Raw genomic sequence first — 56,469 nt, forward strand, 5'->3', positions numbered from 1 at the left:
GACCGCGAGGCGCTCGCGGCCGCGCAGCGGGCGGGGGACGTCCTCGGCGCGAACGCCGTCTTCATGGACGCCTTCGCCACGGACGTGCGCCCCGCTCTCGCCGAATGGCGCCAGTCCCGCGGCCTCCCCGCCGACCCCATGGCCGCCTATGCCGCCTCCGGCTACGCCGAGCGGATCGCCGCCGAGCGCGTCGGCGGCGCCCAGGCCGGCTGGGGCGCCTGAGCCCGGGGACCGAAGCCCCTCGATCCCCGACGATGCGAAACCCGACACCCACAACGAGGACACCACACTCATGACCAACCCCACCGCCGCCGCCCTTCTCGCCCGGTCCCACCGCCTGGGCGCGGACCCGAGGAACACCAACTACGCCGGCGGGAACACCTCCGCCAAGGGCTCCGACACCGATCCCGTGACGGGCGCGCCCGTCGAGCTGCTGTGGGTCAAGGGCTCGGGCGGCGACCTCGGCACGCTGACCGAGCAGGGTCTCGCCGTCCTGCGCATGGATCGCCTGCGGGCGCTCGTCGACGTCTACCCGGGCGTGGATCGCGAGGACGAGATGGTCGCCGCGTTCGACTACTGCCTGCACGGCAAAGGCGGCGCAGCGCCGTCCATCGACACCGCGATGCACGCGCTCGTGGACGCCGCCCACGTCGACCATCTGCACCCCGACTCCGGGATCGCGATCGCCACGGCCGCCGACGGCGAGGAGCTGACTGCGAAGATCTTCGGGGACGAGGTCGTGTGGGTCCCGTGGCGCCGCCCGGGCTTCCAGCTGGGCCTGGACATCGCGGCGATCAAGGAGCAGAACCCGCGGGCGATCGGGTGCATCCTCGGCGGACACGGCATCACCGCCTGGGGAGCGTCCTCCGAGGAGGCCGAGGCGAACTCGCTGCGGATCATCGAGACGGCGACCGCCTACATCGCCGAGCACGGCGCACCGCAGCCGTTCGGCGCCGTGCGCCCCGGCTTCGAGGCCCTCGCCCCCGCCGAGCGCCGTGCCCGGGCCGCCGCGCTCGCACCGACCATCCGCGGCATCGCGTCCACCGACCGCCCGATGCTCGGGCACTTCACCGACGCCGATGTCGTCCTCGACTTCCTCGCCTCCGAGAAGGCCCCCGCGCTCGCCGCGCTCGGCACGTCCTGCCCCGACCACTTCCTGCGCACCAAGGTCAAGCCGCTCATCCTCGATCTCCCGGCCACGGCGTCCGCCGACGAGCAGATCGCGCGCCTGCACGAGCTGCACGCCGAGTACCGTGCCGACTACCAGGCGTACTACGACGCGCACGCGACCGCCGAGTCCCCGGCGATCCGCGGGGCCGACCCGCTCATCGTCCTCGTGCCCGGGGTCGGGATGTTCTCCTACGGCGCCAACAAGCAGACCGCGAGGGTGGCCGGCGAGTTCTACGTCAACGCGATCAACGTGATGCGCGGCGCCGAGGCGCTGTCGACGTACGCTCCGATCTCGGATGCCGAGAAGTTCCGCATCGAGTACTGGGCGCTCGAGGAGGCCAAGCTCCAGCGGATGCCGAAGCCGAAGACGCACCAGGGGCGCGTCGCGTTCGTGACGGGCGCGGCCTCGGGGATCGGCAAGGCCATCGCCACACGGCTGGCCGCCGAGGGCGCCTGCGTGATCGTCGCCGACCTGGACCTCGACAAGGCGCGCGCAGCCGCCGCCGAGCTCGGGAACGCGGACGTCGCGATCGGCGTCGCCGCGAACGTCGCCGACGCAGAGGCCGTCCAGGCCGCGCTGGACGAGGCGGTGCTCGCGTTCGGCGGCGTGGACCTCGTGGTCAACAACGCCGGCCTCTCGCTCTCCAAGCCGCTGCTCGAGACGACCGAGAAGGACTGGGACCTGCAGCACGACGTGATGGCGAAGGGCTCCTTCCTCGTCTCCCAGGCGGCCGCACGCATCCTCATCGACCAGAGGCTGGGCGGGGACATCATCTACATCTCGTCCAAGAACTCCGTCTTCGCCGGCCCGAACAACATCGCGTACTCGGCCACGAAGGCCGACCAGGCGCACCAGGTGCGGCTGCTGGCGGTCGAGCTGGGCGAGCACGGCATCCGCGTGAACGGCATCAACCCGGACGGCGTGGTGCGCGGCTCCGGCATCTTCGCGTCCGGCTGGGGCGCCAACCGCGCCGCCACCTACGGCGTCAAGGAGGAGGACCTGGGCCAGTTCTACGCCGACCGCACGATCCTCAAGCGCGAGGTCGTCCCTGAGAACGTCGCGGACGCCGTGTACGTCCTCACGGGGCCGGAGCTGAGCCGCACCACGGGTCTGCACATCCCGGTCGACTCGGGCGTCGCCGCGGCTTTCCTGCGATGACGATGCGGACGGTGGCGGCGGTCGACCTGGGCGCCACGAGCGGGCGGGTGATGATCGGCCGTGTCGGGCCGGGCGTCCTCGAGCTGGAGCCGGTCGCCCGCTTCCCCAACGGGGCCGTCGCACGCGAGGACGGCCTGCACTGGGACATCGAGGCGCTCTTCGCCCATGTGCTGGACGGGCTCGCCGAGGCCGTGCGACGCGCGCCGGAGATCGAGAGCATCGGCATCGACTCCTGGGCGGTCGATTACGGACTGCTCCGCGACGACGAGCTGCTCGCCGAGCCGTTCCATTATCGGGACGCCCGCACCGCGCGCGGCGTCGAGGCGGTGCACGCCCGGGTGCCGTTCCCGGACCTGTATGCACGCAACGGCCTGCAGTTCCTGCCGTTCACGACGCTCTACCAGTACCGCGCCGACGAGCGCCTCCCCGAGGCCGACACCGCCCTGCTCATCCCCGATCTCCTCGCCCACCGGCTCACCGGGGCGAGCGCCGCGGAGCGCACCAACGCCTCCACGACCGGCCTGCTCGACGTGCGGACGAGGGAGTGGGACCACGACCTCGCCGAGCGGCTCGGAATCCCCCGTCGCGTGCTCCCGCCGCTCGTGGACGCGGGAACGGTGCTCGGCCGGCTCCGCCCGGAGATCGCGGCGCGGATCGGCGCCGCCGAGCTCCCCGTGATCGCCGTCGGATCCCACGACACCGCCTCGGCCGTCGTGGCCGCCCCGCTCGCATCACCGGCGTCCGCGTACATCTCCTGCGGCACGTGGGGCCTGGTCGGGGTGGAGATCGAGGCGCCGATCCTCACCGAGGCCGCGCGCACGGAGAACATGACGCACGAGCTGGGTGTGGACGGACGGATCCGCTTCCTGCACAACGTCACCGGGCTCTGGCTGCTGAGCGAGACGGTCCGCGCGTGGGAGCAGGAGGACGACGCCGCGCTCGACCTGTCGTCGCTGCTGAGCGAGGCGGCGGCGGTCACCGCGCCCGTCCCCCTCTTCGACGCGAACGACCCGTCGCTCGGCGCGCCCGGCGACATGCCGGCGCGGATCACGGCCCTGCTGCGGAGCTGCGGTGCGGAGCCGCCCGCCGAGCGCGGCGCCTTCGTGCGCAGCATCGTCGAGAGCATCGCCGAGGCGTTCGCGCGGACCCTCCGGGTCGTCGCCGAGCTCACCGGCCGCCGGATCGACACGGTGAACCTCGTCGGCGGCGGCGCCCTCAACGCGCTGCTGTGCCAGGCGACGGCGGACCGCTCGAGGACGACGGTGCTCGCGGGTCCGGTCGAGGCGACGGCGCTCGGGAACGTCCTCGTGCAGGCACGTGCGCTCGACGGGTCCGCCTCTTCGCTGGAGGAGCTGCGCGCCCGCGTGGCCGCCGCCGCGAGGCCGGTCCGCTACCTGCCGCGCTGATCGGCGCGGGTCACTCCCCCGCGTAGCCGACGCCGTTGGAGCAGGTCTGGTCGGCCGCGGACTGGCCCACGACCCCCTGCGGCAGGGTGACGACGCCGGGCGTGGTCGGAGGGGCGGTCTCGCCGATCTCCTCGCCGTCACCCGGGGTGGTGTCGCCGTCCGTGGGCGGGATCTCACCGGTCCCCTCGGTCGGCGGCGCTTCGCCCGTGGTCCCGTCGGCGTTGACGACGCCGTCGTTCGTCCCGGTCACGACGATCTGCTCGTTCGCCTCGAGGGCCGCCATGAGCGTGTCCGCCGTCTCCTCGTCCGGCACGACCTTGTTCGGGTCGTCCGGATCCGTGAACACCGGGTACTGCACGAAGTTGATGTCCTCGAAGGGCACGTTCTTCACGGCGAGAGCGATCTGCACGAGCAGCATCGGGTTCGTCAGCGACTCGCTCGGCGTCACGTTGGCGAGGGCGGTGTGGGCGAGCTTCAGCAGCGTCGCCGGGTTCGACAGCACCTCGTCGCTGACGAGCTTGCGGGCCAGCGACGACATGTACACCTGCTGGTTCGAGATGCGGCCCAGGTCGCTCCCGTCGCCCACGCCGTAGCGGGTGCGCAGGAACTGCAGCGCCTCGTACCCCTGCAGGGTGTTGATCCCCGGAGGCAGGTTCAGATTCGTGTACTCGTCGGTCAGCCCGTTCGCGATGCAGACGTCCACGCCGCCGATGGCGTTGGTGATCTCGATCACGCCGCCCCACGTGACCTTGGCGGCGAACGGGATGTCCAGGCCGGTCAGCTCGGAGACCGTCTTGACGACGCAGTTGAGCCCGCCCGTCTCGAAGGTCGAGTTCAGCGGCTGCTTCCACATCGCCGACGTCGTGTTGCCCTCGGGATCCGTGCACTCCGGCACCGGGACCATGAGGTCGCGCGGGAGCGTGATGACCGTGACGCGCCGCGGGTTGTCGGAGATGTGCAGGAGCATGTTGACGTCGTTGCGCTCCCCGCCGTCGTCCTCCTCGCAGCGGAGGCCGAAGAGACCGGAGAAGGACTCCTCACAGGCGTCCGTGCCCACGACGAGCATGTTGATGCCGCCCTTGAGCTCGCCGATGTCCGGCGGGACCGACTCCTGCCCGTCCAGCGCGACGGCGTTCGAGGAGAGGGTGGACTGCAGGTCGTAGAGGACGTACGCGGCGACGCCGAAGCCGCTGACGAGCACGACCGCCATGGCCACGCCGACGATCTTCAGCAGCTGGGACAAAGCGGTGGGTCGGCGAAGCTGGCCGTGCCGGGCGACGGGTCGCCGCGATCGGGAGGTCGCGCTCACTCAGTGCCTTTCGATCCTGCGGAGGGTGTGGGAGCTGGTGACCCGCCTGCGGCGGTTCTCCTCTCGAATCCCGCTCAGCCATCGTGCGTCTGAACAGCCACCCTCCGGGCGGCCGTTCAGACCCAGCGGAGGGTGTGGGATTCGAACCCACGAGACATCTCTGCCCACTGGTTTTCAAGACCAGCTCCATCGGCCGCTCGGACAACCCTCCTCGACTGCGGGAATCCCCACAACCGATCGGCGTCGAGTCTAGTCGACGCGCGGAAGGCGGTCTGGACCGATCCTCTTATGATGGCGGGCTCACCTGGGGGAGCCCTGGACGCGCTCCGCGGTCACGCCGTGATCTCAGCCCCGGGTCGCCGCGGCGGCGTCGACCAGCGAGGACAGCGCGCGGGCCAGGCCGCCCTGCACGACGTCGTCCGTGACCTCGCCGGCGGCGGCCTTGACCTCCTCGGGCGCCTGCCCCATCGCCACGGCGCGTCCGCCGAGGTCGCGGGCCCAGCCGAACATCCCGATGTCGTTGCGGCCGTCCCCGGCCACGAACACCCGGTCGCCGTCGATGCCGCGTCGTGCCCGTACGCGCTCCATGGCGGTCCCCTTGTCGACCCCCTGCGGCGCGATGTCGAGCCACGCGGTCCAGCCGATCGCGTAGGAGACCTCGTTCAGCCCGGCCTCCTCCACGATCCGCTGGAAGTACGCCTCGTCCTGGCCGGGCGAGACCACGACGACGCGCGACACCGGCTCCGCGGACAGGTCGGCGAACGCGACCTCGCGGCCGCCGTCGAGCGTCCAGTCGTCGAGGTGCTCGGTGAACAGGCGCTGCCCGGAGCCGAGCTCGACCATGTACCGCGCGTCCGGCAGGCGCTCGCCCAGCAGCGCCAGGACCTTGGACGGGTCGAACGTCTCGACGTGCCAACGCTCCCAGCCGTCCCCCGTGCGGCGCATCGTGACCGCCCCGTTGGAGCACACCACGAACTCGGGAGTGATCGCCAGCTCGTCGAGGTATCGGTGGGTCGCCATCCAGCTGCGCCCGGTGGCCAGGGTGACCTCGTTGCCGGCGTCGCGCACCCGGGCCACCGCGTCGACGACGCCCGGGCTGAGGGTCTCGTCCTCGAGGAGGATCGTGCCGTCGATGTCGAGGCCGATGAGCCAGGGCCGGGTCATGCGGTCTCCCCCGCACCGTCGTCCGCACCCTCGGGACGAAGGACCTCGAGGCCTCCGAGATAGGGGCGGAGGACCTCCGGCACGAGGACGGAGCCGTCCGCCTGCTGGTGCGTCTCCAGGATCGCGACGATCCAGCGCGTGGTCGCCAGCGTCCCGTTGAGCGTCGCGACGGGCTGCGTCTTCCCGGGCTTGCCGTCGGCGTCCAGGGTGCGGTGGCGCACGTCGAGCCGGCGCGCCTGATAGGTCGTGCAGTTCGACGTCGACGTCAGCTCGCGGTACGTGCCCTGCGTCGGGACCCAGGCCTCCACGTCGTACTTGCGCGCGGCGCTGGAGCCGAGGTCGCCCGCCGCGGTGTCGATCACCCGATAGGCGAGGCCGAGTCCGGTCAGCATGTCCTCCTGCATCGCCAGCAGGCGCTCGTGCTCGGCCTGCGCCTCCTCCGGCGTCGTGTAGACGAACATCTCCAGCTTGTTGAACTGGTGGACGCGGATGATGCCGCGGGTGTCCTTGCCGTACGAGCCGGCCTCGCTGCGGTAACAGGTCGACCAGCCGGCGTAGCGGAGGGGCCCGCGGGACAGATCGACGATCTCGTCCTTGTGGTAGCCGGCGAGGGGGACCTCGCTCGTGCCGACGAGGTACATGTCCTGCGCTTCGAGGCGGTACACCTCGTCGGCGTGCTCCCCGAGGAAGCCGGTGCCCTGCATGATCTCCGGACGCACCAGGGTCGGGACGATCATGGGCGTGAAACCGTGCTGCAGGGCCTTGTCCAGGGCCATGTTCATCAGCGCGATCTCGAGCCGGGCGCCGACCCCGCGGAGGAAGTAGAACCGCGCGCCGGAGACCTTGGCGCCGCGCTCCATGTCGATCGCGTTCAGCAGCTCGCCGAGCTCCAGGTGATCCCGCGGCTCGAAGTCGAACGTCGGGATGTCGCCGACGCGGCGCAGCTCCACGAAGTCGTCCTCGCCACCGGCGGGGACGCCGTCCAGGACGATGTTCTCGATGTGCGAGAGCGCCTCGGCGGCCGTCGCCGCCGCCTCGTTCGCCGCGTGCTGGGCCTGCTTCACGCGCTCCGCGAGGTCCTTCGCCTGCGCGACCAGCGCAGCCTTCTCCTCCTTGGGCGCGGCGGCCACCTGCTTGCCGAAGGCGTTCTGCTCGGCGCGCAGCTCCTCGAACGCCGCCAGCGCCTGGCGGCGGGATCGATCCGCCTCGATCGCCGCATCGACGGTCTCCGGCGCGTTTCCGCGCGCGGCCTGGGACTGACGGACGAGCTCCGGCTCGTCGCGGAGAAGCGCGAGATCGATCACCCCTCAAGTCTAGGACGCCCGATCGGGCCGCCCGCCCCGCCGCCCCGCCCCGCCGCCCCGCGACGTATGCTGGCGCTGTGACCACCGACGACCGCCCGCGCTCCCACGCCGCGCTCGTCGTGAACCCCGTCAAAGCGGACGCGCCGCGCCTGCGCACGATGCTCCAGTCGATGTCCGCGTCCATGGGCTGGGCGCCGCCGGCGATCCTCGAGACGAGCGTCGAGGACCCCGGCCAGGAGGCCACCCGCACGGCGCTCGCCGGCGGGGCGTCGGCCGTGCTGGTCGCGGGCGGCGACGGGACGGTCCGCGCCGTCTCCGAGGCCATGGCGGGGACCGGCGTGCCCCTGGCGATCATCCCGAGCGGCACCGGCAACCTCCTCGCGCGGAACCTCGCCCTCCCGCTCGACGATCCGCTCGGCATGATCCGGGCCGTGTTCCGCGGCGACGTCCACCCGGTCGATATCGGGTGGGCCGAGATCACCCGCCCGGACACCACGACCAGCGAGCACGCGTTCGTCGTGCTGGCCGGGATCGGTCTGGACGCCGACATGATCGCCAACACGCGCCCCGATCTCAAGAAGTCAGTCGGCTGGGTGGCCTACGTCGACGGTGCGGCGCGCTCGCTCGCCGGGGCGAAGCCGTTCCGGGTGGTCTACGCGGTGGACGACGCCAAGCTGCACTCGGTCAAGGTGCACAGCATGCTGTTCGCCAACTGCGGCACGCTCCCCGCCGGCATCTCGCTGATCCCGGACGCGTCGATCGCCGACGGGGGTCTGGACGTCGCCGTCATCCAGCCCAGCGGCCCCTTCGGGTGGCTGGCCGTCTGGCGCACGGTCTGGTGGCAGAACTCGGTGCTGCGCCGCACGCAGGCAGGGCGCCGGATGATCGAGCTGGCCGGGCAGAGCCGGTCGATCCGGTACCTGAGCGGCAAGGCGGCCGAGGCCGCCGCGCAGGAGCCCGCGCCGATCGAGCTGGACGGTGACGAGTTCGGCGCGGCCGTGCGCATCCGATGCCGCATCGATCCCGGAGCGCTCCTGGTGGTGCTGCCCGCGGGCCACGACGTCAGCGCTCTCTGAAACGCAGCCCTTCTCCGGCGCGATGCCGGGCCGGGCGGGCGTGGACGGGGGTCAGCGTCCGGGGAGAGCCCCGCCGACCGTGACCTCGCCGTCGAGCCCGCCTCCGGTCAGGGTCAGGACGTAGCCCTCCTGCGTGAGGGCCGTGCCGCCCAGGCCCACCACGGTCGCCCGCGGCTGCATGTCCATCGTGCACGGACGGTCGAGGTCCCGGAACGTCAGGGTCGCGCCGGTCTCGCCGATCTGCGCCCGCTCGATCTCGGGGACGCAGGAGGACGAGCCCCAGGTGAGCAGCACGGCGCCGGCGTCCGAATACCACCCGGCGCTGGGCCGGTAGTCCGTCGGAGTGCCGGCCGCGGTCATGGCGGGATCGCCGGCGAGCGCGACCTGTCCGGCGGCCTCGTCCCCCGTGATCGAGATCACGACGTCCTTCGTCGGATCGACGCCGTCGGGGACCGCGACCGCCACGGCTCGGGGGCTGTAGTCCGCGGTGCACACGGCATCGGCCGGAGTCGTCGGCACCAGCTCGACCGTCAGCTGCTGCCCCTCGGCGCTGACGTCGCCGACCTGCGGCACGCAGCTGGAGGAGCCGAAGGTGACGAGTCCGACGAGCCGGCCGCCGTCCAGCCACGTCGCCGCGGTCTCCAGGTCGGGGCCCGGCCGCGCGGTCGAGGACTCGGTGGGGACCGTCGTCGGCGCCGCCGTCCCCCCGGGACCGCCGGAGCAGGCGGCGAGGACGACCGCCGCCGCCGCGAGGGACACTGCTGCAAGAGCCGATCGAATCCTCATGGGGCCCATGCTAGACGCGAGACCCTCGCGTCACCCGGACCCGCACTGGGAGGGTGCTGAGGATGGGCGCGCTCCCCGCCGCACCGCTGCCGTCGAGGCCGCCGTCACTGCAGCGCGGAGGTCAGTCGCGCGAGGTTGTCCAGGACCGTCGAGCGCAGCGGCTGCTGCATCCACTCCTCCAGCGTCAGCTCGCGGCTCAGCTCGCGGTAGCGGTCCTCGACGCGGCGCACGTCCTCCACGAACTCCTCTCCCCGCACCAGCATGGAGATCTCCAGGTTGAGGCCGAACGAGCGCATGTCCATGTTGCTCGACCCGATGACGGCGATGTCGTCGTCGATGGTGAGGCTCTTGGTGTGCAGGATGTACGGCTTGCGGTACATCCAGATCCGCACCCCTGCCCGCAGCAGCGCTTCGTAGTAGCTGCGCTGCGCGTGGTAGACGATCGCCTGGTCGCCCTCCTCCGAGACGAACAGCTCCACCTGGATCCCGCGGTCGCACGCCGCGGTCACGGCGAGCAGCAGCGCCTCGTCCGGGACGAAGTACGGGCTGACGATCATGATCTTGTGCTTGGCCGCATAGAGCAGGCTGAGGAACAGACGCAGGTTGTTCTCGACCTCGAACCCGGGACCGGACGGCACGATCTGACAGTCCAGGTCGCCGCTGCCCGCCTCGGCGCGCAGGAAGTCCAGGTCGTCCGGCACGTGCCCGGTCTCGCTGTACCAGTCCGACAGGAACACCGCGTTGACGCTCGCGACGACCGGGCCGTCGAGGCGGACCATCAGGTCGACCCAGTGCAGGCCGCGCTTGATGTTCTTCGGGAGGTTGTAGCTGGAGTCGGTCACGTTCTGCGAGCCGAGGAAGGCGACGTCGCCGTCGACGACGAGGAGCTTGCGGTGATTGCGCAGATCCGGGCGCTGGGTCTTCCCCCGCAGCGGCTGCACGGGGAGCATGAGCTGCCAGTGGGCGCCCATCGCGTCCAGCCGGGCGATCGTCTGGCGGTAGCGCGGCTTCCAGCGGTTGGCCCAGTGGTCCAGCAGCACGCGCACGGTCACCCCCCGCGCGGCCACCTCCTCCAGGGCGCGGAAGAAGTCGTCGGTCGCCGCATCCGCCTGCAGGATGTAGAACTCGACGTGCACGTAGTCCTTCGCCCGGCGGACGGCGGCGGCCATCGCGTCCAGGGACTCCTGGTAATCGGAGATCAGCTCCGCGCCGTTGTCCCCGGTGAGCGGCAGCGCGCCGAGGCGCTTGTTCATGCGCACGAGGGCGTCGAACCACTCCGGGGCGTTCGGGCGGAGGCTGCCGACGGCCAGGCTCGCGCTCATGTCCGCGATGTACTCGTTGATCTGCTCCTGCTTGCGGCGCCGCGCCCGGGGCAGCCGCGGGTTCCCGATGAGGAGGAACAGGAAGACCCCGACGATGGGGATGAAGTAGATGGCCAGCAGCCACGCCATCGCCGCCGTGGGGCGTCGGTTCCGCGGCACGACGATGATCGCGGTCACGCGGATGGTGATGTCCACCACCAGCGCGATCGCCACCACCCACCAGGGCCACGCATCGATGGTCATCGCTCTCCCGTACGCAGGCCGCACGGCGGCGGCTTCGTCTCACAGTAGCGGGCCGCGCGGACACGCCTCGGGCGCTGCGCTGTGTGTCCTCGGCGGACCGGGCCCGCGCGCCTCGGGCTCAGGGGTTCCGGCGGCTCAGGAACGCGGGGGAAGACCGCGGGCGGCTCGCTCCTCGGCCTCGATGCGCGCGTGCGTACGGCGCTCGGTGCGGTCGAAGCGGAGGATGCCCCGAAGGACCACGAAGAAGACGACGAGCACCGCGAGGGTCGGAATGATCGACCACGCCGCCGCAGCCCAGAAATCGTCCATGACCCCATCGTACGCGCCGCGCCTCGGCTCCGGCTGCGAGTGACCGCGCCCTGCCCTGCCTGCCCTGCCCGCTGCCCTCCTGCCCGTCGCAGTCCAATCGAGCGCTCCTCGTCCTCCACACCCGAGGGACGGCACGCGGTTGCCCACCGATCGCGGGATCGGGCCGCTCCGTGATCCCGCGGTCGCGGAGGATCCTGACATGACCACGATCCTGAAGGCGTCCGGAGCCGCGGAGCTCCTCGCGCTCGTCCCCGTCCTGTCCGGCTTCACCCCGCGCCGCAGCGCCGTCCTGCTCCCGTTCGCCGGCCGGCGCACCGCCGGGGCCATCCGCTTCGACCTGCCCGAGGGAGACTCCGGCTCCGAGCGCGGCTCCGAGCCCGGCTCGGTCCCGGGCCCGAGCGCAGGCGAGGATCCCGTCGCGACGGAGGCGCGGGAACGGTTCGCCGCCACGGCGGTGGGGCTGGCCTGCCGGGTGCCCGACACCGACGCACTCGCGGTCGTGCTGTACCGGGACGAGCCGCTCACCGCCGGGGAGGACGCGTCGCCCTCCCCCTTTCCCGGCGCAGCGCTCATGGACGACCTCCTCCTGCGCGCCACGGCCTGCGGACTGCGCATCGTCGAGGCGCTCTGCGTGGGGCCCGACGCCTGGGGCGACTATCTCGACCCCGACCGCGTCCGCCACGATCTCGGGGACCTCCCGGCGGCTCCGGCCGTCCCGGGTCTCGCGCCGGCCACCGGCGACCAGACGACGGGTGGCCAACTGCCGCCCGCCGATCTCGCGGAGAAGGAACGGATCGGACGCGCGTGGGAGGACGTGGAGGAGGCGTTGTCGTCCGGGTACCCGCGATGCGCCTCCGCGCGCGTGGACCCTCGCGCCTTCGCGGCGACGCTCGCGCTCGACGACCTGCCGGCGTTCCTCGAGGACCTCCTGGACGCACCGCAGAACCTGCCGCCCTTCACCGTCGCCGCGCTGATCGCCGTCCTCGCCCGGCCGGCGTTGCGCGACGTCGCACTGATCCAGTGGGCCCGCGGGAAGGCGCACGGCGAGCGCGCGCTGGAGGCGCAGATCGCGTTCGACCTCGATCCGGGCTCGTTCCCGGCCGACATCGGGGAGGTGATGCTCGGACGCGGTGCCCGACCGGACCCGGACCGGCTGGGACTGGCGCTCTCGCTCGCGCGGAGCGCCGCGGCCGTCGCGCCGCGCCGAGCCCGCCCCGGGGCGCTGGCCGCCGCCGCATGGCTCTCCTGGGCGCTGGGGCGCTCGACGCCCGCCGCGCACCACCTGGACCAGGCTCTGCTGATCGACCCGGAGCACTCGTTCGCGGGTCTCCTCCGGCGCCTGCTGAACGCATCGCCGCTGCCGGACTGGGCCTTCGCCCGGGCGGGGGCATGACCACGGCGAAGCGGCCGCCGGATGCGGAGTGCCCGTCCGCCGGGACGCTACTTAACGAGCGGGAAGAGGATCGTCTCGCGGATGCCGAGACCGGTCACGGCCATGAGCAGACGGTCGATCCCCATGCCCATCCCGCCCGTCGGCGGCATGCCGTGCTCGAGCGCGCGCAGGAACTCCTCGTCCACGCGCATCGCCTCGACGTCGCCCCGCGCCGCCAGTCGCGCCTGCTCCTCGAAGCGCTCGCGCTGGATCACCGGGTCGACCAGCTCGGAGTACCCGGTGGCCAGCTCGAAGCCGCGCACGTACAGGTCCCACTTCTCCACGACGCCCGGGATCGACCGGTGCTCACGGACGAGGGGCGAGGTGTCGACGGGGAAGTCCATCACGAACGTCGGCCGCTCCAGACCGCCCTTGACGAAGTGCTCCCAGAGCTCCTCGATGAGCTTGCCGTGCGTGGCCTGCGGCGGGACCTCCACGCCGTGGGCCTGCGCGAAGGCCACGAGCTCGTCCAGCGGGTCGGCCGGAGAGAACGTGCGTCCTGCCGCGGCGGAGAGCGAGTCGTACATCGAGATGCGATCCCACTCGCCGCCGAGGTCGTACTCGGTGCCGTCCGCCCAGGTGACCGTGGTGGATCCCGCCACCGCGATCGCGGCGTTCTGCACCAGTTCCTGCGTCAGGTCCGCGATGCCGTTGTAGTCGCTGTAGGCCTGGTACGCCTCCAGCATCGCGAACTCGGGACTGTGCGTGGAGTCCGCGCCCTCGTTGCGGAAGTTCCGGTTGATCTCGTAGACGCGATCGATGCCCCCGACGACGGCGCGCTTCAGGTACAGCTCCGGCGCGATCCGGAGGTACAGCTCGGTGTCGAAGGCGTTCGAGTGGGTGATGAACGGGCGCGCCGAGGCGCCGCCGTGCTGCACCTGGAGCATCGGCGTCTCGACCTCGAGGAAGCCGTGCGCGGTGAAGGTCTGCCGGAGGCTCGCGTTCACCGCGGCCCGGGCGCGGACCGTCGTCCGCGCCTGATCGCGGATGATCAGGTCGAGGAAGCGGCTGCGCACGCGGCTCTCCTCGCTCAGCTCCCCGTACACGTTCGGCAGCGGCAGCACGGCCTTGGAAGCGATCATCCAGTCGTCGGCCATGACCGACAGCTCGCCACGGCGGCTGGAGATCACCTCGCCGTGCACGAACACGTGATCGCCGAGGTCCACCAGCTCCTTCCACCGCTGCAGCGACTCCTCGCCGACGTTGGCCAGCGAGATCATCGCCTGGATGCGGGATCCGTCACCGGCCTGCAGCGTCGCGAAGCAGAGCTTGCCGGTGTTGCGGCTGAACACCACGCGACCGGCGATGCCCACGACGGCGCCGGTCTCCGCGCCGGCCTCCAGCTCGCCGTACTCCGCCCGCAGCTGCGGGATCGTGTGCGTCACCGGGACGGCCACGGGGAAGGCGCCCCCCGCCGCGTCCGTGCGCTCGGCGATCAGCCGCTCGCGCTTGGCCAGACGCACCGCCCGCTGCTCGAAGGTGTCCTCGGCCGACTCGGCGGCGTCGGTGCCGGACGACGGGTCGACGGCGGGGGTCTGCGCGGGCGCGTCAGTCATGGGTGGGGCTCCTCGGAAGTCGCCGTCCAGTCTACCGGCGCCCTCCGCCGCTCTCCGCGGGGTGCCCTCGCCGCGCTCGTCGCGGCGAGGACCACTGCGTCAGCCCACGGCCGGCGGCTCCAGCGGGTCGGAGGCGTCGCGGAGAGCCTGCTCGACCGCCGAGGAGACGAGGGCCGAGAGGTAGCCGCCGGGGTTCTCCACGCCGATCCCGCGGAGGATGCCCGTGGCCTGACCCACGATGGCGCGCGAGAAGGTCGACGCGGTGCTGATCGCCTCCGCGTACGCGGCCCGGTCCTGTTCCTCGATCACGACCGGCTCGCATCCGAGCTCCACCGCGAGGGCCTGGGCGATGGGCAGAACCATCGGCGGCGCCGTCACCGCGGCGTAGGACGCCTGAAGCTGGCGAAGATCCAGCGTCGTCCCCGTGAAGGTGATCGCGGGATGGACCGCGAGCGGGATCGCCCCGCGCTGCACCGCAGGCTCGAGCACCTCGGTCCCGAAGGCCGGGTCGGTGTGGAGCACGAGCTGCCCCGGCTGCCAGGCCCCGACCTCGGCCAGCCCCGCGACCAGCCCGGGCAGCTGCTCGCCGGGCACCGCGAGCACCACGAGCTGGCTGTCCCGCACCAGCGCGTCGGCCTCCCGCACCTCCAAGCCCGGCAGGATCGCCGCCACCCGGTCGGGGTCGGAGCCCGCGGTGATCCCGACGAGACGATGCCCGGCACCGGCCAGCGCGGCGCCCAGGACCGGCCCGACGCGCCCCGCGCCGACGATCCCGACGGCGAGGCGCCCGTCACGGCTCACGGCGTCGCGGGTCCGGCGGCGTCGGCGACGAGCGGCGTCCCCGCGCCGGACTCCGCCCATCGGTGTCCGCGGTCCTCGGCCGCGGCGCGCGCCGCCGCTCGGCTGACGGCGTCGAGCAGCTCGACCATGACATCCCGCTCGATGCCGGAGACATCGCCGGTGACGGGCCCGGTGACGGAGTGCGGTCGGCCGCTGGCCACGCGCTGCGCACGGTCGATCGGCCCCTGCTCGACCGAGAAGCCCTGGAGGCGCGCGAGCGGGAACAGCGCGAGCTTGCGCCAGATGCGCCCGCGGCGGATGAGCAGCGCGAAGTCGGTCAGCGCGATGCCGTGCCGCCGCCAGGAGAACGGCCGCCGCCACCAGGCTCGCGCCGGGATGGTGCGGTACGGGTCGCCCGCCACGGGGCCGAGCACGCCGTGCTCCCAGATCAGGGGCACGACCTCGTGCGGGGCGTCCGGGAGGATGAGGCCGAGAACGCGCTCGACGTCCGCGCGGGCACCGACCGGGAGCACCACGTTGAACTGCTGCGCCGTGCTGGACTGCTGGGCCGACGCGCTCTTGCCGGACATCCGGTTGATCTTGACGGTCCACCACCCGAACGGGCGCCACAGCAGCGGCTGCGACACCTCGACGGCGAAGATGCGTCCCGGCGGAATGGTCTCGGTGACGGTGGTGAGCAGGCCGAAGGTGATCCGCACGCCGTCCGGCGTGGGCGCGATCGAGTACCGCAGCGACTTCGCGATCTGCGCCCACGTGATCGCGACCGCTGCGAACAGCATCGGCAGGCCCGTCACGAGCGCGACGCCGAGGAGGATCGCAGCGCCCGCCGGGCCCTCGTTCGCGACGATCGGGGGGAACACGAACGCCATGACGACGGCGAACAGCACCGCGAAGAAGACCAGCCACATGACGGCCGACAGCAGCTGCGAGCCGACGAGGCGGCCGGTCGGGATCCGAAGGATGCTCTCCGGCGCGACATCGTCCATGTCGACGCCCGCGATGATCCCGGTGACCCCCTGGTTCACGCCTTCGACGAGCTGCGCCCTGGCCGAACGGGCGTCCTGCGCGTTCCCGGCGACGGCGGGATCGCCGCCGCGCGCGATCTCGCGGGCGCGACGTGCGCCGGAGGCCAGGCGGAGGATGTCCATCCGGACGGCCTCCGCCTTCGGCGTGGACAGATACTCCAGAGCGACGTTCGCGTCGGTTCCGGCACCGACCACCTCCAGCTTCGCCATCCCGATCAGGCGGGCGGGGAAGGGCCGCGTGAGATTCACCCCCTGCACCCGGTCGAGCGGAGCGCGCCGCTGCGAGCGGAAGACGATGCCCTTGCGCACCTCGACGTGCTCACCCGTGATGCGGAACTGCTGGAAGCGCCACACCATCCAGAAGATGAGGATCAGGACGACGAGCACGACGAAGACCCCGAGCAGCGCCACCAGCGCGAGGTTGTTCGACAGCACCCAGTCCACCGGGTCCCCGCCCACCTCCACGCGCGACGCCTCGGGCGAGAAGAGCCCGATGACCCAGTGGACGACCTTGTCCCGGAGGTTCGCGACGACGAGACCCAGGATGACGATCAGCGCCAGCCCGCCCTTGAACAGCGGGGTCAGCGGATGCATCCGGTGCCATTCGCCGTCCGCGAGCTCGGAGGACCCGCCCGACGGAAGGGTCCCGTCCGCGGTGGTCACGGGTGCGGAGGGCTCGCCGCCCGCGGGCGGGGACGACGGAGGAAGCACGCTCACAGCCCGGTCCGGCGGGTCTCGGCGACTTCGATCAGCGTGTCACGCAGGGCCTCGGCCGCCGCCTGGTTCATGCCGGGGATCTCCACCCCGGTGGTCGCCGCGGCGGTCACCATCTTCAGCTTCGCGATGCCGAACGCACGATCGAGGGGGCCGTGGGTGATGTCGACGAGCTGCATGCGGCCGTAGGGCACAGCGATCATGCGCTGCCAGAGGATGCCCCGCCGGAAGACGATGTCGTCCGCGCGCAGCATGTACCCGATCGCCCGGGCCTGCCGGGGCAGGATCGCCAGCGTCACGACGGTGATCACGGCGAGGATCCCTCCGGGGATCCAGGCCCAGGGCTGGTCCAGCACGAAGACCAGGACGAGCGCCGCGACGACGACCACGGCGAGGAAGAGCACGTTCTGCAGCAGCTGCGAGGTCACGTACCGCGGCGAGATCTGATGCCACACGCCGTCCAGCGCGAGCGCACCGGGCGACTTCGGCTGACGCAGGGTCGTGAACACGTCCTGGTCGAGCACGGCGGCGGCCCGCGGAGCCTCCCCGGCCCCGGCGGCGGTCGCGGAGCCAGGGACTGCCGTCGTCTCGGCGGGGACGGCGGCCGCCGCAGCGGCGGCCTCTCGCCGCGTCGCCGGCGCGGGCGTCGCGGCCGGCGCGGGGGCAGGCGCGGGTGCCGCTGTGGCGGGAGCCGCCGGCGCGGGCGTCGCGGGGGCAGGCGCGGGCGTCGCGGGCGCGACCGGCGGCGGGGGAACGGCGGGACCGTCCGGCGCGGCGGGGGCGGGCGTCGCGGGCGCGACCGGCGGCGGGGGAACGGCGGGACCGTCCGGCGCGGACGACGGCGCGGCGGGGGCGGGCGATGCGGGAGCCGGCGGTGCGGGCGCCGGAGCCGGCGGAGGCGCGACCGGCAGGGTCGGCGGCGTCAGGCCGTCACCGTCCTGCGACGGGTGCGGATCCGGGGTGTTCGTCATCGTCTTCCTCCATCCCGGCTCCCCGGGGGGAGGCGGGGTCGTGCGGCCCAGAGTCGGTGGGGAGCGTGCAGAAGTGCTCCGCGATCAGCGCCGCGACCACGAGCACGATCGCGCCCCCGGCCGTGGCGATGACAGCCGTGATCGAGCCTACCGGCGGAGGCACCGGCCGCGTGAGGAGGTAGGCGGCCAGCCCCGCCGCGAAGCCCGCGACCGCCGCCCCGAGCAGGCTCGACGCCCGCGCGAGCATCGCGATCCGGAACGCGCGGAACGGGTCCACCCGTGCCGCGCGCACGCCGGTGTCCGCCGCGGCGATCTGCGCCCGGGTGCTGCGTCGGATCGGCCAGGCCACGACGAGCACGCCGATCCCGAGCAGGACGAGCAGGATCGGCAGCCCCACCGCGGGGGTGAACGTCGCCCTGCCGGCCGTCGTCAGGGCGTGGTCCACGAGGAAGCCGACCGCTCCCCCGGCGAGGGCGACGATCAGCAGGACGACGACCGAGGTGCGCTTCATCCGGCGCCCCCGGCGCTCCGCAGCGCGGCGGCGAGGTCGGCGACGCGACCGCGGCCGGGAAGGACCGCGTCGGGGTCGACGTCGAGCCACGGCTCGAGCACGAACAGGCGCTCCGCGGCCCGCGGATGCGGCACCTGCAGCCGCTCGTCGTCGCTGCGGAGGTCTCCGTACGCGATGAGATCCAGATCCAGGGTGCGGTCGCCCCACCGCTCGGTCCGGACACGCCCGTGCTGCTCCTCGATCGCGTGCAGCATGCCCAGGAGCACGGACGGTCCGAGGCGGGTCGTGACCAGGGCGACGGCGTTCACGTATCCCGGGGCGTCCGGGTCCGGGCCGTCCGGGCGGAGCGCCACCGTCTCGAACGGCGCGGACACCGTGACGTCCTGCACCAGCGGGAGGCGGCGGATCGCCGCGACGGCGTCGTCGATCGTGGCCGCGCGGTCCCCGAGGTTGGACCCCAGCGCGACGACCGCGCGCACCGGCTCCCGCGAAGGGCGCGGGTCCGGTGCGGGCATCGGCGGGAAGCGGCGGGTCATTCCGGCCTCCCCCGGGTGATCGTCACGGCCACGTCCTGGAAGCTCAGCGGGATGGGGGCGTGCGGCTTGTGGACGGTGACCTGCGCGCTGCGGACCCGCAGGTCCGCGAGCGCGACGTCCGCGATGCGGGCGGCGAGGGTCTCGATGAGATCCACCGGCTCCCCTGCCACGACGGCCGCGACCCGCTCGGCGAGCTCGCCGTAGTGCACGGTGTCGGCGACGTCGTCGGACGCGGCGGCCTCCCGCAGGGACAGCCTCAGGCGCAGGTCGATCGTGAACTCCTGGCCGTCCGCGCGCTCGTGGTCGTACACGCCGTGACGGCCGAACACCGTCAGACCGGTGAGCACGATCTCGTCGAGGGGTTCCATACCCCCAGCCTACGGCGACGGATCCGCGCGGCGCGGGGTTCGCGCCGTCAGCGAACGCAGGAGCGGGACGGCGAGGGAGCGTGCGGACTCAGCCGTCCCAGGCGGCGACGACGGCCAGCGCGTCCCGGGTGGCGGCGACGTCGTGCACCCGCACGGCCCATGCGCCCGCACGCGCGGCCAGCGCGCTGGTGACCGCGGTCGCGAGATCCCGACGCGCCTCGTCGGCGTCATCGCCCAGCGCCGAGGCGAGGAAACGCTTCCGGGACGTCCCGACGAGGACCCGCGCGCCGAGGGCGACCACGTCGGAGAGGTCCCGCAGCAGCTCCCAGTTCTGCTCGCCGGTCTTCGCGAAGCCGACGCCGGGGTCGACGATCACGCGCGAGGGGGCGATCCCCGCCGCCGCGGCCGCCTCGATCCGGCCCCGCAGCTCGGCGGCGACCTCGCGCCCCACGCGTCCGTACTCCGCCCGGGCGTACATGTCCGACGACGGCCCGCGCCAGTGCCCGAGCGCGATGTCCGCGCCGGTCTCCGCCACCGCGACGAGCATGTCCGGGTCGGCGAGCCCGCCGGAGACATCGTTGACGATCCGCGCCCCGGCCGCCACCGCGGCGACCGCGGTGGTCGCGTTGAGCGTGTCGACGCTGACGGCGATCCCCTCGGCCGCGAGGCGTTCGATCACCGGCAGCACCCGGCGCTGCTCCTCGGCGGGATCCACGCGCTCGGCGCCGGGCCGCGTCGACTCCCCGCCGACGTCGAGCACCGCGGCCCCCTGCGCACGCAGCAGCCGTCCCCGCGCCAGCGCCGCGTCGGGATCCAGGTAGCGCCCGCCGTCGCTGAACGAGTCGGGGGTGACGTTGACGATGCCCCAGATCGCGGTCATCGCGCGTCCCCGGCGGGACCAGACGCGCCCACCGCCGTGGACGGGCCCATGAGCGCGATGAGCTCGGCGCGCGCCACCGGGTCGGCGTACGCCCCGCGGGCCGCGATGGTCAGGGTGGACGCCTCGGGCTGCTTGCCGCCGCGCATCGTGACGCACCCGTGCGCGGCGTCCAGCACGACGAGCACCCCGCGCGCGTCGAGGTGCGCCGCGATCGTGTCGGCGATCTGCTCTCCCAGCCGCTCCTGCACCTGCGGGCGGGACGCGAGGACCTCGACCACCTTCACCAGCGCGCCGAGGCCGACGACCTGCTCGCCCGGGAGGTACGCGATGTGGGCGTGCCCGGCGAAGGGCAGCAGGTGGTGCTCGCACACCGAGCGGAACCGGATGTCGCGCAGCAGCACGGCGCCGGACGGCACGGTCTCCGGCGCCGGTCCGTGCGACACGCTGATCGTGTGGGCCAGCGGCGCCCCCGGGTCCTCGCCGACACCCGCGAAGAACTCCGCGTACAGGTCCGCCATCCGTGCGGGCGTCTGCTTCAGTCCCGGACGCTCCGGGTCCTCCCCGATCGCCTCCAGCAGTTCGCGGGTGAGGGCGGCGACGCGCTCCCGGTCGACGGACACGGTCAGGCCGTCGCGGGGCGGGCGTGCCCTCCGCCGGCGGTGCCGGGCTTGCGCTCGGACGCGGACGACGGGGATGCCTCGGTCGACGCCGCCGCGCCCGCCTCGACGCCGCGGACCGGCATCTCGATCGGCGGGAGCAGGGACACCGGGCGGTCCTCGCTGCTCAGCCACTGGGGCCGCTCGGGGAGCTTCTTCACGTCCTGGAAGATCTCCGCGATCTGGTTGTGGTCGAGCGTCTCCTTCTCGAGCAGCTCACGGGCGAGCCGGTCCAGGACGTCGCGGTTGGCGCTCAGCACCTCGTAGGCCTCGTTGTGGGCCTGTTCGATGAGCGCACGCACCTGGGCGTCCACCGTCTCGGCGATCGACTCGGAGTAGTCGCGTCCGCGGTTCATGTCGCGGGCGACGAACATCTCCCCGGAGCCGGAACCCAGCTTCACCGGGCCGACCTGCGTGGTCATGCCGTACTCGGTGACCATCTTGCGGGCAATGTCGGTGGCCTTCTCGATGTCGTTCGAGGCCCCGGTCGTCGGGTCGTGGAACACGATCTCCTCGGCCACGCGGCCGCCCATGGCGTACGTGAGCTGGTCCTGGAGCTCGTTGCGGGTCACCGAGAACTTGTCGTCCACGGGCAGCACCATCGTGTAGCCGAGGGCCTTCCCGCGCGGGAGGATAGTGATCTTGGTCACCGGGTCGGAGTAGTTCATCGCCGCCGCCGCGAGCGCGTGGCCGCCCTCGTGGTACGCCGTGATGAGCTTCTCCTTGTCCTTCATCACGCGGGTGCGCCGCTGCGGGCCGGCGATGACGCGGTCGATCGCCTCGTCGAGGGCGCGGTTGTCGATGAGCTGCGCGTTGGAGCGGGCCGTGAGCAGCGCCGCCTCGTTCAGCACGTTCGCGAGGTCGGCTCCGGTGAAGCCCGGCGTCTTGCGGGCGACGACCTCGAGGTCGACGCCGTTCGCCAGCGGCTTGCCCTTCGCGTGCACCTCGAGGATCCGCTGTCGGCCCTTGAGGTCAGGGGCGTCCACCCCGATCTGGCGGTCGAAGCGGCCGGGCCGCAGCAGCGCCGGGTCGAGGATGTCGGGACGGTTGGTCGCCGCGATCACGATGACGTTCGCGTTCGGGTCGAAGCCGTCCATCTCGACGAGCATCTGGTTCAGCGTCTGCTCGCGCTCGTCGTTGCCGCCGCCGAGGCCGGCACCGCGGTGACGGCCGACCGCGTCGATCTCGTCGATGAAGATGATCGCCGGGGAGTTCTCCTTGGCCTGGGTGAACAGGTCACGCACGCGCGAGGCGCCGACGCCGACGAACATCTCGACGAAGTCGGATCCCGAGATCGAGTAGAAGGGGGCGCCGGCCTCTCCGGCCACGGCGCGGGCGAGCAGCGTCTTTCCGGTTCCGGGAGGGCCGTACAGCAGCACGCCCTTCGGGATCCGGGCACCGATCGCCTGGAACTTGGCCGGGTCCTGCAGGAACTCCTTGATCTCGTGGAGCTCCTCGATCGCCTCGTCGGCCCCGGCGACGTCGGCGAAGGTGACCGTCGGGGTCTCCTTGCTCACGAGCTTCGCCCGGGACTTGCCGAACTGCATGATCTTGCCGCCGCCGCCCTGGGCCGAGGAGAGCAGCCACCAGAACAGGAGGCCGAGCAGCAGCATCGGCAGCAGCAGCGACAGGAACCCGTCGAACCACGTCGGCTGCGGGACGGCGTCGTTGAAGCCGTCCTTCGGGTCGGCGCTGTTGATCGCGTCGATGACCTCGCCGGCGCGCTCGGACACGTAGTAGAACTGGACGGACTCGGCGCCCTCGAAGGGCTTGGAGAGCTTCATGTCGACGCGCTGGTCCCCGTCGGTCATCACGACCTCGGTGACCGTGCCCTTGCCGAGCAGCTCCAGCCCCTCCTTGGTGCTGACCTGCTTGGCGGCGCCGAGGCTCGAGATCAGCATGAATCCGCCGATCAGCAGCACGCCGATCAGCACCACGTAGATCAGCGGATTGCGGGTGAGCTTCTTCACGTCCATGATCCGTTCAGCGTATCGCGGTGCGGCTTTGCCATCGCTGGGGATTCGCCCACGGCGTACGGGGCTGCGGCGATGCCGCGGAGCACCGCGCGCGGGGTCAGGGGCGCGGTGCGTCAGGAGTAGCGGTGCGTCAGGAGTAGACGTGCGGGGCGAGCACCGCGACGTCGCGCAGGTTGCGGTAGCGCTCGGCGTAGTCCAGGCCGTAGCCGACGACGAACTCGTTCGGGATGTCGAAGCCGACGTACTTGCAGTCGATGTGGACCTTGGCCGCATCGGGCTTGCGCAGCAGCGCCAGCACCTCCAGGGACTCCGCCCCGCGGGACTCGAAGTTCTCCAGCAGCCAGCTCAGCGTGAGGCCGGAGTCGATGACGTCCTCCACGATGAGCACGTGGCGCCCGTGCAGGTCCGTGTCGAGGTCCTTGCGGATCTGCACCACGCCGCTGGACTTCGTGCTCGCGCCGTAGCTGGAGACCGCCATCCAGTCCATCGGGGCGTGGAACGGCAGCTCCCGTGCGAAGTCGGCCATGACCATCACCGCGCCCTTCAGCACGCCCACGAGCAGGAGGTCCTTGCCCTCGTAGTCCGCGGCCACGAGCTGCGCGAGCTCGGCGAGCTTCTCGCGGATCTGCTCCTCGGTGACGAGGATCTCGGATAGGTCGTCCTGGATGTCCGCAGCGCGCATGGATCGATTTTATGCGACGGGCTGGGCCGCCCTCGGACATACCGGAATCACGATAAGGGATCTCGTCACGGCCTCGGTTTCCGCACTACGGTGAGCACAGAGACGGGCGGTCGCCTGTCTTCCGGAAGACTCCCGATGACCCGGGGGAAGGGAAGAACATGGACCTCGACGAGATCCTCAAGCAGGTGCCGATCGACGACATCGCCGAGAAGTTCGGCGTGAGCCAGGACGTGGCCCGCCAGGCGGTCAAGGAGGGCAGCGCCGTCCTCGTGGGCGGCCTGGCCAAGAACGCCGAGACCAGCGAGGGGTCCGCTGCGATCGAGGCCGCGCTCAGCAAGCACGGCGGGTTCTCCGGCGCCGCGAAGGTCGACGACGTCGACCAGACCGACGGCGAGAAGATCGTGAACCACGTGTTCGGCGACAGCAAGAAGCAGGTCGCGGAGACCCTCACGAACGAACCGAAGACCGCGGGGATCGACTTCGGCAAGCTCCTGCCGATCCTCGCGCCCATCGTGATGGGTCTGATCGCCAACGCGGGCAAGGGCAAGGCGCCGGCCGGCGGCACTGCGGCCGAGGGCGCCTCGACGGGCGGCGGCATCGGCGACGTGCTCGGGGGTCTCCTCGGCGGCGGTTCCGGGTCCTCCGGCTCTGGCGGCGGCGGGCTCGGCGACATCCTCGGCGGCCTCGGCGGGATGCTCGGCGGGGGGTCGTCGGGCGGCTCCGGCGGCGGCATCGACATCGGGGGCCTCCTCGGCGGCCTCTTCGGCGGCAAGAAGTAGCCTCACCCCCTCCGGTCGTCGAGCGAGCGGAGCGAGACGAGACGCGCCACGCCCGACGCCGGGTCACCGCGTTTCGTCTCGTCGCTGCGCTCCTCGCTCAACGACCGGAGGAAGTACCGGCCGTTGAGCGAGCGCAGCGAGACGAAACGCGCCCACCCCACCGGTCGTTGAGCGAGCGCAGCGAGACGAAACGGTCAGGCGCGGGCAGCGAACACGATCCGCCCGCCGACGCGGGCCGCGGTGCAGGCGGGCAGGTCGATCGGCCCCTGACCCGACCACTCGGTCACCAGCCGAGCCACTTCGAGGGTCTGCCGGCGGGTGAGCGCGACGCCGAACTCGCTGTCGACGACCAGCCGGATGATGCGGTTGCGCAGCGCCGCGGGGTTGGCGGCGAGCGCCGCGGCGCTCACGGAGATCCCTGCTTCGGCGTGCTCGACGATGTCCTCGATCGTCTCGTGGATCATCTCGTCGAACGCCTCGGCGTCCTCCCGCAGCTGCTCCGCGGTCCGCGCGAGCGCCTCGGCGATCCCCGGCCCCAGCTCCTCCTCCATCACGGGAAGGACGCGCTCGCGCGCCCGGACGCGGGAGAACCGCGGATCCGCGTTCTGGGGGTCCTCCCACGGGGAGAGGCCCTCCGCGGAACAGGCGGCTCGGGTCGTCTCCCGCCGGACCCCGAGCAGCGGACGGAGCCATCGCACGCCGTCCTCGTCGGTGCGCACGGGCGCCATGCCCTGCAGGCTCGCGGCGCCGGATCCCCGCGCCAGGCCCAGCAGCACGGTCTCGGCCTGGTCGTCCAGGGTGTGCCCGAGGAGCACCGCGGCACCCTCTCTCGCCGCCGCCGCACGCAGCGCGGCGTACCTCGCCGTGCGCGCCGCCGCCTCCGGCCCGTCTCCGTCGGCGGCGACCGTCACCCGCTCGACGTGCGCTTCCAGCCCGAGCGCCGTGGCCGCCGCGGCTGCCCGTCGTGCGGCGTCGGCCGATCCGTCCTGGAGCCCGTGGTCGACGGTGACGCTCAGCGTCCGGACACCGCGGCGACGTGCTTCGAACGCGGTGGCCGCGGCGAGAGCCAGGGAGTCCGCGCCGCCGGAGAGGGCGACCACCACGGCGGAGGGCTCGGGGTCGAGGGCGGCCAGGGCCGTCCGAACTGCGAGGCGGATCTCGGCGACGGCGGGGGCGAGGGGGCGGTCGGGCACGACTCCGATCGTAGTTCTCGAGAAGCCCCTGTCGAGAAGGGGGCGAGAAGGACTCGAGAGGTACGCGAGTAGGCTTGTCGCGGCATCCAACCGTCTTATCAAGGAGCACACGTATGGGCGCACACGACGCCGTCATCGAGATCCCGCGCGGCAGCCGCGTGAAGTACGAGGTCGACCACGAGACCGGGCGAGTCCACCTCGACCGCGTCCTGTACACGACCTTCGGCTACCCGGCCGACTACGGATACTTCGACAACACGCTGGGCGAGGACGGCGATCCGCTCGACGTGCTCGTGCTGCTGGATCACGCGATCTTCCCGGGCGTCGTGGTGAACGTGCGTCCCGTCGCGGTGCTGAAGATGAGCGACGAGGCCGGCGGCGACGACAAGCTCGTCGCGGTGCTCTCGAAGGACCCGCGCTGGGCGCACATCCAGGACATCGGCGACCTCCCCGAGTACACGAAGAAGGAGATCGAGCACTTCTTCGAGCACTACAAGGACCTGGAGCCCAACAAGTGGGTCAAGGTCGACGCGTGGGGCGACGCCGCCGAGGCGCAGCGCATCCTCGACGAGGCGATCGAGCGTTTCGGCGCCGAGGGGCACTGACCCGCGGATCCCGCAGACGCAGAAGACCCCCGGTCCGCTTCGGCGGCCGGGGGTCTTCACGTCGGTGGACGCGGCATCCGGGCTCAGCCCATGTAGACGCCGCGCTCCTCCATGAAGTAGATCGGGTTGATCGCGTCGCCCCACTGGTACACCTCGAAGTGGAGGTGGCAGCCGAAGGATCCGCCGGTGTTCCCCGCGTAGGCGATGACCTGGCCGGCCGACACCCACTGCCCGCCGCTGACCGCGAAGCCGCCGTCGACGATGTGCGCGTAGCCGGTGGCGATGCCGTCGCCGTGGTCGATCTTGATGTAGTTGCCGTAACCGCCGTTCCAGAACGCGCCCTCGACCCAGCCATCGTGCGCGGCGTAGATGGGCGCGCCGCAGCCGTTGGCGAGGTCGACACCGCGGTGGAAGCTCGACGAGCAGCCCCAGGCGTCGCAGTCCGGGATCCGGGGACCGTACCCGGAGGACTGGAACCCGCCGTGCGGACGCACCCAGCCGTTGCCGGGGCCGACGCCTCCGCCGCCTCCCCCGCCGCCGCCGTCTCCGGACGGGGCAGGAGGCGGCGGGTTGTTGGCCTGCTCCTCCTCGCGGCGCCGACGGTCCTCTTCCTCGCGCTGGCGGCGCTCCTCCTCCTCACGACGGCGCCGCTCCTCCTCCTGGCGGCGGCGCTCCTCCTCGCCCTTCTGGTAGTCGGCGAGGGTCTTGGAGGTGGTGTCCTTGAGCGCGGCGAGCTGGGCCTCGAGCTGGATCATGTGATCCTGCTGGTCCTTCAGCGCGGCGGCAGCGGCGTCGGCCGCGGCCTGCGCCTTGCGCATCTTGTCTTCCGCGATCTTCTGCAGGCGGTCGCGCTCGTCCCGGGCGGCGGAGGCCTGGTCGCTGAGGCTCTGGGCGGAGTTGCGGGCGGCGACGGCCTTGTCGTAGACGGCCTGGTTGCGCGTGAGCAGACGATCCATCTGCCCGAGCTTCTGCAGCAGTTCGTCGGCGCTCGCTGCGGATCCGGCGAAGAACAGCTCCAGCGAGGTGTTGTCGCCGCCGTTGCGGTACAGCTGGGCTGCGACCTTCCCGGCCTCGCGGGCGGTCTCGGTGGCCAGCTGCTCCTGCGCGTCGGCCTGCGTCTGGAGGTCCCGCGCACGCTGAGCCGCGTCGAAGAAGGCCTGCTGCGCCTCGTAGAACTCGTTGCCCGCGGCCTCCGCGGCCGCCTTGGTCTCCGCGACGCGCTGCGTGAGCGCGGCGATGAGGCCCTGGATCCGCTCGATCTCGGCGGCCTTCGCGGCCTCGTTGTTCATGGCGTTCTGGACGTCGTCCCACGAGGGGTAGTCCTGGGCCCAAGCCGCGGACGCGCTGCCGAACCCGGCGCCGATGGCTCCGATGGTGGCGATACCGAGTGCACCGATCCCCAGGGCGCTGCGCCGAGAGACGCGCAGGGAAGAGGGCCAGAAGGCACTCTTCTCGGCGGCCGTGGGGGCACAGCCGCAGGCGACGTCGTCGACGTTCGGGTCGCTGGCGACGTTCTTCGGGTCGCTCACACGGCCTCCTTTCGCCGTTTTCACAGAAGTCACAGTAACAACATCCATCACATTCGCAACAGGTGTAGAGGGAGCGGAGTGAGGATGTCCGGCGCGGCGTGCGTGCCGATCCGGAGCCCGGTGGACCCACGCCGTCGCTGGCCATCCTCCCCTGGACACGCCCGGGATCCGGGCCGACGCGCCCTCGATTCGCGTTTTGGCGGACGAGTCGTTTATGCTTGAGCGTCGGCAAGTGAGCCCTCGGGATCGCCTGCGGCCCCATCGTTTAGCGGCCTAGGACGCCGCCCTTTCACGGCGGTAGCACGGGTTCGAATCCCGTTGGGGTCACTCATCCGATACAATTTCATAGTTCTGGCCCTGTAGCGCAGTTGGTTAGCGTGCCGCCCTGTCACGGCGGAGGTCGCGGGTTCAAGTCCCGTCAGGGTCGCTCCGAGCGATGAGCCTTCTTTCGAGGAGGCTCTTCGTCTAGGACGCGACAGGTTCGCCGGTCGCGCGGCTCTGTAGCTCAGTTGGTAGAGCGTTCGACTGAAAATCGAAAGGTCACCGGATCGATGCCGGTCGGAGCCACAAGGGTGATCGTTACAATCACCCCAGGAACCCTCGCGTAGCTTCTACATCGCGGGGGTTTCGTCTTGTCCGGGTGCGGGGCGGTTTCTGAGGCGCTCGTTCCGATCGGTCTCAGAGCCCCGCAGTGACCTCGTTCTGTCCCTTGCGCGCTTCGGGATTGGCGTCGATGACGCGAACCTGCCAGAGCGGGTGTCCCGTGTTCCTCGGGGTCCTGCCCCCGATGCTGGCCGTCCGGCCACTTCACGACCGCTTCGACCTCGCCAACCATGAAGGCTCCACGCGGGAAGTACGCCTCGAAGCTGACCGGGATGCCTGACTGAAGTGCCATCGCTGGCTTCTCTCAACTAGAGATGGTTGCCTTACGTTTGCCACAGTACTTTGCACAAGTACTTTGCGGCACGGGATCCCGCAGTCTCATCGCATGGGCAAGAATCTGAATCAGTTACAGATACCGGCGTCGGTCGCCGGGCTGCTTGCCAACCTCGCGAACGTGCAGACCAACCCCGCGGCAGACGTCGAGCGCTCAGCCCCGCCGCGCTGGACGCCCACGGCGACCAATCCACCCGATGACGGCACGGAAGAGTGGCTCCAGCGCATCGCGGGGGTTAGCACCGAACTGGCGGATCGCTCGGCGGAAATTCGTGCCCTTCTGATCGCGTATGGCCAGGCTGTCGCCGATCCGCGCCCTGAGCTCTCGGCACTCGCCAAATGGCAGCGCGTCTCACCGAGCGCGCTTCGCCACCGCTACGACGAGCAGCATGTGCAGGCCGTTCGAGAGCTGCTCAAGGCGGATCCTCTAGTCGACGTCGTGCTCGAGCCGTTCCTTTCCGTTGTCGACAGCGACCTCAAGGGGATCAGCCCTGCCCTCGATAAGCAACTGAAGTTGCGCGAGCGGATGCGCACCATCGTCTCTGAAGAGTTCCCGGCGCTGTTCGGCGAGAACGCACCAAAACAGCTCGGCTTCGTTCGTAATCCCGCCGATGAGCGGATCACCCGGCCGATCGACGATCTTTCGTCGTTCATGACCACGGCGCTGAAGCGCCGCGACGCAGAGCTGCTGGAGGTGTTCAACGAGTGGCACCGGCGGTTCGAGGCCCGTGAGGTCAAGTCCGAGGACGTCAAGGCGACGGCCACCCGCGTTCGGCGGTCTGCGAAGTGACTGGGACCTGTGAGAACCTTCTTTGCTCATTCAAGGCCAGCCTCCGGCCGGCTGTTCGCGGACCGTTGCGGTCCGTCCGGTCCTCGCTTCGCTGCGGTCCGGACTGTCCTCACGGCCGACGACCACGTTCGGAGCTTTCGATGTCCGACCAGAATGTGAGACTGTGAAGGACCGGCGAAAGGGATCTCGTGTCTGAGCAGGCCACAACTTCACGCAACCAGGTCTTCCGCATTCAGGAACTCGCTGCGCTCGTCCGATCAGGCCAGATCCGCATCCCAGAGTTCCAACGCTCATTCCGATGGACGGCAAGCGACGTCCTGGCGCTCTTCGACAGCATTCTGCGCGGCTACCCGTTTGGGGGTCTGCTCCTTTGGCGTCGAGACGCGCCCAAGGGCCGACTCACGATCGGTGCGCTGGAGGTCGATGCAGGCGCTCGCGCGGACGCGCTGTGGGTCATCGACGGCCAGCAGAGGATCACGAGCCTTGTCAACGCCGTCGACCCCGCCGCATCTCAAGACGAACGATTTGCGGTTTCCTACGTGCTTGCCAAGCGACGATTCACCCTGACGCGTGACGTCAAGGACGAACTCGCGATCCCGTTGCCTGAGCTATTCGATCTGGGGCGCGCATTTGCTTGGCTTCAGGCAAATCCGGATGCCGCTGAGCATGCTGCGGAAATTCAGCGGCTGACGGGCCTTCTTCGCGACGTGCAAGTTTCTGCTTCCATCATCGAGGAAGGAGACGAAGCGCTCCTGCGTGATATCTTCGACCGTATTAATTCGGCCGGGAAACGCCTACGTGGCTCAGAAATCTTCGACGCCATCCACGGAACCGGCGGCAAGTCTTCCGATCAGCTTTCCATGTCTGCGATTGCCGATCGCCTCGACACCCGTACTGAGTTTGGCCGCCTCCCGGACCAAACGATCTACCAAGCCATCCTCGTTGTTCGACACCCGGACCTCACTCGCAACGTGCGATCCGAGTTCAGCGGTGACCGTGATGCGGCAGTCAACTTCTCCACCGACTCGCAGGCGGACGCGTACCATCGAGGCGAAGATGCGCTTTACCGCGTTGTGCGCTTCCTTCAGACAGATGCAGGAATTCCCCATAGCACGTTTGTTCCATTCCGCTTCCATTTGCTTGTGCTCGCGAGATTCTTCGCGCACTTTCCAGCACCTGCGGCGAGGAATCTTGAACTTCTCTCCCGGTGGGTATGGAGATCAACGACTCTGTCGGAGCCGCTGGGATACACAGGCTCGACAGCGAATATTCGCTCGCTCGCGAATCTTGTCCAACCTGATGACGAAACCGGCAGCGTACAACGACTCCTCGAAGCCACACATACCGATCGCGGTCCGGCTGTCCCGAGCGTGACTGCATTTCGTACCAACAAGTCCTCAGGGAAACTCATCTTGGGGGCTCTCTGGGCTCTCAATCCGGTTAACCCTGCCACGGGAGTGCCGCTCACACACAGCGATCTCGCCGTCGCTCTCGAATCCGAAACGTCACCACGAGACGTGGCGCTTGAGCTCATTGCGCGCACGCCAGCCACGAACGCTGCCAACCGGGTGCTGGCGGTAAGCGATAGAACTTCCTTCCTCGAAGGTCTCTCTGAGAACGCCCTCTCGTCGCATCTCCTCACAACCGATCTCATCGGGCATCTTGCTCATGGGCGGACCGAGAAGTTCCTTACCGAGCGCGCAATTCTGTTGAGCAACCATCTGACACGGTTCGTGGCCGAGAAGACGGGGACCGGCCTTGAAATGACCCCTCCACTCGAGTCGTTTGACTTTGACAACATCGATGACGAGCCCGCTGACGAAGAACTGTTCACCGTCGCTGAGCCCTCCACCCCAGCATGATCGTCGCCGCTCACTCCGTTGCCCTAGCCGGCAAGCGCGTCGGAACGCTTCTACAACGAGGCGACGTCGCACGTTTCGTCTTTGAGTCTGACTACTGGGAAGATCCGGAGCGCACCGTACTGGGCCTCTGGTTTGAGAACAATCCCCGCCAGTCTCCTCAGGCAGCATTACGACTTCCAACCTGGTTTTCGAATCTTCTACCGGAGGGACCTCTTCGAAACTGGATCGCCCACGATCGGGGTGTCAACGTTGACCGAGAGCTTCAGCTGCTCCTCCAAATCGGCCATGATCTTCCTGGTGCTGTTGTGGTCTCACCCCTCGACGAAGTTCCCGATGCCGATGAAATTGGCTTGCCCATCGAACGTTCTCTCTCGACGAGAACGCCACAGTCGCCGTGGAAGTTCTCGCTCGCGGGCGTTGGGCTCAAGTTCTCCATGCTGAGAAGTGGCGACCGTTTGAGCATCCCCGCCGCCAATGAGCTCGGCGACTGGATCGTGAAGTTCCCCGACGCCGTCTACCGTGATGTTCCGTCTAACGAATACGCGTCCATGAGCCTTGCCAGGGAAGTCGGGATCGATTGCCCTGCGATTGAGCTCATCCATCGCGATGAGCTCCCGCCCGTACCCGATGTAATGTGGCCAGGTCAGGAGGATCTTGCCTATTCGATCGCTCGCTTCGACCGGACGCCTGAGGGCGGTCGAATCCACATCGAGGATCTGGCACAGGTTCGCGGGCTTTACCCTAATCAGAAATATGAAGGATCCTTTGAAACCGTCGGCGGTCTGTTCTACCGCGGGCACGATCACAAGTCACTCCGCGAGTTCGTTCGACGTCTGGCGTTCAACCTGCTGATCGGCAATGGAGATGCACATCTGAAGAACTGGTCTCTGATCTACTCGGACGGCCGTCGCCCCGAGATATCTCCGGCGTACGACATCGTCTCCACCGGCGGCTACTACGACGCCGCTACGCCAGACGACCTCGGTTTGAAGCTCGGTGGAAGCAAGCTGCCAGGCCGCGCATCGCGCTCAGATTTCGAGCGGCTCCAGAGATTGCTACACGTCGGGACTGAAGACATTCTGGATATCGTCGACGAGACCGTCGAGCGGTTCCGGTCTGCATGGCTCGGCCCAACTCGCGAACTGTTCCCGGAGACCGCCCGGACCTGGATCGATCGGAACGCGGCGCCCATGGCTGACCGTCTCCGCAGGCGCACGACCCCATGAGCGACCCCATCGTGCCGGTCGCTCGGCTGAAACCACCCTCAACCAGCCGCGACCAACCATGACCATTTCCGCGGAGTCACGCGGCAAACGGCGAGCCACGAGCACCCACTACCCCGCCGGATCCAACTGAAAATCGAATGGTCACCGGATCGATGCCGGTCGGAGCCACAAGGGTGATAGTTATAATCACCCCAGGAACCCTCGCGTAGCTTCTACATCGCGGGGGTTTCGTCTTGCCCGGGTCCCGGTCGTTGAGCGAGCGAAGCGAGACGAAACGGGCCGCCGACGGGCGCCACGTCCTCCCGGTCGTTGAGCGAGCGAAGCGAGACGAAACGCCCGCCACGGCACTGTAGCCCCCTCCCCCGACACATCTGCTCCTCGGTTTAGCTCGCTAACCGGCGGCGAGGCGAGTGCCTAGGCTGGGCGCATGTCCCTGCCGCCGAGTGCTCCTGGCCCCACGGGGGACGCCGCCGCGCAGGAGTCGCCCGTCCTGGGGCGCGTCGCGCTCGGGCTGGGCATCGCGACGCTCGTGTGCGGGCTGCTCGCCGTCCTGGACATGATCACGTTCATCCCCTGGCTCGGCGCGAGCCAGCTGGTCGGAGTCGCGCTCGGCATCGCGACGATCGTCGTGGCGGTCATCGCGATCGTCCGACGCCGTGGACGGCGGCACGGGATCGTCGGGCTGATCCTCGCCCTCGCCAGCGCTCCGCTCGCCTGGGCCCTGTCGATCGTCTACTTCGCGGTCTCCATGCTCCTGTATTACGGGATCTGAGCCGGCGCGGGGCGGGAGAACAGGGAGGACGCCGGACGGCGTTTCTTCCCGAGGACGGCCTTTCCTGCGCCTCAAGCGGTTCGCGATCCCCGTCACGGGAGCATCGTCTCGCCGACGCCGGCGGAGTGAGACCGCGGCCCTGGGATCCCGTGGCTCACCGCGAGCCCGTGTGTTTGACATTTGATCAAATATCGCACTACGCTGAGGCAACCCGACCCACGGAGTGCGAGGAGGCACCATGGGAAGCGCTGGAGCTCCGCACCCCGCGACCGACGTGCACACGCACCTCGCACCGCTCCTGGACGCGGCGGCGCAGCGGGAATCCAGGGTGGTGACGGACGACGACGGGCGCCTCGTCCTCGACGGGCGGGCGATCGGGCCCGACGCGCTGTACTCCCCCGACCGCCTCCTGCGGTACCTCGACGAGCACGCGCTCGACGCCGCCTTCGTCTCGGTCCCGCCGCCCTTCTTCCGCCAGGACCTGCCCGCCGAGCGCACCCAGGAGTGGGTCGAGGCGATCAACGACGGGATCCTCACCGCCTGCGCCACGGACGACCGCCTGAAGCCGCTGGCCTACCTGCCGCTCGAGAACCCCGCGGCCGCCGCCCGCACCGTCCGCACGCACCTCGCGACCGATGCCTTCGTCGGCTGGGTGGGCGCGGCCGGCGGACGCTCCGTGGCGCTCGACTCCCCCGAGCTCGCCGAGGCCTGGCATCTGCTGGCCGCCGACGGGCGACCGGTCCTGCTGCACCCCGCGGAGTCCCCCGACGAGCGGCTCGCCGCGCACTACCTGCACAACCTGCTCGGCAACCCGGTGGAGACCGGCGTCGCGACCGCCGAGCTCGTGCTCGGCGGTGTGCTCGCCGCCAACCCCCACCTGCGGATCGTGCTGGTGCACTGCGGCGGGGTCGTGCCCTCCGTCGCCGCCCGCTGGCAGCGCGGCCTCGACACCGCCCGCCCCGGACTGGACACGTCATCGCCGCCGGTCACGACGATGCTGCACGGTCTCTACGCCGACTGCCTCACCCACGACGGCGCCAACGTCGACCTCGCCCGCCACGTCTTCGGCGACGATCGCCTGCTGCTGGGCAGCGACTGGCCGTTCCCGATGGGGCTCGAGGACCCGCGGGAGCCGATCGCCCACCTCGACCCGGCGCTTCAGGACCGGATCGCCCGGATCAACCCGAGCCGCCTCACGTCCGCCCACCACCCCCTCTCGCTCGGCATCCGCTGATCGAGTCCCGCCCTGCGTTCCACCGTTCGAAGATGAAAGGTCAGCAATCATGAGGAAGCCCTTCCGCTCCGCCCTCGTGGCGGGACTCGCCGTTCTCGCCCTGACGGTCGCCGGATGCTCCAGCCAGGCCCCCGCCGCGGCCGACGGCACGGCCGGCACCGACGCCCCCGAGGGGCTGACCCCGGTCACGTACCTCACCTCCTTCAACACCTTCGGCCGCGACGCCTACGCGTACGTGGCGCTGGAGAAGGGCTTCTTCGAGGACGCCGGGTTCGAGGTCGAGATCCAGCCGGGATCCGGGACCGTCGACGTGCTCAAGCTCGTCGCCTCAGGAAAAGCCGACTTCGGCGTGGGCGATTTCCAGGCGGCGGCTCTGACCATCGCGAACGAGCAGATCCCCGCCCGGATCGTCAGCGCGATCCAGGACAAGTCGCTCGCGGCCATCGCCACCGCGGAGGGCTACGGCATCAGTGAGCCGAAGGACCTGGAGGGCAAGAAGATCGCCGACCAGCCGGGCTCGGTGAACGAGGTGCTCTTCCCCGTCTACGCGGAGGCGGCCGGCATCGACGCGAGCACCGTGACCTTCGTGCCCGCCCAGCCCTCCGCACTGCCGCAGCTCCTGGCGAGCAAGCAGGTCGACGCGATCGGGCAGTTCGTCGTCGCCGACGGCCTGATCCGGGGCGCGACCGGTGAGGCCGGTGTCTTCCTGCCGTTCAGCGACTACCTCGAAGATCTCTACGGCAACGCGCTGTTCGCCTCGGAGAAGCGGGTCGCCGACGATCCCGAGAGCATCACGCGGTTCAACGAGGCCCTGCACCGAGGCCTGGCGTACGCGATCGAGAACCCCGAGGAGACCGGCGAGATCCTCGCCAAGTACCAGCCGACGCAGAAGCCGGACGTCGCCGCGGGCGAGGTCGAGGCGATGACGCCCTACGTCGGCGACCCCACCGGCAACGGCCTGCTCGATCCGGCCCGGGTCGACGCGATCCTCGCGCTGCTGGTCGAGGGCGGGGCGATCACGTCCGAGCCCGACGCGTCCGCCATCGTCGCGCCGGTCGAGTAGGACCGTCGGAGGATCGTGATGATCGACATCGAAGCCGTCGACCAGGAGTTCGTGACTCCGCGGGGCCGCATCCACGCCCTGTCGGACGTGAACGTGACCATCGACGAGAACGAGTTCGTGACGCTCGTGGGGCGCAGCGGGTGCGGCAAGTCGACCCTGCTGCGGATCATCGCCGGACTGCAGAAGCCGACCGGCGGCGTGGTCCGCATCGCGGGCGACCCGGTGATCGCCCCGCGCCGGGAGGTGGCGATGATGTTCCAGCGGCCGGCCCTGCTGCCCTGGCGCACCGTGATGCAGAACATCATGCTCCCCGCGGAGGTGCTCGGCCTGGACCGGAAGCGCGCGAAGTCCCGGGCCCACGAGCTGCTCGCCCTCACCGGCCTCGACCCCTTCGCGGGGAAGCTGCCGCACGAGCTCTCCGGCGGCATGCAGCAGCGCGTGTCGCTGTGCCGGTCGCTGGTGCAGGAGCCGTCGATCCTCCTGATGGACGAGCCGTTCTCGGCCCTGGACGCCCTCACGCGCGAGGAGCTGTCGGTCGAGCTGCAGCGCATCGTCATGGAGCAGAACACGACCATCGTGTTCGTCACGCACTCCATCGAGGAGGCGGTGCTCCTCGCCGACCGCGTGGTCGTGATGAGGCCGCGCCCCGGCCGGATCCGCGAGATCGTCCCCGTGCCGATCCCCCGTCCCCGCTCCCTGGGCGGCTCGGCGCACGCCGACGAGGTCACCCGGGTGAGCGGACGACTGCACGATCTCCTGCACGAGACGCACGAGGAGGTCCCGGCATGACCACCCCGACCCTGCTGAACAAGGCGATCACCGGATCGGTGGACACCGGCCTGCGCCGGGCGCGCCGCACGACTACCCTGCGCGCCGTCCTGTTGCCGCTCGCCGGCCTGCTGCTCGTCGTGCTCGTCTGGTGGCTGTCCGTCGTCGGGTTCCGGATCGACAGGTTCCTGCTGCCGTCGCCCGCCGACGTGTGGAACGCGTTCATGGCGAACCCCGGCTTCCTGCTGACGCAGACCTGGGTGACCTTCGTCGAGACGGTTCAGGGCTTCCTGCTCGCCATCGTGATCGGCGTGCCGATCGCCATGGTCATCGCCTCGTCCAAGCTCATCGAGCAGATGATCTACCCGCTGCTGCTGGCGATCAACGCGGCGCCGAAGGTCGCCATCGCACCGCTGCTGGTCGTGTGGATGGGCTTCGGCCAGGCGCCGAAGGTCGTGATGGTGGTCCTGCTGTGCTTCTTCCCGATCGTCCTGTCCACCACCGCCGGCCTGCGCTCCACGCCGAGCGAGTTCATCGAGCTGGCCAAGTCGCTCAACGCCAAGCCGCTGCAGACGTTCGTGAAGTTCCGCGCGCCGTTCGCGCTGGAGCAGATCTTCGTCGGCCTGAAGACCGCGATCTCGCTCGCCGTGATCGGCGCGGTCATCGCCGAGTTCGTCGGCGCCAGCGAGGGCCTGGGCTACCTGATCGTGCAGTCCGGCTCGAACGCGAACACGGCGCTGGCCTTCGTCGCGATCGTGCTGCTCGCGCTGATGAGCATCGTCCTCTTCTACGTCCTGGTCTTCATCGAGCGTCTGCTCATCCCGTGGGCCGAGAGTCAGCGGGCCGCGTCGTGAGCGCCGGTCTCGTCTTCGCCCCGGAGGACCTCATCGCACGGGCAACGCGGATGCTGGTCGCGGCGGGCGCCGACGAACGCTCGGCGCACCTCGTCGCCGACGGCCTCGTCGAGGCGGATGCACGCGGTCTGCCGTCGCACGGCCTCCTGCTGCTGCCGATGTATCTCGACCGGATCCGCTCCGGTTCGGTGGACCCCGCCGCCCGCAATCGCATCCTGGCCGACCTCGGCGCGCTGCTCACGGTCGACGCCGGGAACGGTCTCGGCCAGGCGAGCGCGCAGGACGCCATGGATCTCGCGATCGCACGGGCGCGCGAACACGGCATCGCCGCGGTCGCGTGCCGCAACGCCTTCCACTTCGGCGGCGCCTATCGATACGCCGCGATGGCCGCGGACGCCGGGATGATCGGCGTCGCCGCGGCCAACACCCGCCCGCTCATGCCCGCGCCCGGCGGCGCCCGGGCCGTGGTGGGGAACAACCCGATCGCCGTCGCCGTGCCGCGCACGGACCGGGATCCGATCGTCGTCGATCTGGCTCTCTCCGAGGCCGCCATGGGCAAGATCCGCCTGGCCGCGTCGGAGGGACGACCGATCCCCGACACCTGGGCGACGGATGCCGAGGGCCGGCCGACCACGGACCCGGCCGCCGCGATCGCCGGGTTCCTGCTCCCGGCCGGCGGCGCGAAGGGTTTCGCCCTGGCACTGATCGTCGACGTCCTCACCGGCGTGCTGTCCGGCGGCGGCTTCGGCGCGGGCGTGCGGGGCCTGTACGCGGACGCGACGATGCCGTACAACTCCAGCACGTTCTTCCTCGCCCTCGACGCCAGCGCGCTCGACCCGGGATTCGCCGATCGGGCCGCGGAGCTCGCCGCCCAGGTGCTGGCGGCTCCGATGATGTCCTCGGAGACGGCGGCGCGGATCCCCGGCGAGCGCAGCGCGCAGAACCGCCGCCGTTCGATGCGCGAGGGCATCCGTCTCCCCGGCAGCGTCGTGGAGCAGATCGAACAGTGGGAACAGCAGCTCGGGCTGCGCGGACGAGAAGAGGTCACGAGATGAGAACGCAGTTCGACGCCACCGGCGAGGTGCTGGTCGTCACCGGCGGCACGAGCGGCATCGGCCTGGCGGTGGCCACCGCCTACGCCCGGGCGGGCGGGTCCGCGCACGTGTTCGGCACACGAGCGGACCCGGAGCTGCCCGACGGCGTCACGGGGCACCGGGTCGACGTCGCCGACCGTGAGGAGGTCTTCGCCGCGGTCGGACGGATCGTCGCGCAGGAGGGCCGCATCGACGGGCTGGTGGCCGGCGCGGCGGTGCAGCCGCGCACTCCCGTCGCCGAGACGGACCCGGCGGAGTGGCAGCGCACGCTCGACGTGAACCTCACCGGCGTCGTCTGGGCGACACAGGCGGTCCTGCCCACGATGATGGCGGCCCGCCGGGGCACGATCCTCGCGTTCTCGTCCGGGCTCGCCAACGTCGGCCACGCGAACGCCTCCGCGTACGCCGCCACCAAGGGCGCGCTCGTCCCGTGGATCAAGTCGCTCGCGGCGGAGGTGGCCGAGTACCGCATCCGTGCGAACGTCGTGTTCCCGGGCGTGATCGACACGCCCCAGTTCCGGAAGGCGAACCCCGCCGGCGGCGAGCTGGAGCATTGGAAGACCTCGACCGGCGTGGGGTCCGCCGAGGACGTCGTCGGCCCCCTGATGTTCCTGCTCAGCGACGCGGCGAGCATGAGCGGATCCGTCCTCACCCGGGATCGCGCCTTCGGAGTCGAGGATGACTGAGCGCAACACCGCGGACAAGCCCGTCATCATCTCCGGCGGCGGGCCCATCGGGCTCGTCACGGCGCTGGGGCTCGCGCACCACGGCGTCCCCTTCCTCGTGCTGGAGGAGGACTCCGAACTGTCCCTCGACACGAAGGCCGGCACGATCCTCACCCGCACCCTCGAGGTGCTCGACCGGTACGGCGTCGTCGAGCCGGTGCTGCGCGCCTCGGTGCGCATCGACGAGATCGGCGAGACGGATCGCTCGTCCAACGTGTCGCAGCAGTCGATCCTGACCTCATACCTCGCCGACGAGACGCGATTCCCCTTCGTGGTGAACATCCCGCAGCACCACCTCGAACCGGTGCTGCGCGACGCGCTCGCGGCGGTCGCCCCGGGCGCGCTCCGGATGAACCACCGCCTCACCGGGTTCACGCAGACCGACGACGGCGTCACCGTGCACGTGCAGACGCCCGACGGCCCGCAGACGTTCGAGGGCGCGTTCCTGCTCGGCTGCGACGGCGGCCGCTCGCTGGTGCGGGAGCTGCTCGGCGCGCGCGTGGACGGGAAAACCCTCGAGGAGCGCTACATGCTCATCGACCTCGAGGCCGACCTCGACATCGCCTCGCCGCGCGACTACCCCTACCTGTCGTACTTCGGCGACAGCGCGGAGTGGATGATCCTGGTGCGGCAGCCACACTGCTGGCGGTTCCTCTTCCCCCTCAAGCCGGGCGCGCAGGAGCCGTCGGCCGAGGAGCTGCAGCAGAAGGTGCACCGCTTCATCGGCGACGTCGACACGACCGTGATCGGCACCAACATCTACAGCGTGCACCACCGGGTCGCCTCGCAGTGGCAGGACGGGCGCGTCTTCCTGATGGGCGACGCGGCGCACCTGATCACCCCGATGTGGGCGCTGGGCCTGAACACCGGCGTGCTCGACGCGTCGAACCTCCCCTGGCGACTCGCCTGGGTGACGCGCGGCTGGGCGGATCCGGGTCTGCTGGAGGGGTACGCCTCCGAGCAGGCGCCGATCGCACGGGACGGATCCGGAGAGCTCGCGGAGGCCGCCCGCAGGCGCATGGCCCGCGCCGAGGGCGCCGACGACGTCATCTCCTCCGGGAACGGGTGGGCGGCGGCGATGACCCGCACCCTGCTGGGCGTCACCCTCGACGTCGACGGCTCGGGGCGCGGCGGCATCATCCGGACCGGCGAGCGCGCGCAGCCCGTGCGGCTCGGCTCCCGCGTGCCGGACCTGCCCCTGTTCGGCGAGAGCGCGCGGCACCATCTGCACGAGCTGTGTCGCGACGCGTTCCTCGCGCTCTACTTCACCGACGCCCGTCGCCGCCCGCTCATCCCGGTCGACGACGACACCCCCGGGCTGAGGCACTTCGTCGTGAGCCGCTGGGACGCCCCCGAGAACACCGGGCTGCGCCCGTACGCGCTCTTCGACCCGGGCGATGCCGTGGCCCGCCGATTCGGCGTGCCGGACGACACGCTCGTGCTCGTCCGCCCCGACGGCCACGTCGCGGCCATCGAGCCGTGGGACCCCCGTGACCCGCTGCGCAGCCGCGCTGCCGTCGACGCGTACCGCGCGATCGTACGACCCTCGCAGAAGGAGTAGGAATCTTGGCCAAAGGCGACATCATCACCCTGCCGGACGGAGGCGAGGTCATCCTCGGCGACGTCGGGCAGGAGGTCATCCTGGAGAACGAGCACACCCGGGTGTGGCACATCAGCCTGGAGCCGGGCGAGTCACAGCCCTGGCACCTGCACCACAACCCGTATCTCGTCATCGCCATCGAGGCGGCGGACAACCGCATCACGTACCTCGACGGCACCTCCCGCGACGTGCACGAGTTCGTGGGGCGCACCATCGAGATGCTGCCCAGCCCCGTGCACATGCTGACCAACGTCGGCCGCACCCGCTATGTGAGCCGGCTGATCGAGTTCAAGGACCAGGGCGAGAACCTGCCGGGAGGGTGGCGTGATGGAGCCGCGTGAGCAGGAACAGCTGATCCCCCGTCCGCCGCGCCCCGACGGGGTGGACGCGGAGGAATGGGCGAGCAACCTCTCCGACCCCGCCCGCTACGGAGGCATCGCCGCCGACGGCTCCCGCGAGGAGGCCGTCGCCGGCGACGGCGAGAGCGAGGCGATGTACCGGTTCCGCGAGATCCTCGTGCAGTCGAAGGACCACGAATGGCTCGACAAGACCCTCGACGGGCTGTCGCACAAGCCGCTGTGGCGCGACGAGGAGACCGGCGCGTCCATCGCGCTGGTGCGGTTCCGAGCCGGTTCCGGCATCCCGCTGCGTCACTCGCACGCCTCGAACCAGTTCATGTTCTGCCTGTCCGGTCGGTATCGCTACGTGCCCACGGGGCTCGTCCTCGAGGAGGGCTCCTTCTACTGGAACCCGAAGGGGTGCCTGCACGGCCCGACCCACGCCGAGGAGGACACCGTCCTGCTCGAGGTGTACGACGGCCCCCACTACCCGACGCAGCCCGAGTGGTACACGAGCGCTGCCGACACCCTCTGACCCACCCCACCGAAGGAGAGACCCATGCCCAAGACCCAGATCACCTCGGATCTTCTCGCCGTGCCGAACGGCCACTTCGCCCAGGCGACCCAGGCGCGCCTCGACGGCCGGATGGTCTTCATCTCGGGGATGACGGCCCGCAACGCCCAGGGCGGCGTCACCGGCGTCGGCGACGTGAGCGCCCAGACCCACCAGGTGTGCCAGAACCTGCAGGCGGCGGTCGAGGCGGCCGGCGGCACGCTGGACGACATCGCCCGAGTCGACGTCTACGTGCGCAACATGGAGGACTTCGCGGCGATCCACGAGGTGCGCCAGCAGTACTTCACCGGCGTCGCCCCGGCGTCGACGATGGTCGAGGTGTCGAAGTTCGTCAACAAGGACTACCTGATCGAGATCAACGCCATCGCCGTGATCCACGACGGGGAGAGCTGATGCGGTACTGCGCGATCCGCCACAACGACGGCTGGCGGGTGGGCGTGCTGTCCGACTCCGGGGAGACCGTGCACGTCCACCCGGCCGCGGCCGGCCTCGTCGACGATGTGATCACCGCGGGCGGGCTGGACCCGGCGTCCCGCCCCGTCGCCGAGGTGCCCCTCGCCGAGGCCGTGCTCGGCGCGCCGATCCAGCGCTGGCGACGCAACGTCCTCTGCGTCGGCTGGAACTACTGGGACCACTTCGAGGAGTCGAGGGGCAAGCGCGAGGGGCAGGATCCCGACGGGCGTCCCGAGCATCCGACGTTCTTCACGAAGTCGCCGCGAACGGTGATCGCACCCGCCGAGGACATCGAGTGCGACTTCGCGCTGAGCGACCAGTGGGACTACGAGGCCGAGATCGCGATCGTGATCGGCACCGCGGGCAAGGACATCCCCCGCGCGGACGCCATGGACCACGTCTTCGGGTACACCCTGGCCAACGACGTCTCGGTGCGGGACGTGCAGCGCGCGCACGGCGGGCAGTGGTTCAAGGGCAAGAGCATCGACCGCACCATGCCGCTCGGTCCGTGGATCACGACCCGGGACGAGATCGACGATCTCGACCGGGTGCGGATCGAGTGCGAGCTGAACGGCGAGGTGATGCAGGACGCGGTGGTCGGCCAGATGGCGTTCGACATCCCGCAGCTCATCGAGGAGCTCAGCCGCGGCATGACGCTCGACGCCGGCGACGTGATCCTCACCGGCACCCCCAGCGGCATCGGCAACGCGCGCGAGCCGAAGGTGTTCCTCCGCCCCGGAGACACGCTCGTCACGCGGGCCACGGGGCTGGGCGCGCTGACGAACCGCATACGCTAGGGGCGATCATGTTGCGTGGAACGGGAGGAGCTCGCGCCCGGATGGACAGGTACCGTACGGCGCCGCCGCGATCGAGCGTCGACTTCGTCGCGACCGAGCTCTACATGCGCATCCTCGAGGGCGCGTACCCGCCCGGCTCCTTCATCCGCCTCAACGAGGTGGCGACCGACCTCGGGGTCTCGATGATGCCGGTCCGCGAAGCGATCCGCGAGCTGGCCTCGCTCGGCATCGTGGAGATGCTCCCCAATCGCGGCGCGCAGGTGCGGGAGCTCAGCATCGACGACCTGGTCGAGACGTACCGGAGCCGGCTGTACCTGGAGACGCTCGCGCTCCGGCTGGGCGCCCCGAACTTCACCGCCGAGGACGCGGCGGCCGCCCTCGCGGCGAACGAGGAGCGCCGGGCCGCGGTCGCGAAGGAGGACGCCTACGCCATGATCAGCGCGCACGAGCGTTTCCACTTCCTCCTCTACGAGACCTGCCAGAACTCCTGGCTGGTGCGGGCGCTGGTGCCCGGCTGGCGGAACACCGCCCGGTACCGCGACATCTCCTTCGCCAGCTCGCCGATCCGCCGCGAGCACGACGAGCAGCACGCGCAGATGGTCGAGGCGATGTCGGATCACGACGGCGACAGGGCGGTGGCGATCCTCCACGCGCACCTCACCAGTGCGGCCGAGGAGGTCGCGCAGGAGATCGCCGGCATCTCGGTGCTGGATCGTCTGCCGCCGGTGGACGAGCTGCTCTGCCGGTAGCCCCGCGCGGTGCCCTGCCGCCTCGGGTTCGGCGCGCTTGTGCGGCTACGGAGGCGTCGATACAGTGAAAGCTGTCTAGCAGATTGACAGATGTGCCGCGGGCGCGCGTCGGTTTCGGACGCAGGGACGACGCCGCCCGGCCGAACAGGGAGGAGATCCTGCATGCCCGATCCGCAGCAGGTCGCGAAGAACCACTGGTACCGCAACGACGACATCCCCGGGGTGCCCGGCCCCGACCGCGAGATCCTCGGGTACGGCGAGAAGCCCCCGGTGATCCGCTGGGAGGGCGGCGCGAAGGTGGCGATCAACATCGTCATCAACTACGAAGAGGGCTCGGAGCTGACGTTCGCGATGGGCGACGGCCGCAACGACGGGATGTACGAGCTGCCGTTCGACGTCGAGGGCCAGCGCGACCTCGCCAAGGAGTCGATGTACGAGTACGGCTCCCGCGCGGGGATCTGGCGGCTCTTCCGCATCTTCGACCGCCACGAGATCCCGATCACGGTCTTCGGCGCCGCCGTGGCCCTGGAGCGCAACCCCCGGGTGGCCGAGAAGATCCTGGCGCGCGGAGACGAGCTCGTCGGCCACGGCTATCGCTGGATCGATCACTACGAGTACTCCCGCGAGGAGGAGAAGGAGATCATCGGCCTCGCGATGGACTCCTTCGCTCGCATGGGCCTGACCCCGCAGGGCTGGTACTGCCGCGAGATGTCGGTGAACACCCGGGAGCTCCTCGTCGAGGACGGCCGGTTCCTCTACGACTCCGACTACTACGGCGACGACCTGCCCTACTGGACCTTCGTCGGGGAGAGGTCGCACCTCGTCGTGCCGTACTCCCTCGCCGTCAACGACTGCCGGTACATCATGGGGACGGGATTCGGATCCCCCTCGGACTTCGTCGACGTCGCCCGGCGCACCGTGCTGCAGCTCCTCGACGACGGCGACGACTGCGGACGCATGATGTCGATCGGCCTGCACCCGCGGATCACGGGCAACCCCGCCCGCGCACACGGCCTGGCGGAGTTCATCGCCTGGGCGAAGGAGCAGGAGGGCGTCACGTTCCTGCGCCGGATCGACATCGCGGAGCAGTTCATGGACCAGGTGCCCCGGCCCGCCACCGCCGCGGACCGCGTCAACGGCTGAGCCGGCCCGGACGCATCGATCCCCCGTGCCGTCGCGGCACGGGGGATCGATGCGGTTCCGGGTCAGCGCATCCCGGCGTCCGCGGACTCCACGATCCGCTGCTCGGGCCGCCCCGCCATCACCTTCGAGAGCACGAGGTGCAGCGCGAACGTGATGATGAGCGCGCCGAGCCCGGCGGGGAAGTCCCCGGGAAGCGGCATCCAGTACTGGAAGACGATGCCGAGCACGGCTCCGATGAGGAACGAGATGATCCCGGGAAGACGCACGGCGGGCAGCTCGTCCACGTTCGCGGACGTGTACTCGCGGCGACGGACCACGAAGAAGTCCGCCAGGATCGGGCCCGCGAGCGGGACGAACGCGGCGCCGAGGACCGTGATGAAATCGGCGAAGAAGAACGAGTAGAACCCGAACGCGCCGAGGATGCTGCCGATGATCCCGACGGTGATGACGATCTTCGGCCGGGCGATCCGGATGCCCATCGCGTTGGCCGCGGGACCGACGTACAGGGCGTTGCAGTACAGCTCGGACATGTTCGTCGTCCAGAGGGCGACGACCCACAGGATGACGCCGAGGATCGCGAAGAAGACGCCCTTGGTCACCATCCACGAGATGAAGTTCGCGTCCCCGGTCGCGATGCTGCCGGTGTAGCCGATGAAGTTCAGCAGGGGGTTGGTGAGGATGAAGCACGCCCCGGCCCCGATGAACACGTGTGCTGCCGTCTTGGCGAACCGGAAGATGTCGACACCCATGATGACCCCGGCGATCCAGGCGCCGATGATCACCGTGATCCCGGTCCCGATGGAGGTCCCGGAGCGGTTCGCGCCCTCGGCGAGGACGTTGCCGAACCCGCCGAACTCGGAGATCATCATGACCGCCGCGACGATCGCGACGATGAGGACGAACGGCGCGGCGGGCGCGGAGATCCGCTCCAGGGCGACGATCCCCTTCCACGCCGACCAGGTGAAGATCGCGCCCCAGATCAGCGAGAAGATCACGAACTCCAGGCTGAGGCCGTTGAAGATGGTGATCCCGGTGAAGCTGCCGAACGCCGCGTTGAAGATGTCGCCGACCATGCCGACGATGGAGGCGAACCAGCCGAGGGTGAGCAGCCCCATGACGAGCATGGGCAGGATCATCCCCTTCCGGCCGTACGAGAAGCGGGAGATGAGCGACAGGTTGAGCCCCGTCTTCATCGCGGCGAACCCCAGGGCGAAGGTCAGCAGCAGCAGCACGCCCTGGCCCAGCACGATGGTGAGCACGGCGTCGCCGAACGGCATGCCTCCGCCCTCGGCGGTGCCGGCGAGCTGGCCGCCGACGATGAGGCCGGTGGGCACATAGCCGAAACCGACCCAGATGACGAACTGGGACCACCAGGAGCGGCGCGCCTTCTGCGGCACCCGCTCGAGCATGAACTCTTCGTTGGTCTCGTCGACCGCGGGCCTCGTCTGCACGCCGGGTTCCGTTGCGGCACTCATGAGCGCGTTTCCTCTCCATCGGGGGAACTGGACACGTCGAGCGACCGGGGATCGCGAGGCGGGAAGGGAGGTAGGGTGCTCTCGACGCATCTGCGATCCGGGTCGTTCGTGGCCCAGGCTAGCGATTCTGCGCAAACCTGTCTAGCAGATTGACAACCTGACATCATTTCGAGGAGGACCTTGGCCGTGGCCGCGAACCGGACGCCGACCATCGAGGACGAGCTGCTCGTCGTGTACACCGGGGGAACGTTCGGGATGCGCGACGAGGGGCACGGGCTGGAGGCGGCCGCGGACCGGGAGTCCACGCTCGCCGCCCTCGTCCGCGCGGCGGACCCCTCCGCCCGGCCGTGGCGGTACCTGCCGATCCCGCGGATCATCGACAGCGCGGACGCCGACCTCACCCACGCCCTCTCCATCGCGGCGACGATCCGCGACCACGTGACGGGCGCTCGCGGGGTCCTCGTCGTGCACGGCACGGACACCCTCGCCTACACGGCCGCCGTCGCCGCGTTCGCGCTGGCCGACGTCCCGATCCCCATCGTCTTCACCGGCGCGCAGCGACCGGTCGACGAGCCGGGCTCCGACGCCCCCGCGAACTTCGCCCTCGCCTACCGGCACGCCGACGACGGCGCGCCGGGGGTGCGGATCGCGTTCGGCGGATCCGTGCTCCCCGCCGTCCGCGCCGTGAAGCGCTCCGCCGACGAGGACGAGGCCTTCGCAGCCTTCCGTCCGCTCGCCGCCGATGCCGCGGGAACCGCCGTGCTGCGCTCGCGACTGGCGGCGCTGGATCCGCGGCAGCGCGGCGGGCGCCCCCTGCCGGCCGTCGGGCTCCTCCGGGTGTTCCCTGGACTCGACGCCCGCCTGGTCCGCGCCGCGGCCGACCTCTACCCCGACGGCCTGATCCTGGAGTGCTACGGCGCCGGAACGGCGCCGACGAGCGACACCGCGCTGCGGCAGACGATCGAGGACGCCACGCGCGCCGGGACGCCGGTCGTCGCGATCACCCAGTGCCAGACCGGGACGGTGCAGCTCCGGCGGTACGCGGTCGGCGCGGCGCTGCACCGAGCGGGCGCGTGGGACGGATACGACCTGACCGCCGACGCCGCCCTCGCGAAGCTCGGGGTCCTCACCGCGCTCGGGCTGGACGCCGACGAGCGGCGGGCGCTCTTCGCGATCAACCTCGTGGGCGAGCAGAGTACCGGCTGATGCCGGACGGCGGCGGGGCGCTCAGCCCTCGTCGATCATCGGACGGACGACGGCCTCCACGTAGTCCAGGTGCTCCTGCATGGCGCGGGCGGCACCGTCGGCATCGCCTCGGATGATCGCCTCGGCGATGCCCCGGTGCTCGCGGTTCGAGGGCTCGCGGCGGTGGGCGACGAGGTTGATGATCTCGGACTGCTGCGACAGCGCCTCGCGCGTGTCGGCCACGACGGAGGAGAACACGGCGTTGCCGGAGGCGGCGGCGATGCTGGCGTGGAAGAGCGAGTCGAGCCGGACCCACTCGCGCGCCTGCCGCTCCTCCTCCATCCGGGTGCAGATGTCGAGCAGAGCCGCCGCCTGCTCGTCGCTGCGGCGGAGGGCGGCCAGCCGGGCGGCGGGCACCTCGATCGCCGGGCGCGACTCGACGAGGTCGCGGGTCGAGTACTCGCCGAACCGCTGCGAGGGCCGCGGCGTCTCCGAGATCACGTACGTGCCGCTGCCGGTCCGGGTCTGGGTGAGCCCGAGCGCCTGGGCCGAGCGCAGCGCCTCCCGGACGACCGGTCTGCTCACACCGTAGTGGCGCGCGAGGTCCTGTTCCGAGGGGAGCCGGGCCCCGACCTCGAGGCTCTTGCTGCGGATGCCTTCTCTGAGATCGTCGAGAATCGACTCGGCAGCGCTGGAGCGGGGCAGCTCCCGATGTGACGCGAACCACCCCTGTTGAGTGACCATCGCTCCACTATGTCACCACCGGCTCGCTAGAGGCCGAGGATCCTCTTCGCGTTCCCGGAGTAGAGGGCGGGGAGCAGGCGCCGCGGCACGTTCGCGGCCGAGATCGTCCACCGCCCCTGCGGCGGCACGGGCGACCCCGCGGCGTAGTCGAAGCCCTCGTCGTCGGTCTCGAGGAAGCGGAAGTGCGTGAGCAGGTCCTCCCGATCGAGCGGGAAGGCGTCCGTCCCGAACAGGACCCGATCCGGGTACCGCTCCACGAGGCGCAGGAAGCGGCGCGGCTGACGACCCAGCTCACCGAGGCGCCCGGCGATGTCGACCGTGAGGTTCTCGGCCGCGTCGAGGAGGCGCTCGACCCGGTCCAGGTCCTCGGCGACGCATCCCATGTGCGCGCCGATGTAGCGGGTTCCCGGCGTGGCGAGCAGCAGCCGCTCCAGGGCGTCGATCAGCTCGTCGAAGGACGGGAAGCGCGACCGGTCCGCGAAGGACCACTGCGGTTGCTGTCCCAGCTCGTCGATCCGCTCGTTGAACCGGTCGAGGGGATCGAAGAACGCCTTCGGATCCGCGACGTGGATGAGCACCGGGAGCCCGAGCTCCCCCGCGACTCCGAGCACGTCGACGACCTCCGGCGCGTCGGGGCGCACCAGCGTTCCGTCCCGCCCGCGCACGGACAGGCCCAGGTTCTTCCACACCTTCACCCCGCGCGCGCCGCGGTCCGCCGACTCCCGGAGCCGACGCTGCAGCGCCGGGACTCCGCCGGGCTCCGCCAGCCGCTCCCAGTCCACGTGACAGAAGGTGAGGAAGCGGTCGGGGTGCGCTCTGTCGTACCGGTCGAGGTTGGCGTCCAGCTCCTCGTCCCATCGGCCGTCCAGGTTGACCATCGCGGCGATGTTCGTCTCGTCCATCAGGTCGAGCAGCGCGGGCACGTCCGGCGCGCACCAGTCGCCGGTGAGCCACCGGCCAAGGTGGTTGTGGACGTCGATGGCGGGCACCGCGGCCCGGGGGACGTGCGTGACGGGGAGCGAGACCTGCGCTCGCGGCGCCCACTCCGACAGGAGCAGACCCGGGCCGGTCTCGCCGGCGGCGTGCCCGCCGATGAGGGGATCGGGCATGGCGTCAGCAGCTCTCGTACACGTAGCCGGCCCCGCCCGCGGCGACGAGGTCGAGATCCCGGAGGATCGTCAGCGGCGCCCTGTCCTCTCGCGCGCACACCTCGGCGAAGGTCATGCCCGCCTCCTCCAGCGCCCCGGGATACTCGATCTGGAGCACGTGATCCCCGTACACGTCGGTGTACGCCGCGCATTCCTCCCAGACGCCGCATTCCTCGGTGACCGCGAAGTCGAAGCCGAGCTCCTCGTGCGCGAACGCCGTGATCTCTGCCGCGTTCTTCTGCGCGATCGCCATTCCGGCCCCGTGCGCGCGATCCACGTACGCGGAGGCGAGCGCGTGCGCGCCGGCCTCGTCGATCTCGGCGAAGCGCGTCCACGTGTCGAGGTTGTCGATCTCGACCGCGTCGAACCCGCTCTGGCCGCAGCCGTCGATGACCGGGCCGAGGATCGCCAGGATGCCGTCGCGCTGATCCTCCGTGCTCGGGTCGAGGATGTACTCGTCCGGCCAGTCCGGGTCGGTCACCAGCGTCCCCGCGGCGTCGTGCAGGAGCAGGTCCTCGTGCCCGAGCCAGAACTCCGCCTCCCCGGGCTGCGTCTGGAAGCCGTTCACGTAGCAGACGCTGTAGGCGCCGGCGAGCGGCGTCGCAGTGGCGTCCCGCACGACGACGTCGATGGCCACGGGCCCCGTTCCGGCGTCCACCTCGTCGTACGCGCCGCCGAGCTGATAGTCGAAGACGCCGCTCGTCGGCGGGAGGGCCACGGCGGCCTTCCCGGCCGACTCCCCCGTCGTCGACGAGGCCGCCGGGGTCGTGCCCGCGCACGCCGTCAGCACCGCCGCCGTCGCCAGCACCCCGGTCAGGGTCGTCGCCATGCTCATCGATCTCTCCTTCATGCGTGTCGTCGCTTCCTGGCTCCAGCTGTCCTCCGCCCCGGTCCTGCGGCGACCGGGGGCACCGCTCTCAGCGGGCTGCGACCCCGGCACCGGCGCTCGCGCGCAGCGCCTCGGGCAGCAGGTCCCCATGGGCCTCGGTCAGTTCGTCGCACACCTGCCAGATCTGCTCCGGCGTGAGCGTCGACTGGGCGTTCGGGTCCATCAGGACGGCCTGGCGCACGAGGATCGGGTCTCCGGTCCGCGCGGCCTCGACGGCCAGCCGCCCCACCGAGATGTACGGCATGTTGACCGCGGCGAGCGGAGCGGGCAGAGACCCCATCGGCCGCGGGACCAGTCCGCCCGCCCCGACGGCCGCGGGCACCTCCACGACCGCGTCGGCGGGGAGATTGTCGATGAGGCCGCGGTTGGGCACGTTGACGTGCACCTCGCGCTCCGTGCCGGTGACGAGCGAGTGGATGATCTGCGGCGCATACTCGCTGGCCCCCTCGGGAAGATCCAGGTCGCGTCCGGCCGCCAGCGCGTCCCGGGTCGCCTCGAACTCGGCGACGTTCTCGCGGCTGATGTCGACGTACTCCAGCGGCTTCAGCCGGAACCGCTCGATCTGCTCGTCGGAGCGCAGGAACCAGGACAGGTACTCCGACGAGTGCTCGCTCGTCTCCGTCGGGTACCGGCCCAGCCGGCGGAACATCTCGACGCGGACACGACGGGCGAGCTCCTCATCGCCCTCGATGCGCTCGCGCAGGAGCGGGTAGAGATCCTGCCCGTCGCGCGTCCACTCCAGCAGCCACGCCTGGTGGTTGACGCCCGCGGCGCGGAAGCGCGTCTCCTCGAAGGGCACCCCGATGAGCTCGGCGAGGTCGTGAGCGGTCCAGAAGACGCTGTGGCACAGCCCGACCGCCTTGATGTCCGGGGCCACCACGGAGAGCCACCAGACGTTCATCGCCATCGGGTTCGTGTAGTTGAGCAGCCACGCGTCCGGGCAGACGGCGCGCATGTCCTCGGCGAGCGCGGTCAGCACCGGGAAGGTCCGGAGGGCGCGGAACACGCCGCCGATCCCGGTGGTGTCGCCGATGGTCTGGCGCAGACCGTGCCGCGCGGGGATCTCGAGGTCGGCGATCGTGGCCTCGATGCCGCCGACCTGGATCATGTTGATGACGAAGTCGGCGCCGTCGAGCGCGTCCCGCCTGTCCGGCGCGGCCACGATCTCCGCTCGGGCACCGAGCCGCTCGTTCACGTGCGACGCGGTGGCCTCCGCGACCGCGAGCCGGTCCGCGTCGATGTCGTGCAGCACCAGGCGGGCGTCGGACAGCTCCGGGTAGCGGAGGATGTCGGCCACGAGCTGACGAGTGAAGACGACGCTGCCTGCGCCGATGAAGACGATGTTGACCATGTCTTGATGATTGCCGACTGCGCGGATTCCGCGCAATAATTGCCGCACAGTTTGCTTGTTTCGCTCACTATGAGTGATCGAATATATCGCCCTGATGCTTCGGACAAGAACGAAGGGAACCCGATGCCCATCACACCCGGGGCCACTCCGCAGGCGACGTCACGGCGCCGCACGGAGCGCATGTCCCTCATCCTCAGCTACGTCAACGAGCGGGGAACCGCACGGCTCACCGAGATCGCCGACGATCTCGGGGTCTCGACCGCGACGATGCGGCGCGACCTCGCCGAGATGGACGAGCAGGGCCTGCTGATCCGCTCGCACGGCGGCGCGCGGGCGCTCGACCCGACCACGGAGGTCCCCGTCCAGCTCCGGGACTCGCGCTTCCGCGACGCGAAGCTCCGGATCGCGGAGCATGCGGCGCGGCTGCTCCCCGAGGGGCAGTACTCCGTCGCGATCAGCGGCGGGACGACGGCCACGGCCGTCGCCCGCGCTCTGGCGTCCCGGGACGACCTGTCGGTCGCGACGAACGCCCTCACGACAGCGGTGGAGCTGGCGACGCGGAGCCGGCTGAACGTCATCATGACGGGAGGGTTCATCCGCTCCAGCTCCCTGGAGGCGGTCGGGGTCCTCGCCGAGAAGACCTTCGGCGCGATCAACGTCGGCACCGCGTTCCTCGGCACCGACGGCATCAGCGTCCGCGGCGGGGCGACGACCCACAACGAGACCGAGGCGCGGACGAACCACGCGATGGTCACCCAGGCCGACCGCGTCGTCGTCGTGGCCGACGGGTCGAAGATCGGCCGGGCGACCCTGGCGAAGGTCGCCGATCTGTCGGAGATCGACATCCTCGTCACCGATTCCAGCGCCGATCCCGCCGAGCTCGCCGCGATCGCCGCGGCCGGGGTCGACGTGCAGATCGCGGCGGACGACGAGACCCCGCGGGGCTGAGACGCCCGGCGGGCGGCGGGCCGATCAGCCGGTCAGCGCGGCGAGGAGCTCGCCTCGCGTCGCCTGCCCCGCCGTGCCGCCGGATCGCGTCGTGGAGAGAGAGCCCGCGACCGCGGCCCAGCGCAGCCGTTCCCGCTCCGCCCCCACCCCGTGCGCGAGCGCGGCGAGGTAGCCCGCGTCGAAGCTGTCCCCCGCACCGGTGGTGTCGACGACGTCGACGCGGCGTCCGGGCCCGCGCTCGACCGCGTCCTCCCCGCGGACCGACCAGCCTCCGCGGGCACCGTCCTTGACGACCACGCGCGGGCCGCGGCGGGACAGGGCGCGGGCCAGCTCCTCGTCCGGGGCGTCCGTGACGCCCAGCGCGCCGGCGATCGCCCGCAGCTCGCTCCGGTTCGGAAGGAGGAGGTCGAGATGGGGCAGCGCCTCGGCGAGGCCGAGCCAGCGTTCCGCGGGGTCCCAGTTCGTGTCGAGCGACGTCGTCCACCCCCGCTCCCGCGCCTCCGCGAGGACGGCGGGGAGGCCGGCGGCCAGCGCCGGCTGCAGGAAGTAGCTGGCGACGTGGAGGATCCCCGCGGTTCCGCGCCATCGGCGGATCCGCTCGATCGCGTCCTCCGCGGAGAGATCGGGGATCGTGCCGAGCGCGGTGAGGATCGACCGGTCCTCGGGGGCCGACAGGATCACCGAGAGCCCGGTCGCCGCTTCCGCGCGCACGCGCACGTCCGCGGTGTCGACGCCGCGCTCGCGCAGGGCGTCCAGGACGAACGCCCCGAACGCGTCGTCCCCGACCCGGGCCAGCAGCGACGTCGGCACGTCCAGGCGCGCGGCGCCGCAGGCCACGATGCTCGCGGAGCCCCCGAGGACGAGGTCGGCGGCGTCCAGGATCTGCTCGGCCTGGCCGAACCGGGGGACGACGTCCCCGCGGAGCACGAGGTCCGCGTTGGCGTCCCCGATCACGAGCAGCCGGCGCACCGCTCCCGTCCCGGCGCTCACCCCTTCACTCCCGAGAACGTCATCGTCGCGATGAACTGCCGCTGCGCGAAGACGAAGAACACGATGAGCGGGAGGGTCGCGATCACGTTCGACGCCATCAGCAGGGACCAGTCCGTCCGACGCGCGCCCTGGAAGTTCGTGATCCCCAGCTGCACGGTGAACGCGTTCGGGTCGTTGATCGCGATCAGCGGCCAGACCAGGTCGTTCCAGGAGCCGAGCAGGGTGAAGATCGCGAGCGTGGCCAGCGCGGGACGGGCGAGCGGGAAGATGATCCGCCAGAACGTGCCGAAGCGGGAACAGCCGTCCAGCATCGCCGCCTCCTCCAGCTCGGCGGGCAGGGACAGGAAGAACTGGCGCATGAGGAAGATGCCGAACACGCTCGCCAGCCACGGCACGATCGCCGCCATGAGGGTGTCGATGATCCCCACGGTGGCGAACATCACGTAGGTCGGGACCATCAGCAGCTGCGTGGGGATCATGATCGTCGCGATGATCATGAGGAAGCTCACGTTGCGGCCGGCGAAGCGCAGACGCGCGAACCCGTACCCGGCGAGGGAGCACAGGACGATGTGCGCGACGATGCCGACCGCCGAGACGATCACGGAGTTGCCCAGCCACCGCAGGATGTCGGACTGCTCGAAGAGCTTCACGTAGCCGTCGAGCGTCAGCTCCGAGGGGATGAAGCTCGGAGGGAAACGGTTGATCTCCGACTCGGGCGTGAGCGAGGTGAGGAACATCTGCAGGAACGGCACCGAGAACAGCAGCGCCACGGGCACGAGCAGGAGGTGGACCCAGGACCGCCGCCGCCGGGGGCGCTTCGCCACGGTGATCGTGCGGGTCGTCGCCGGCGCCTCCGGCGCCTCGGGCGCGGGCCGGTCGAGGAAGGTCGTCATACGGTGATCCCCTTCGCAGTGCGCCGCTGCCACAGGACGACGGCGATCGTGACGATGAGCGTGACGGCGAACAGCCCGTAGGCGACCGCCGAGGCATATCCGAATTCGAGCTCGCGGAAGGCGGCGTTCCACAGGTAGTAGACGATCGTCTCCGTCGCGCCGAGGGGACCGCCCCTCGTCGTCGTGTAGACGACGTCGAACAGCTGGATCGCCTGGATGGCCTGCCAGATCGTGACGAACACGGTGACCGGGGCGAGCTGGGGGAAGATCACGTGCCAGAACGTCTGCCAGCGGTTCGCCCCGTCGACGCGAGCGGCCTCGGACAGCTCCGCGGGGATGTCCTGGAGCGCCGCGAGGTAGATCACCGTCGTCAGGGCGGCCTGCCCCCACACGGACATGATCGCGATGACGAGCATCGCCTGGGAGGGGTCCTCCAGCCAGCCCTGCTGGGGAAGCCCCAGGATCCGCAGGGCGTTGTTCACGAGCCCGAACTGCGGGTTGAACAGGTACGTGGTCAGGATTCCGGTCGCCGCGGCGGACACGACGAACGGCAGGAAGATCAGGGTGCGGTACACGCCGATCAGGACGATGCGCCGGTTCAGCGCCACCGCCAGCCCCAGTCCCAGGAGCACCGAGGCCGGCACGAACATGGCCGTGTACACGAGCGTGTGAAGCACGGCCGCGCCGAGGTCGGCGTCCGTGATCATCTCGGAGTAGTTGCGGGTGCCGACCCACTCCGGCGTCGCGAACCCGTTCCACTTCTGGAGCGAGAGCAGGAAGGCCCAGACCGCGGGGAAGAGCGACAGCCCGAGGACGATGAGCGTCGCCGGGCCGACGAACCCCCAGCCCGTCAGGCTCTCCCGCGCCCGGCGCCGCAGGGCGCCGGGGCGCGTGGCCGCTGCCCCTCGACTCACTGGTCCTCCAGCGCGGCGGTCGCCTCCTCAGCGGCCTCCTTCAGGGCCGCCTCGGGCTCCGCCTGCCCCTGCAGGACCTGGGAGATCGCGGTCCCCACGGCCTCGGAGAGCTTCACATAGCCGGGAACGGTCGGACGCGGGATCGTCGCGTTCGCGCTGTTGGCGGCCATGATCTCGATCCCCGGCATCTCCGCCACCTGCTTCTGGAACTCGGGCGAGTCCACCTCGCTCTCGCGCAGCGGCAGGTTCCCGTAGACGACGTTCCAGCGCACATCCTGCTCGGGGGCCGTCAGCCACTTCATGAACTCGTACGACCAGTGCTCGCGGTTCGGATCCTTGTGGTCGAAGAGCACCCAGATGTCGGCGCCGGAGATCGTCGTGTGGTCGCCGTCCGTTCCCGGCAGCGGCACCACCCCGTACTTCGTCCCGGCCTTCTGCAGGTCATAGAGCATCCACGGACCGGAGGTGATCATCCCGATCTGGTCGCTCGCGAAGAACTGGCCGAACTTCGTGTCCGTCTGGTCGAGGTAGACCGAGGCGTCGTCGACCGCCATCGACTGGAGGAACGTGAGCGCCTCGACACCCTCAGCGGAGTCGAACGTGGCCTTGTCCCCGTCGAGGATCTCCCCGCCCCGCTGCCACAGGTGCGGCCAGAACTGCCAGGTGGTCTCCTCGGATCCGGAGACCGAGTAGCCGTAGCCGTAGGTCTTCGTGTCGGGGTTCGTGAGCGCGGCCGCGGCGGTGCGGAAGTCCTCCCACGTCCAGTCCTCGGTCGGATAGTCCACGCCCGCCGCGTCGAACACGGTCTTGTTGTAGATGAGCGAGATGTTGTCGACCACGGCCGGGAACCCGATCGTGGCCCCGCCCTCCGGCTGCGCCGTCGCCCGCGCCGCCCCCGAGAACCCCTCCCAGTCCAGGTCGGCGTCACCCTCGACCCTGTCGGTGATGTCCAGGGTGCGGCCGGAACCGGCCAGCTCGCTCGCCCAGGACCCGAACGCGTAGGAGATGTCCGGGTAGGTGTTGCCCGCGAAGGACGAGGACAGCTTCTGCAGGAGGTCCTCCGTCGAGGGCGCTCCGGAGGACATCTCGATCGTGACGTTCGGGTGCTCCTTCTCGAACTCCTCCGCCAGGCCCTTGAGGATCGTCTGCGCCTGGTCCGCCTGTCCGGTCCACCAGGTGATCGTCACGTCGGCGTCGGGGTCGAGCTTCGTGGCGGGCGCCGGGCCCGTCGAGCACGCGCTGAGGGTCACGCCGAGCGCGAGGGCGAGCGTTCCCGCGGCGACGCGGCCGAGGACCCGGCCGCGGGAGGACATCCGGTGCTTTCCAGGGTTCATGCTGTCTGCCCCCTTGCAGAATGATGGGTCGGGGAGAGACGACCGCGATCACACAGGCCTCGGAGCGCGGTGCACCCGGGGGGGACACCGCGCACGCTGAGGATGCCGCGGCACGTCTCAGTGGTCGGTCATGGGACATCGCTCGTCCGGCCGACGTT

Annotated in this window: 55 protein-coding genes and 4 tRNA genes (1 of these 59 only partly in view); 29 read left to right on the forward strand and 30 right to left on the reverse strand. The window is 70.6% G+C overall.

The features are described from left to right. From rhaI to K8F61_RS10775, 3 genes are all read left to right on the forward strand, one after another. Window positions 1–222, forward strand: the end of a protein-coding gene (rhaI, locus tag K8F61_RS10765) for an L-rhamnose isomerase (RefSeq protein WP_231819016.1). Its footprint begins 945 nt before the window's first position; only the last 222 of its 1,167 coding nucleotides appear in the window; its start codon lies off the left edge, out of view; the stop codon is at window positions 220–222. Between the two features lie 70 nt (window positions 223–292). Beyond that, entirely contained in the window at window positions 293–2,329 is a 2,037-nt protein-coding gene (locus K8F61_RS10770) for a bifunctional aldolase/short-chain dehydrogenase (protein ID WP_231819031.1), read from the forward strand. Continuing rightward, entirely contained in the window at window positions 2,326–3,735 is a 1,410-nt protein-coding gene (locus K8F61_RS10775; protein ID WP_231819033.1) for a rhamnulokinase, read from the forward strand. The genes K8F61_RS10770 and K8F61_RS10775 overlap by 4 nt, the downstream gene beginning before the upstream one ends. A gap of 10 nt (window positions 3,736–3,745) precedes the next feature. Here the strand turns inward: K8F61_RS10775 and K8F61_RS10780 are convergent, their stop codons facing one another. The 4 genes from K8F61_RS10780 to serS form a co-directional block, all read right to left on the reverse strand. Further along, window positions 3,746–5,044 (reverse strand): LCP family protein, encoded by a 1,299-nt coding sequence (locus tag K8F61_RS10780; protein WP_067242848.1) that lies wholly within the window; start codon window positions 5,042–5,044, stop codon window positions 3,746–3,748. Between the two features lie 126 nt (window positions 5,045–5,170). Further along, window positions 5,171–5,255, reverse strand: a tRNA-Ser gene (locus K8F61_RS10785). Between the two features lie 134 nt (window positions 5,256–5,389). Continuing rightward, window positions 5,390–6,208 (reverse strand): HAD family hydrolase, encoded by an 819-nt coding sequence (locus K8F61_RS10790; protein ID WP_231819034.1) that lies wholly within the window; start codon window positions 6,206–6,208, stop codon window positions 5,390–5,392. Then, on the reverse strand, window positions 6,205–7,512 hold the full coding sequence (gene serS / locus K8F61_RS10795) for a serine--tRNA ligase (RefSeq protein ID WP_067242846.1): 1,308 nt from the start codon (window positions 7,510–7,512) through the stop codon (window positions 6,205–6,207). Before serS ends, K8F61_RS10790 begins: the two co-directional genes overlap by 4 nt. 77 nt (window positions 7,513–7,589) lie before the next feature. On the opposite strand from serS, the gene K8F61_RS10800 reads away from it, so the two are divergent. Continuing rightward, window positions 7,590–8,588, forward strand: coding sequence for a diacylglycerol/lipid kinase family protein (locus K8F61_RS10800; protein WP_231819035.1), 999 nt, complete (start codon window positions 7,590–7,592; stop codon window positions 8,586–8,588). Between the two features lie 51 nt (window positions 8,589–8,639). Here the strand turns inward: K8F61_RS10800 and K8F61_RS10805 are convergent, their stop codons facing one another. The 3 genes from K8F61_RS10805 to K8F61_RS10815 form a co-directional block, all read right to left on the reverse strand. Next, the gene (locus tag K8F61_RS10805) at window positions 8,640–9,374 is read right to left on the reverse strand and encodes a hypothetical protein (protein WP_231819040.1); all 735 of its coding nucleotides are present in this window, start codon (window positions 9,372–9,374) and stop codon (window positions 8,640–8,642) included. Window positions 9,375–9,478: 104 nt separating this feature from the next. Beyond that, a complete protein-coding gene (cls, locus tag K8F61_RS10810; protein ID WP_067242839.1) occupies window positions 9,479–10,939 on the reverse strand; it encodes a cardiolipin synthase in 1,461 nt (486 codons plus the stop codon). A gap of 135 nt (window positions 10,940–11,074) precedes the next feature. Next, window positions 11,075–11,248 carry a hypothetical protein gene (locus K8F61_RS10815; protein ID WP_169797634.1) on the reverse strand — a complete coding sequence of 58 codons (174 nt, stop codon included), beginning with the start codon at window positions 11,246–11,248 and terminating at the stop codon, window positions 11,075–11,077. A 199-nt stretch (window positions 11,249–11,447) separates the two neighbouring features. On the opposite strand from K8F61_RS10815, the gene K8F61_RS10820 reads away from it, so the two are divergent. Continuing rightward, window positions 11,448–12,641 (forward strand): DUF4192 family protein, encoded by a 1,194-nt coding sequence (locus K8F61_RS10820; RefSeq protein WP_231819041.1) that lies wholly within the window; start codon window positions 11,448–11,450, stop codon window positions 12,639–12,641. A gap of 47 nt (window positions 12,642–12,688) precedes the next feature. Here the strand turns inward: K8F61_RS10820 and lysS are convergent, their stop codons facing one another. From lysS to hpt, 11 genes are all read right to left on the reverse strand, one after another. After that, window positions 12,689–14,236: a lysine--tRNA ligase gene (lysS, locus tag K8F61_RS10825; protein WP_231819052.1), complete on the reverse strand. Its 1,548-nt coding sequence runs from the start codon at window positions 14,234–14,236 to the stop codon at window positions 12,689–12,691. A gap of 99 nt (window positions 14,237–14,335) precedes the next feature. Then, window positions 14,336–15,037, reverse strand: a complete 702-nt coding sequence (locus K8F61_RS10830; protein WP_231819054.1) for a DUF2520 domain-containing protein — start codon at window positions 15,035–15,037, stop codon at window positions 14,336–14,338. Then, window positions 15,034–16,725: a PH domain-containing protein gene (locus tag K8F61_RS10835; RefSeq protein WP_231819082.1), complete on the reverse strand. Its 1,692-nt coding sequence runs from the start codon at window positions 16,723–16,725 to the stop codon at window positions 15,034–15,036. Before K8F61_RS10835 ends, K8F61_RS10830 begins: the two co-directional genes overlap by 4 nt. A 50-nt stretch (window positions 16,726–16,775) precedes the next feature. Then, entirely contained in the window at window positions 16,776–17,285 is a 510-nt protein-coding gene (locus tag K8F61_RS10840; RefSeq protein WP_231821545.1) for a PH domain-containing protein, read from the reverse strand. 421 nt (window positions 17,286–17,706) lie between these two features. Then, window positions 17,707–18,258 carry a DUF3180 domain-containing protein gene (locus tag K8F61_RS10845; protein WP_084344907.1) on the reverse strand — a complete coding sequence of 184 codons (552 nt, stop codon included), beginning with the start codon at window positions 18,256–18,258 and terminating at the stop codon, window positions 17,707–17,709. Continuing rightward, window positions 18,255–18,794, reverse strand: coding sequence for a 2-amino-4-hydroxy-6-hydroxymethyldihydropteridine diphosphokinase (gene folK, locus K8F61_RS10850; RefSeq protein WP_418888047.1), 540 nt, complete (start codon window positions 18,792–18,794; stop codon window positions 18,255–18,257). The genes K8F61_RS10845 and folK overlap by 4 nt, the downstream gene beginning before the upstream one ends. Continuing rightward, complete coding sequence (gene folB, locus K8F61_RS10855) at window positions 18,791–19,162, reverse strand: dihydroneopterin aldolase (RefSeq protein ID WP_231819098.1); 372 nt, start codon at window positions 19,160–19,162, stop codon at window positions 18,791–18,793. The genes folK and folB overlap by 4 nt, the downstream gene beginning before the upstream one ends. A gap of 88 nt (window positions 19,163–19,250) precedes the next feature. Next, a complete protein-coding gene (folP, locus tag K8F61_RS10860) occupies window positions 19,251–20,042 on the reverse strand; it encodes a dihydropteroate synthase (protein WP_231819107.1) in 792 nt (263 codons plus the stop codon). Beyond that, window positions 20,039–20,662 carry a GTP cyclohydrolase I gene (gene folE, locus K8F61_RS10865; RefSeq protein WP_231819109.1) on the reverse strand — a complete coding sequence of 208 codons (624 nt, stop codon included), beginning with the start codon at window positions 20,660–20,662 and terminating at the stop codon, window positions 20,039–20,041. The genes folP and folE overlap by 4 nt, the downstream gene beginning before the upstream one ends. A 2-nt stretch (window positions 20,663–20,664) precedes the next feature. After that, window positions 20,665–22,674, reverse strand: a complete 2,010-nt coding sequence (ftsH, locus tag K8F61_RS10870) for an ATP-dependent zinc metalloprotease FtsH (protein WP_067250448.1) — start codon at window positions 22,672–22,674, stop codon at window positions 20,665–20,667. Between the two features lie 130 nt (window positions 22,675–22,804). Continuing rightward, window positions 22,805–23,356 carry a hypoxanthine phosphoribosyltransferase gene (gene hpt, locus K8F61_RS10875; RefSeq protein WP_067250451.1) on the reverse strand — a complete coding sequence of 184 codons (552 nt, stop codon included), beginning with the start codon at window positions 23,354–23,356 and terminating at the stop codon, window positions 22,805–22,807. A gap of 158 nt (window positions 23,357–23,514) precedes the next feature. Here hpt and K8F61_RS10880 point away from each other — a divergent pair, with 158 nt between their 5' ends. Then, on the forward strand, window positions 23,515–24,135 hold the full coding sequence (locus K8F61_RS10880; protein WP_231819118.1) for a DUF937 domain-containing protein: 621 nt from the start codon (window positions 23,515–23,517) through the stop codon (window positions 24,133–24,135). 2 nt (window positions 24,136–24,137) lie between these two features. On the opposite strand, the gene K8F61_RS10885 is transcribed toward K8F61_RS10880, so the two are convergent. Together K8F61_RS10885 and tilS are read right to left on the reverse strand one after the other, a co-directional pair. Then, window positions 24,138–24,296, reverse strand: coding sequence for a hypothetical protein (locus K8F61_RS10885; RefSeq protein ID WP_231819127.1), 159 nt, complete (start codon window positions 24,294–24,296; stop codon window positions 24,138–24,140). 33 nt (window positions 24,297–24,329) lie between these two features. Continuing rightward, complete coding sequence (gene tilS, locus K8F61_RS10890; protein ID WP_372449949.1) at window positions 24,330–25,337, reverse strand: tRNA lysidine(34) synthetase TilS; 1,008 nt, start codon at window positions 25,335–25,337, stop codon at window positions 24,330–24,332. Between the two features lie 104 nt (window positions 25,338–25,441). Here tilS and ppa point away from each other — a divergent pair, with 104 nt between their 5' ends. After that, on the forward strand, window positions 25,442–25,933 hold the full coding sequence (ppa, locus tag K8F61_RS10895) for an inorganic diphosphatase (RefSeq protein ID WP_067244122.1): 492 nt from the start codon (window positions 25,442–25,444) through the stop codon (window positions 25,931–25,933). Between the two features lie 83 nt (window positions 25,934–26,016). On the opposite strand, the gene K8F61_RS10900 is transcribed toward ppa, so the two are convergent. After that, on the reverse strand, window positions 26,017–27,462 hold the full coding sequence (locus K8F61_RS10900; RefSeq protein WP_231819129.1) for a M23 family metallopeptidase: 1,446 nt from the start codon (window positions 27,460–27,462) through the stop codon (window positions 26,017–26,019). Between the two features lie 254 nt (window positions 27,463–27,716). Between K8F61_RS10900 and K8F61_RS10905 the strand changes: the two genes are divergently transcribed. From K8F61_RS10905 to K8F61_RS11000, 20 genes are all read left to right on the forward strand, one after another. Further along, window positions 27,717–27,789, forward strand: a tRNA-Glu gene (locus tag K8F61_RS10905). A 26-nt stretch (window positions 27,790–27,815) separates the two neighbouring features. Next, window positions 27,816–27,889, forward strand: a tRNA-Asp gene (locus K8F61_RS10910). Window positions 27,890–27,956: 67 nt separating this feature from the next. Beyond that, window positions 27,957–28,029, forward strand: a tRNA-Phe gene (locus K8F61_RS10915). 421 nt (window positions 28,030–28,450) lie between these two features. Further along, complete coding sequence (locus tag K8F61_RS10920; RefSeq protein ID WP_231819130.1) at window positions 28,451–29,188, forward strand: hypothetical protein; 738 nt, start codon at window positions 28,451–28,453, stop codon at window positions 29,186–29,188. Window positions 29,189–29,376: 188 nt separating this feature from the next. Next, window positions 29,377–31,050 (forward strand): DUF262 domain-containing protein, encoded by a 1,674-nt coding sequence (locus K8F61_RS10925; protein WP_231819131.1) that lies wholly within the window; start codon window positions 29,377–29,379, stop codon window positions 31,048–31,050. Beyond that, window positions 31,047–32,276: a type II toxin-antitoxin system HipA family toxin gene (locus K8F61_RS10930; RefSeq protein WP_231819132.1), complete on the forward strand. Its 1,230-nt coding sequence runs from the start codon at window positions 31,047–31,049 to the stop codon at window positions 32,274–32,276. The genes K8F61_RS10925 and K8F61_RS10930 overlap by 4 nt, the downstream gene beginning before the upstream one ends. Before the next feature lie 427 nt (window positions 32,277–32,703). Continuing rightward, a complete protein-coding gene (locus tag K8F61_RS10935; RefSeq protein WP_231819133.1) occupies window positions 32,704–33,048 on the forward strand; it encodes a hypothetical protein in 345 nt (114 codons plus the stop codon). Window positions 33,049–33,286: 238 nt separating this feature from the next. Beyond that, window positions 33,287–34,282 (forward strand): amidohydrolase family protein, encoded by a 996-nt coding sequence (locus K8F61_RS10940; RefSeq protein ID WP_231819134.1) that lies wholly within the window; start codon window positions 33,287–33,289, stop codon window positions 34,280–34,282. A gap of 49 nt (window positions 34,283–34,331) precedes the next feature. After that, on the forward strand, window positions 34,332–35,345 hold the full coding sequence (locus K8F61_RS10945; RefSeq protein WP_231819135.1) for an ABC transporter substrate-binding protein: 1,014 nt from the start codon (window positions 34,332–34,334) through the stop codon (window positions 35,343–35,345). An 18-nt stretch (window positions 35,346–35,363) separates the two neighbouring features. After that, entirely contained in the window at window positions 35,364–36,134 is a 771-nt protein-coding gene (locus K8F61_RS10950; RefSeq protein WP_231819136.1) for an ABC transporter ATP-binding protein, read from the forward strand. Further along, window positions 36,131–36,967, forward strand: coding sequence for an ABC transporter permease (locus K8F61_RS10955; protein WP_084344412.1), 837 nt, complete (start codon window positions 36,131–36,133; stop codon window positions 36,965–36,967). The genes K8F61_RS10950 and K8F61_RS10955 overlap by 4 nt, the downstream gene beginning before the upstream one ends. Beyond that, window positions 36,937–38,022, forward strand: a complete 1,086-nt coding sequence (locus tag K8F61_RS10960; protein ID WP_231819137.1) for an Ldh family oxidoreductase — start codon at window positions 36,937–36,939, stop codon at window positions 38,020–38,022. Before K8F61_RS10955 ends, K8F61_RS10960 begins: the two co-directional genes overlap by 31 nt. Further along, window positions 38,019–38,747 (forward strand): SDR family NAD(P)-dependent oxidoreductase, encoded by a 729-nt coding sequence (locus tag K8F61_RS10965; protein WP_067244080.1) that lies wholly within the window; start codon window positions 38,019–38,021, stop codon window positions 38,745–38,747. Before K8F61_RS10960 ends, K8F61_RS10965 begins: the two co-directional genes overlap by 4 nt. After that, entirely contained in the window at window positions 38,740–40,347 is a 1,608-nt protein-coding gene (locus K8F61_RS10970) for an FAD-dependent monooxygenase (RefSeq protein ID WP_231819138.1), read from the forward strand. The genes K8F61_RS10965 and K8F61_RS10970 overlap by 8 nt, the downstream gene beginning before the upstream one ends. A gap of 5 nt (window positions 40,348–40,352) precedes the next feature. Beyond that, complete coding sequence (locus K8F61_RS10975) at window positions 40,353–40,727, forward strand: hypothetical protein (RefSeq protein ID WP_217996191.1); 375 nt, start codon at window positions 40,353–40,355, stop codon at window positions 40,725–40,727. Beyond that, on the forward strand, window positions 40,714–41,259 hold the full coding sequence (locus K8F61_RS10980; RefSeq protein WP_084344411.1) for a cupin domain-containing protein: 546 nt from the start codon (window positions 40,714–40,716) through the stop codon (window positions 41,257–41,259). Before K8F61_RS10975 ends, K8F61_RS10980 begins: the two co-directional genes overlap by 14 nt. Before the next feature lie 24 nt (window positions 41,260–41,283). Continuing rightward, window positions 41,284–41,691 carry a RidA family protein gene (locus K8F61_RS10985; protein ID WP_067244076.1) on the forward strand — a complete coding sequence of 136 codons (408 nt, stop codon included), beginning with the start codon at window positions 41,284–41,286 and terminating at the stop codon, window positions 41,689–41,691. Then, the gene (locus K8F61_RS10990; protein ID WP_231819139.1) at window positions 41,691–42,548 is read left to right on the forward strand and encodes a fumarylacetoacetate hydrolase family protein; all 858 of its coding nucleotides are present in this window, start codon (window positions 41,691–41,693) and stop codon (window positions 42,546–42,548) included. The genes K8F61_RS10985 and K8F61_RS10990 overlap by 1 nt, the downstream gene beginning before the upstream one ends. A gap of 41 nt (window positions 42,549–42,589) precedes the next feature. Next, a complete protein-coding gene (locus K8F61_RS10995) occupies window positions 42,590–43,297 on the forward strand; it encodes a GntR family transcriptional regulator (RefSeq protein WP_231819140.1) in 708 nt (235 codons plus the stop codon). Window positions 43,298–43,459: 162 nt separating this feature from the next. Then, a complete protein-coding gene (locus K8F61_RS11000) occupies window positions 43,460–44,440 on the forward strand; it encodes a polysaccharide deacetylase family protein (protein ID WP_067244070.1) in 981 nt (326 codons plus the stop codon). Window positions 44,441–44,502: 62 nt separating this feature from the next. Here K8F61_RS11000 and K8F61_RS11005 read toward each other — a convergent pair whose 3' ends face one another. Continuing rightward, entirely contained in the window at window positions 44,503–45,915 is a 1,413-nt protein-coding gene (locus K8F61_RS11005) for a purine-cytosine permease family protein (protein ID WP_169797656.1), read from the reverse strand. Between the two features lie 186 nt (window positions 45,916–46,101). On the opposite strand from K8F61_RS11005, the gene K8F61_RS11010 reads away from it, so the two are divergent. Further along, a complete protein-coding gene (locus tag K8F61_RS11010; protein WP_231819141.1) occupies window positions 46,102–47,121 on the forward strand; it encodes an asparaginase domain-containing protein in 1,020 nt (339 codons plus the stop codon). Between the two features lie 21 nt (window positions 47,122–47,142). Here the strand turns inward: K8F61_RS11010 and K8F61_RS11015 are convergent, their stop codons facing one another. From K8F61_RS11015 to melA, 4 genes are all read right to left on the reverse strand, one after another. Next, window positions 47,143–47,844 (reverse strand): FadR/GntR family transcriptional regulator, encoded by a 702-nt coding sequence (locus tag K8F61_RS11015; RefSeq protein ID WP_067244062.1) that lies wholly within the window; start codon window positions 47,842–47,844, stop codon window positions 47,143–47,145. A gap of 26 nt (window positions 47,845–47,870) precedes the next feature. Next, window positions 47,871–48,953 (reverse strand): amidohydrolase family protein, encoded by a 1,083-nt coding sequence (locus tag K8F61_RS11020; RefSeq protein ID WP_231819142.1) that lies wholly within the window; start codon window positions 48,951–48,953, stop codon window positions 47,871–47,873. Between the two features lie 4 nt (window positions 48,954–48,957). After that, window positions 48,958–49,827, reverse strand: coding sequence for an endo alpha-1,4 polygalactosaminidase (locus tag K8F61_RS11025; RefSeq protein ID WP_231819143.1), 870 nt, complete (start codon window positions 49,825–49,827; stop codon window positions 48,958–48,960). An 82-nt stretch (window positions 49,828–49,909) separates the two neighbouring features. After that, window positions 49,910–51,232, reverse strand: coding sequence for an alpha-glucosidase/alpha-galactosidase (gene melA, locus K8F61_RS11030; RefSeq protein ID WP_067244058.1), 1,323 nt, complete (start codon window positions 51,230–51,232; stop codon window positions 49,910–49,912). A 123-nt stretch (window positions 51,233–51,355) separates the two neighbouring features. On the opposite strand from melA, the gene K8F61_RS11035 reads away from it, so the two are divergent. Continuing rightward, window positions 51,356–52,180, forward strand: a complete 825-nt coding sequence (locus K8F61_RS11035) for a DeoR/GlpR family DNA-binding transcription regulator (protein WP_067244056.1) — start codon at window positions 51,356–51,358, stop codon at window positions 52,178–52,180. A gap of 24 nt (window positions 52,181–52,204) precedes the next feature. Here the strand turns inward: K8F61_RS11035 and K8F61_RS11040 are convergent, their stop codons facing one another. From K8F61_RS11040 to K8F61_RS11055, 4 genes are read right to left on the reverse strand one after another with little or no spacing between them, the layout of a single operon-like run. Next, window positions 52,205–53,170: a carbohydrate kinase family protein gene (locus tag K8F61_RS11040; RefSeq protein ID WP_231819144.1), complete on the reverse strand. Its 966-nt coding sequence runs from the start codon at window positions 53,168–53,170 to the stop codon at window positions 52,205–52,207. Next, entirely contained in the window at window positions 53,167–54,063 is an 897-nt protein-coding gene (locus tag K8F61_RS11045) for a carbohydrate ABC transporter permease (protein WP_219085907.1), read from the reverse strand. Before K8F61_RS11045 ends, K8F61_RS11040 begins: the two co-directional genes overlap by 4 nt. Beyond that, window positions 54,060–54,977: a carbohydrate ABC transporter permease gene (locus K8F61_RS11050; protein WP_219085906.1), complete on the reverse strand. Its 918-nt coding sequence runs from the start codon at window positions 54,975–54,977 to the stop codon at window positions 54,060–54,062. The genes K8F61_RS11045 and K8F61_RS11050 overlap by 4 nt, the downstream gene beginning before the upstream one ends. Then, window positions 54,974–56,311: an ABC transporter substrate-binding protein gene (locus K8F61_RS11055; RefSeq protein ID WP_231819145.1), complete on the reverse strand. Its 1,338-nt coding sequence runs from the start codon at window positions 56,309–56,311 to the stop codon at window positions 54,974–54,976. Before K8F61_RS11055 ends, K8F61_RS11050 begins: the two co-directional genes overlap by 4 nt. Between the last annotated feature and the right edge of the window lie 158 nt (window positions 56,312–56,469).

This window comes from Microbacterium resistens (assembly GCF_021172025.1).
Lineage (GTDB): Bacteria > Actinomycetota > Actinomycetes > Actinomycetales > Microbacteriaceae > Microbacterium > Microbacterium resistens.

Coding starts and splice junctions, on each gene's coding strand:
- K8F61_RS10770 (WP_231819031.1), top strand. CDS start 293: ATGACCAACCCCACCGCCGCCGCCCTTCTCGCCCGGTCCCACCGCCTG.
- K8F61_RS10775 (WP_231819033.1), top strand. CDS start 2,326: ATGACGATGCGGACGGTGGCGGCGGTCGACCTGGGCGCCACGAGCGGG.
- K8F61_RS10790 (WP_231819034.1), bottom strand. CDS start 6,208: ATGACCCGGCCCTGGCTCATCGGCCTCGACATCGACGGCACGATCCTC.
- K8F61_RS10805 (WP_231819040.1), bottom strand. CDS start 9,374: ATGAGGATTCGATCGGCTCTTGCAGCAGTGTCCCTCGCGGCGGCGGCG.
- cls (WP_067242839.1), bottom strand. CDS start 10,939: ATGACCATCGATGCGTGGCCCTGGTGGGTGGTGGCGATCGCGCTGGTG.
- K8F61_RS10815 (WP_169797634.1), bottom strand. CDS start 11,248: ATGGACGATTTCTGGGCTGCGGCGGCGTGGTCGATCATTCCGACCCTC.
- K8F61_RS10820 (WP_231819041.1), top strand. CDS start 11,448: ATGACCACGATCCTGAAGGCGTCCGGAGCCGCGGAGCTCCTCGCGCTC.
- lysS (WP_231819052.1), bottom strand. CDS start 14,236: ATGACTGACGCGCCCGCGCAGACCCCCGCCGTCGACCCGTCGTCCGGC.
- K8F61_RS10845 (WP_084344907.1), bottom strand. CDS start 18,258: ATGAAGCGCACCTCGGTCGTCGTCCTGCTGATCGTCGCCCTCGCCGGG.
- folK (WP_418888047.1), bottom strand. CDS start 18,794: ATGACCCGCCGCTTCCCGCCGATGCCCGCACCGGACCCGCGCCCTTCG.
- folB (WP_231819098.1), bottom strand. CDS start 19,162: ATGGAACCCCTCGACGAGATCGTGCTCACCGGTCTGACGGTGTTCGGC.
- folP (WP_231819107.1), bottom strand. CDS start 20,042: ATGACCGCGATCTGGGGCATCGTCAACGTCACCCCCGACTCGTTCAGC.
- ftsH (WP_067250448.1), bottom strand. CDS start 22,674: ATGGACGTGAAGAAGCTCACCCGCAATCCGCTGATCTACGTGGTGCTG.
- hpt (WP_067250451.1), bottom strand. CDS start 23,356: ATGCGCGCTGCGGACATCCAGGACGACCTATCCGAGATCCTCGTCACC.
- K8F61_RS10880 (WP_231819118.1), top strand. CDS start 23,515: ATGGACCTCGACGAGATCCTCAAGCAGGTGCCGATCGACGACATCGCC.
- ppa (WP_067244122.1), top strand. CDS start 25,442: ATGGGCGCACACGACGCCGTCATCGAGATCCCGCGCGGCAGCCGCGTG.
- K8F61_RS10920 (WP_231819130.1), top strand. CDS start 28,451: ATGGGCAAGAATCTGAATCAGTTACAGATACCGGCGTCGGTCGCCGGG.
- K8F61_RS10930 (WP_231819132.1), top strand. CDS start 31,047: ATGATCGTCGCCGCTCACTCCGTTGCCCTAGCCGGCAAGCGCGTCGGA.
- K8F61_RS10935 (WP_231819133.1), top strand. CDS start 32,704: ATGTCCCTGCCGCCGAGTGCTCCTGGCCCCACGGGGGACGCCGCCGCG.
- K8F61_RS10940 (WP_231819134.1), top strand. CDS start 33,287: ATGGGAAGCGCTGGAGCTCCGCACCCCGCGACCGACGTGCACACGCAC.
- K8F61_RS10945 (WP_231819135.1), top strand. CDS start 34,332: ATGAGGAAGCCCTTCCGCTCCGCCCTCGTGGCGGGACTCGCCGTTCTC.
- K8F61_RS10950 (WP_231819136.1), top strand. CDS start 35,364: ATGATCGACATCGAAGCCGTCGACCAGGAGTTCGTGACTCCGCGGGGC.
- K8F61_RS10955 (WP_084344412.1), top strand. CDS start 36,131: ATGACCACCCCGACCCTGCTGAACAAGGCGATCACCGGATCGGTGGAC.
- K8F61_RS10965 (WP_067244080.1), top strand. CDS start 38,019: ATGAGAACGCAGTTCGACGCCACCGGCGAGGTGCTGGTCGTCACCGGC.
- K8F61_RS10970 (WP_231819138.1), top strand. CDS start 38,740: ATGACTGAGCGCAACACCGCGGACAAGCCCGTCATCATCTCCGGCGGC.
- K8F61_RS10980 (WP_084344411.1), top strand. CDS start 40,714: ATGGAGCCGCGTGAGCAGGAACAGCTGATCCCCCGTCCGCCGCGCCCC.
- K8F61_RS10985 (WP_067244076.1), top strand. CDS start 41,284: ATGCCCAAGACCCAGATCACCTCGGATCTTCTCGCCGTGCCGAACGGC.
- K8F61_RS10990 (WP_231819139.1), top strand. CDS start 41,691: ATGCGGTACTGCGCGATCCGCCACAACGACGGCTGGCGGGTGGGCGTG.
- K8F61_RS10995 (WP_231819140.1), top strand. CDS start 42,590: ATGGACAGGTACCGTACGGCGCCGCCGCGATCGAGCGTCGACTTCGTC.
- K8F61_RS11000 (WP_067244070.1), top strand. CDS start 43,460: ATGCCCGATCCGCAGCAGGTCGCGAAGAACCACTGGTACCGCAACGAC.
- K8F61_RS11005 (WP_169797656.1), bottom strand. CDS start 45,915: ATGAGTGCCGCAACGGAACCCGGCGTGCAGACGAGGCCCGCGGTCGAC.
- K8F61_RS11015 (WP_067244062.1), bottom strand. CDS start 47,844: ATGGTCACTCAACAGGGGTGGTTCGCGTCACATCGGGAGCTGCCCCGC.
- K8F61_RS11020 (WP_231819142.1), bottom strand. CDS start 48,953: ATGCCCGATCCCCTCATCGGCGGGCACGCCGCCGGCGAGACCGGCCCG.
- K8F61_RS11025 (WP_231819143.1), bottom strand. CDS start 49,827: ATGAGCATGGCGACGACCCTGACCGGGGTGCTGGCGACGGCGGCGGTG.
- melA (WP_067244058.1), bottom strand. CDS start 51,232: ATGGTCAACATCGTCTTCATCGGCGCAGGCAGCGTCGTCTTCACTCGT.
- K8F61_RS11035 (WP_067244056.1), top strand. CDS start 51,356: ATGCCCATCACACCCGGGGCCACTCCGCAGGCGACGTCACGGCGCCGC.
- K8F61_RS11045 (WP_219085907.1), bottom strand. CDS start 54,063: ATGACGACCTTCCTCGACCGGCCCGCGCCCGAGGCGCCGGAGGCGCCG.
- K8F61_RS11055 (WP_231819145.1), bottom strand. CDS start 56,311: ATGAACCCTGGAAAGCACCGGATGTCCTCCCGCGGCCGGGTCCTCGGC.